Source organism: Paraburkholderia phenazinium (assembly GCF_900100735.1).
GTDB lineage: Bacteria > Pseudomonadota > Gammaproteobacteria > Burkholderiales > Burkholderiaceae > Paraburkholderia > Paraburkholderia phenazinia.
On the sequence record NZ_FNCJ01000001.1, the window covers coordinates 1 to 57,671 of the forward strand.

50 protein-coding genes, 2 pseudogenes and 5 riboswitches (1 of these 57 running past the window's edge) are annotated in these 57,671 nt (G+C 59.5%); of the genes and pseudogenes, 15 read left to right on the forward strand and 37 right to left on the reverse strand.

Annotation, left to right across the window (positions count from 1 at the left end):
- Positions 1–76: 76 nt before the first annotated feature.
- The 4 genes from tnpA (at position 77) to BLQ92_RS00020 (ending at position 3,232) form a co-directional block, all read left to right on the forward strand.
- Complete coding sequence (tnpA, locus tag BLQ92_RS00005) at positions 77–463, forward strand: IS66-like element accessory protein TnpA (RefSeq protein ID WP_244106250.1); 387 nt, start codon at positions 77–79, stop codon at positions 461–463.
- A complete protein-coding gene (gene tnpB / locus BLQ92_RS00010; RefSeq protein WP_175772483.1) occupies positions 460–798 on the forward strand; it encodes an IS66 family insertion sequence element accessory protein TnpB in 339 nt (112 codons plus the stop codon). Before tnpA ends, tnpB begins: the two co-directional genes overlap by 4 nt.
- A gap of 63 nt (positions 799–861) precedes the next feature.
- The gene (tnpC, locus tag BLQ92_RS00015) at positions 862–2,442 is read left to right on the forward strand and encodes an IS66 family transposase (RefSeq protein ID WP_090680246.1); all 1,581 of its coding nucleotides are present in this window, start codon (positions 862–864) and stop codon (positions 2,440–2,442) included.
- 520 nt (positions 2,443–2,962) lie between these two features.
- Positions 2,963–3,232, forward strand: a complete 270-nt coding sequence (locus BLQ92_RS00020) for a CcdB family protein (RefSeq protein WP_218133021.1) — start codon at positions 2,963–2,965, stop codon at positions 3,230–3,232.
- A gap of 167 nt (positions 3,233–3,399) precedes the next feature.
- Here the strand turns inward: BLQ92_RS00020 and BLQ92_RS00025 are convergent, their stop codons facing one another.
- From BLQ92_RS00025 to BLQ92_RS00125, 21 genes are all read right to left on the reverse strand, one after another.
- Positions 3,400–4,494, reverse strand: a complete 1,095-nt coding sequence (locus tag BLQ92_RS00025; RefSeq protein WP_090680249.1) for a hypothetical protein — start codon at positions 4,492–4,494, stop codon at positions 3,400–3,402.
- Complete coding sequence (locus tag BLQ92_RS00030) at positions 4,494–5,753, reverse strand: hypothetical protein (protein WP_090680252.1); 1,260 nt, start codon at positions 5,751–5,753, stop codon at positions 4,494–4,496. Before BLQ92_RS00030 ends, BLQ92_RS00025 begins: the two co-directional genes overlap by 1 nt.
- Positions 5,754–6,023: 270 nt before the next feature.
- A complete protein-coding gene (locus BLQ92_RS00035; protein WP_090680254.1) occupies positions 6,024–6,203 on the reverse strand; it encodes a hypothetical protein in 180 nt (59 codons plus the stop codon).
- A gap of 160 nt (positions 6,204–6,363) precedes the next feature.
- The gene (locus BLQ92_RS00040; protein WP_090680255.1) at positions 6,364–7,104 is read right to left on the reverse strand and encodes a hypothetical protein; all 741 of its coding nucleotides are present in this window, start codon (positions 7,102–7,104) and stop codon (positions 6,364–6,366) included.
- Positions 7,105–7,129: 25 nt separating this feature from the next.
- Entirely contained in the window at positions 7,130–7,807 is a 678-nt protein-coding gene (locus tag BLQ92_RS00045) for a hypothetical protein (protein ID WP_218133022.1), read from the reverse strand.
- Positions 7,808–7,935: 128 nt separating this feature from the next.
- On the reverse strand, positions 7,936–8,979 hold the full coding sequence (locus BLQ92_RS00050; RefSeq protein ID WP_176860718.1) for a Swt1 family HEPN domain-containing protein: 1,044 nt from the start codon (positions 8,977–8,979) through the stop codon (positions 7,936–7,938).
- Between the two features lie 484 nt (positions 8,980–9,463).
- The gene (locus BLQ92_RS00055; protein WP_090680261.1) at positions 9,464–10,840 is read right to left on the reverse strand and encodes an FRG domain-containing protein; all 1,377 of its coding nucleotides are present in this window, start codon (positions 10,838–10,840) and stop codon (positions 9,464–9,466) included.
- 245 nt (positions 10,841–11,085) lie between these two features.
- Complete coding sequence (locus BLQ92_RS00060; protein ID WP_244896601.1) at positions 11,086–11,196, reverse strand: DUF2345 domain-containing protein; 111 nt, start codon at positions 11,194–11,196, stop codon at positions 11,086–11,088.
- Between the two features lie 656 nt (positions 11,197–11,852).
- Positions 11,853–13,043, reverse strand: coding sequence for an MFS transporter (locus BLQ92_RS00065; RefSeq protein ID WP_218133023.1), 1,191 nt, complete (start codon positions 13,041–13,043; stop codon positions 11,853–11,855).
- Positions 13,044–13,071: 28 nt separating this feature from the next.
- On the reverse strand, positions 13,072–13,422 hold the full coding sequence (locus BLQ92_RS00070) for a hypothetical protein (RefSeq protein ID WP_090680265.1): 351 nt from the start codon (positions 13,420–13,422) through the stop codon (positions 13,072–13,074).
- Positions 13,423–13,458: 36 nt separating this feature from the next.
- Positions 13,459–13,797 (reverse strand): DUF190 domain-containing protein, encoded by a 339-nt coding sequence (locus BLQ92_RS00075; protein WP_090680266.1) that lies wholly within the window; start codon positions 13,795–13,797, stop codon positions 13,459–13,461.
- Between the two features lie 28 nt (positions 13,798–13,825).
- Positions 13,826–15,136 carry a voltage-gated chloride channel family protein gene (locus BLQ92_RS00080; protein WP_090680268.1) on the reverse strand — a complete coding sequence of 437 codons (1,311 nt, stop codon included), beginning with the start codon at positions 15,134–15,136 and terminating at the stop codon, positions 13,826–13,828.
- Positions 15,137–15,212: 76 nt separating this feature from the next.
- Positions 15,213–15,279: riboswitch (Fluoride riboswitch) on the reverse strand.
- A 60-nt stretch (positions 15,280–15,339) separates the two neighbouring features.
- Positions 15,340–17,331, reverse strand: coding sequence for a proton-conducting transporter transmembrane domain-containing protein (locus BLQ92_RS00085; protein WP_090680270.1), 1,992 nt, complete (start codon positions 17,329–17,331; stop codon positions 15,340–15,342).
- A complete protein-coding gene (locus tag BLQ92_RS00090) occupies positions 17,321–18,130 on the reverse strand; it encodes an NADH-quinone oxidoreductase subunit B family protein (protein WP_090680271.1) in 810 nt (269 codons plus the stop codon). Before BLQ92_RS00090 ends, BLQ92_RS00085 begins: the two co-directional genes overlap by 11 nt.
- A gap of 12 nt (positions 18,131–18,142) precedes the next feature.
- Entirely contained in the window at positions 18,143–19,630 is a 1,488-nt protein-coding gene (locus tag BLQ92_RS00095) for a hydrogenase large subunit (protein ID WP_090680274.1), read from the reverse strand.
- Positions 19,627–21,102, reverse strand: a complete 1,476-nt coding sequence (locus BLQ92_RS00100; RefSeq protein ID WP_090680277.1) for a proton-conducting transporter transmembrane domain-containing protein — start codon at positions 21,100–21,102, stop codon at positions 19,627–19,629. The genes BLQ92_RS00095 and BLQ92_RS00100 overlap by 4 nt, the downstream gene beginning before the upstream one ends.
- Positions 21,103–21,104: 2 nt before the next feature.
- Positions 21,105–21,785: a hydrogenase gene (locus tag BLQ92_RS00105; RefSeq protein ID WP_090680279.1), complete on the reverse strand. Its 681-nt coding sequence runs from the start codon at positions 21,783–21,785 to the stop codon at positions 21,105–21,107.
- 6 nt (positions 21,786–21,791) lie between these two features.
- Positions 21,792–22,739, reverse strand: coding sequence for a respiratory chain complex I subunit 1 family protein (locus tag BLQ92_RS00110; RefSeq protein ID WP_090680283.1), 948 nt, complete (start codon positions 22,737–22,739; stop codon positions 21,792–21,794).
- 237 nt (positions 22,740–22,976) lie between these two features.
- A riboswitch (Fluoride riboswitch) is annotated at positions 22,977–23,048 on the reverse strand.
- Positions 23,049–23,098: 50 nt separating this feature from the next.
- Entirely contained in the window at positions 23,099–23,467 is a 369-nt protein-coding gene (locus tag BLQ92_RS00115) for a DUF190 domain-containing protein (protein ID WP_090680284.1), read from the reverse strand.
- A 261-nt stretch (positions 23,468–23,728) separates the two neighbouring features.
- Positions 23,729–25,021, reverse strand: a complete 1,293-nt coding sequence (eno, locus tag BLQ92_RS00120) for a phosphopyruvate hydratase (RefSeq protein WP_218133024.1) — start codon at positions 25,019–25,021, stop codon at positions 23,729–23,731.
- Complete coding sequence (locus BLQ92_RS00125; RefSeq protein WP_090680290.1) at positions 24,999–25,364, reverse strand: DUF190 domain-containing protein; 366 nt, start codon at positions 25,362–25,364, stop codon at positions 24,999–25,001. Before BLQ92_RS00125 ends, eno begins: the two co-directional genes overlap by 23 nt.
- Before the next feature lie 196 nt (positions 25,365–25,560).
- Positions 25,561–25,628: riboswitch (Fluoride riboswitch) on the reverse strand.
- Positions 25,629–25,752: 124 nt separating this feature from the next.
- Positions 25,753–25,825: riboswitch (Fluoride riboswitch) on the forward strand.
- A gap of 145 nt (positions 25,826–25,970) precedes the next feature.
- Between BLQ92_RS00125 and BLQ92_RS00130 the strand changes: the two genes are divergently transcribed.
- Entirely contained in the window at positions 25,971–26,747 is a 777-nt protein-coding gene (locus BLQ92_RS00130; protein WP_090680293.1) for a hypothetical protein, read from the forward strand.
- A 93-nt stretch (positions 26,748–26,840) separates the two neighbouring features.
- Here BLQ92_RS00130 and BLQ92_RS00135 read toward each other — a convergent pair whose 3' ends face one another.
- The 4 genes from BLQ92_RS00135 to BLQ92_RS00150 all read right to left on the reverse strand — a co-directional run bounded on the left by BLQ92_RS00135 (position 26,841) and on the right by BLQ92_RS00150 (position 33,162).
- Positions 26,841–28,391, reverse strand: coding sequence for a MutS-related protein (locus BLQ92_RS00135; RefSeq protein WP_090680295.1), 1,551 nt, complete (start codon positions 28,389–28,391; stop codon positions 26,841–26,843).
- Positions 28,388–29,923, reverse strand: coding sequence for a MutS-related protein (locus tag BLQ92_RS00140; RefSeq protein WP_090680298.1), 1,536 nt, complete (start codon positions 29,921–29,923; stop codon positions 28,388–28,390). The genes BLQ92_RS00135 and BLQ92_RS00140 overlap by 4 nt, the downstream gene beginning before the upstream one ends.
- 257 nt (positions 29,924–30,180) lie before the next feature.
- Positions 30,181–30,243: riboswitch (Fluoride riboswitch) on the reverse strand.
- A gap of 1,725 nt (positions 30,244–31,968) precedes the next feature.
- On the reverse strand, positions 31,969–32,487 hold the full coding sequence (locus BLQ92_RS00145) for a hypothetical protein (RefSeq protein WP_143016481.1): 519 nt from the start codon (positions 32,485–32,487) through the stop codon (positions 31,969–31,971).
- Positions 32,488–32,961: 474 nt separating this feature from the next.
- Entirely contained in the window at positions 32,962–33,162 is a 201-nt protein-coding gene (locus BLQ92_RS00150; protein WP_090680303.1) for a hypothetical protein, read from the reverse strand.
- A 137-nt stretch (positions 33,163–33,299) separates the two neighbouring features.
- On the opposite strand from BLQ92_RS00150, the gene BLQ92_RS00155 reads away from it, so the two are divergent.
- Positions 33,300–33,821: a hypothetical protein gene (locus BLQ92_RS00155; protein WP_090680305.1), complete on the forward strand. Its 522-nt coding sequence runs from the start codon at positions 33,300–33,302 to the stop codon at positions 33,819–33,821.
- Between the two features lie 294 nt (positions 33,822–34,115).
- Here BLQ92_RS00155 and BLQ92_RS00160 read toward each other — a convergent pair whose 3' ends face one another.
- The 6 genes from BLQ92_RS00160 to BLQ92_RS00185 form a co-directional block, all read right to left on the reverse strand.
- Positions 34,116–34,340: a TraB/GumN family protein gene (locus tag BLQ92_RS00160; RefSeq protein ID WP_218133025.1), complete on the reverse strand. Its 225-nt coding sequence runs from the start codon at positions 34,338–34,340 to the stop codon at positions 34,116–34,118.
- Positions 34,341–34,617: 277 nt separating this feature from the next.
- Positions 34,618–39,309: a hypothetical protein gene (locus BLQ92_RS00165; protein ID WP_090680307.1), complete on the reverse strand. Its 4,692-nt coding sequence runs from the start codon at positions 39,307–39,309 to the stop codon at positions 34,618–34,620.
- Between the two features lie 417 nt (positions 39,310–39,726).
- Positions 39,727–41,121: a CD-NTase-associated endodeoxyribonuclease Cap4 gene (cap4, locus tag BLQ92_RS00170; protein ID WP_090680309.1), complete on the reverse strand. Its 1,395-nt coding sequence runs from the start codon at positions 41,119–41,121 to the stop codon at positions 39,727–39,729.
- Complete coding sequence (locus BLQ92_RS00175) at positions 41,118–41,585, reverse strand: M67 family metallopeptidase (protein WP_090680312.1); 468 nt, start codon at positions 41,583–41,585, stop codon at positions 41,118–41,120. Before BLQ92_RS00175 ends, cap4 begins: the two co-directional genes overlap by 4 nt.
- Entirely contained in the window at positions 41,560–43,287 is a 1,728-nt protein-coding gene (locus BLQ92_RS00180; protein ID WP_090680315.1) for a ThiF family adenylyltransferase, read from the reverse strand. The genes BLQ92_RS00175 and BLQ92_RS00180 overlap by 26 nt, the downstream gene beginning before the upstream one ends.
- On the reverse strand, positions 43,287–44,285 hold the full coding sequence (locus BLQ92_RS00185; RefSeq protein ID WP_090680317.1) for an SMODS domain-containing nucleotidyltransferase: 999 nt from the start codon (positions 44,283–44,285) through the stop codon (positions 43,287–43,289). Before BLQ92_RS00185 ends, BLQ92_RS00180 begins: the two co-directional genes overlap by 1 nt.
- A gap of 284 nt (positions 44,286–44,569) precedes the next feature.
- Here BLQ92_RS00185 and BLQ92_RS00190 point away from each other — a divergent pair, with 284 nt between their 5' ends.
- Both BLQ92_RS00190 and BLQ92_RS00195 read left to right on the forward strand, forming a co-directional pair.
- Positions 44,570–44,956, forward strand: a complete 387-nt coding sequence (locus BLQ92_RS00190) for a helix-turn-helix domain-containing protein (protein ID WP_090681809.1) — start codon at positions 44,570–44,572, stop codon at positions 44,954–44,956.
- Between the two features lie 4 nt (positions 44,957–44,960).
- Complete coding sequence (locus BLQ92_RS00195) at positions 44,961–45,830, forward strand: ImmA/IrrE family metallo-endopeptidase (RefSeq protein WP_090680319.1); 870 nt, start codon at positions 44,961–44,963, stop codon at positions 45,828–45,830.
- 255 nt (positions 45,831–46,085) lie between these two features.
- Here the strand turns inward: BLQ92_RS00195 and BLQ92_RS00200 are convergent, their stop codons facing one another.
- Positions 46,086–46,712 (reverse strand): plasmid fertility inhibition factor family protein, encoded by a 627-nt coding sequence (locus tag BLQ92_RS00200; protein WP_090680322.1) that lies wholly within the window; start codon positions 46,710–46,712, stop codon positions 46,086–46,088.
- Between the two features lie 59 nt (positions 46,713–46,771).
- Here BLQ92_RS00200 and BLQ92_RS39795 point away from each other — a divergent pair, with 59 nt between their 5' ends.
- Entirely contained in the window at positions 46,772–46,909 is a 138-nt protein-coding gene (locus tag BLQ92_RS39795; RefSeq protein ID WP_176860719.1) for a hypothetical protein, read from the forward strand.
- A gap of 22 nt (positions 46,910–46,931) precedes the next feature.
- Here BLQ92_RS39795 and BLQ92_RS00205 read toward each other — a convergent pair whose 3' ends face one another.
- From BLQ92_RS00205 to BLQ92_RS00220, 3 genes are all read right to left on the reverse strand, one after another.
- On the reverse strand, positions 46,932–50,825 hold the full coding sequence (locus BLQ92_RS00205; protein ID WP_090680324.1) for a hypothetical protein: 3,894 nt from the start codon (positions 50,823–50,825) through the stop codon (positions 46,932–46,934).
- Between the two features lie 327 nt (positions 50,826–51,152).
- Complete coding sequence (locus BLQ92_RS39800) at positions 51,153–51,329, reverse strand: hypothetical protein (RefSeq protein WP_176860720.1); 177 nt, start codon at positions 51,327–51,329, stop codon at positions 51,153–51,155.
- A 925-nt stretch (positions 51,330–52,254) separates the two neighbouring features.
- Positions 52,255–52,491 carry a helix-turn-helix domain-containing protein gene (locus tag BLQ92_RS00220; protein ID WP_054035693.1) on the reverse strand — a complete coding sequence of 79 codons (237 nt, stop codon included), beginning with the start codon at positions 52,489–52,491 and terminating at the stop codon, positions 52,255–52,257.
- A 99-nt stretch (positions 52,492–52,590) separates the two neighbouring features.
- On the opposite strand from BLQ92_RS00220, the gene BLQ92_RS00225 reads away from it, so the two are divergent.
- The 5 genes and pseudogenes from BLQ92_RS00225 to BLQ92_RS41315 all read left to right on the forward strand — a co-directional run.
- Positions 52,591–53,013 (forward strand): hypothetical protein, encoded by a 423-nt coding sequence (locus BLQ92_RS00225; protein ID WP_143016482.1) that lies wholly within the window; start codon positions 52,591–52,593, stop codon positions 53,011–53,013.
- Between the two features lie 223 nt (positions 53,014–53,236).
- Positions 53,237–53,725: pseudogene (locus BLQ92_RS00230) on the forward strand (magnesium chelatase subunit ChlI family protein); the annotation flags it as partial.
- A 91-nt stretch (positions 53,726–53,816) separates the two neighbouring features.
- Positions 53,817–54,581: a hypothetical protein gene (locus tag BLQ92_RS00235; protein ID WP_143016483.1), complete on the forward strand. Its 765-nt coding sequence runs from the start codon at positions 53,817–53,819 to the stop codon at positions 54,579–54,581.
- Between the two features lie 11 nt (positions 54,582–54,592).
- Positions 54,593–55,264: an RES family NAD+ phosphorylase gene (locus tag BLQ92_RS00240; protein WP_244106036.1), complete on the forward strand. Its 672-nt coding sequence runs from the start codon at positions 54,593–54,595 to the stop codon at positions 55,262–55,264.
- Between the two features lie 20 nt (positions 55,265–55,284).
- Positions 55,285–55,377 (forward strand): annotated as a pseudogene (locus BLQ92_RS41315) (magnesium chelatase subunit ChlI family protein); the annotation flags it as partial.
- A gap of 330 nt (positions 55,378–55,707) precedes the next feature.
- Here the strand turns inward: BLQ92_RS41315 and BLQ92_RS00245 are convergent.
- On the reverse strand, positions 55,708–56,358 hold the full coding sequence (locus tag BLQ92_RS00245) for a hypothetical protein (RefSeq protein WP_244106035.1): 651 nt from the start codon (positions 56,356–56,358) through the stop codon (positions 55,708–55,710).
- 160 nt (positions 56,359–56,518) lie between these two features.
- Between BLQ92_RS00245 and BLQ92_RS00250 the strand changes: the two genes are divergently transcribed.
- On the forward strand, positions 56,519–57,052 hold the full coding sequence (locus BLQ92_RS00250) for a peroxiredoxin family protein (protein ID WP_090680341.1): 534 nt from the start codon (positions 56,519–56,521) through the stop codon (positions 57,050–57,052).
- 110 nt (positions 57,053–57,162) lie between these two features.
- On the opposite strand, the gene BLQ92_RS00255 is transcribed toward BLQ92_RS00250, so the two are convergent.
- Positions 57,163–57,671 carry the 3' portion of a sigma-54-dependent transcriptional regulator gene (locus tag BLQ92_RS00255; RefSeq protein ID WP_090680344.1) on the reverse strand. 844 nt of this gene lie beyond the right edge of the window, so the window shows 509 of its 1,353 coding nt (coding positions 845–1,353); the start codon falls outside the window, past its right edge; the stop codon is at positions 57,163–57,165.

The following is a 57,671-nucleotide window of genomic DNA, read 5'->3' on the forward strand; positions in this document are numbered from 1 at the left end:
GTAAGCGCCTAGCCATCCCGTCTTGAGTTGCATTGAAGGTCTTGGGAGCATCGTATCCACTTAAATAGGTGGACACGTGAACACTATCGAAGAAGAAGCGCCACCTGGCCGTCGTCGACGCCGGCGCTATAGCGTCGAGTTCAAAGCCCAGGTGGTGGCAGCTTGCCAGGGCCCCGGGGTGTCGCTCGCGGCGATCGCCCTGCACCACAAGCTGAACGCGAATCTGCTGCGACGTTGGGTAGAGCAGGCCGAAAGGAACGATTGCGTGCTGGTGGCGCGTAGCGACGTGGCGGCGCCGTCTCAAGCGGCACCGGCATTTGTGCCGTTGCCGCTTGAGACGAGAAGCGCGCGTACGGCTGAGATTCGCGTCGAAGTGCGTCGCGCAGACCAGTCGATTACGGTTAGCTGGCCGACATCAGAGGCAGCGCAATGCGCCGCCTGGCTGCGAGAGTGGCTCGCGTGATCCGCATTGATGAAGTGTGGCTGGCAGTCGACCCGCTGGACATGCGTGCCGGCTTCGATACGGCACTGGCGCGCGTGATCACGGTGTTCGGCGCTGCACATCCGCACCATGCTTACCTCTTTGCCAACCGGCGGGCCAATCGCCTGAAGGTGCTGATTCACGACGGAATCGGGATCTGGCTGGCAGCGCGACGGCTGAACGAGGGACAGTTCGTCTGGCCGCACGCTGGCAGCGAACCAAAGCAACACATACTCACACAGGAGCAGCTCGCAGGTCTGGTGGTCGGTTTGCCGTGGCAGCGCATCGGCCCGAACGGTGTGATTCGCGTCGTATGAGGCCAACAGGGACGTTAACTGTTGCGCTTCCATGGTGCCAGGGGTTCTGGCAGACTGGTTTGCATGAACCTGCCCGCCGACCTCAACGCCCTCAGCCCGGAACAGTTGCGCACGCTCGCCGCGCAGCTGATTGCCCAGGTGCAGGACAGAGACCGGGAGATTGAGGAGAAGACGCGGGAGGTCGAAGAGAACGAACGCGAACTGCATTACCGGCAGACGCGTATCGAGCAGCTGAGCCACGAGATCTCCATTCTCAAGCGCCTGCAGTTTGGCCGGCGCAGCGAACAGTTCAGCAGCGAGCAGATGAGCCTGCTGGAAGAAGCGATCGACGCGGATCTGGCCGCCATTGAACTGGAACTCGAGCAGCTTCAGCCGCAAGCCACCGCCGACCAGTCATCCCAGCAACCGAAGCGCGCATCACTGCCAGCGCAACTGCCGCGCACAGAGATCCACCACGAGCCGGATAGCACCGTATGCCAGTGCGGCTGCGAGCGCGTGCGCATCGGTGAGGACATCAGCGAGAAGCTGGACTACACGCCGGGCGTGTTCACGGTTGAGCGGCATATCCGTGGCAAGTGGGTATGCAAGAGCTGCGAAACGCTGATTCAGGCGCCAGTGCCCGCACACGTCATCGACAAGGGCATCCCGACCACGGGGCTGCTGGCCTCGGTGCTGGTTGCCAAATACGCTGACCACCTTCCCCTGTATCGTCAGGAACAGATCTTTGCGCGGGCGGGTCTGGCAATACCGCGATCGACATTGGGTGCCTGGGTCGGCACGTGCGGCGCACAGTTGCAGCCACTGGTCGATGCCCTGCATCAGGAACTCTTGCAGCAGGGTGTGCTGCACGCGGATGAGACACCGGTACAGATGCTTAGTCCAGGTAAAGGGAAGACACACCGGGCGTACCTGTGGGCGTATACGCCCACGCACTTCAGTGATCTGCGCGCGGTGGTCTACGACTTCGCAGACAGCCGCGCAGGCGAGCATGCCCGCACCTTCCTCGCCAACTGGCAGGGCAAGCTGGTGTGCGACGACTATGGCGGATACAAGGCCGGATTCCAGCAGGGCATCACTGAAATCGGATGTGCTGCGCATGCACGGCGCAAGTTCTTCGACCTGCATGCCAATCACAGCAGCCACGTCGCTGGACAGGCCATGCCGTTCTTCGCTGCGCTTTACGATATCGAGCGCGACGCTGCAGTGCTGGATGCCGAAGAGCGGCGCAAACTCCGGCAGAGCCGGGCCAAACCGGTGTGTGACGCACTTTATGAATGGATGGTGGCGCAGCGTAAGCTGGTTTCGGAGGGTTCAGCGATTGCGAAAGCGCTGGACTACAGCCTCAAACGTTGGGAAGCGCTCACGCGCTATCTCGACGACGGGCATGTGCCCATAGACAACAATTGGGTCGAAAACCAGATCCGCCCATGGGCCATCGGAAGGGCCAACTGGTTGTTCGCCGGCTCGCTACGAGCAGGCCAACGTGCTGCCGCCATCATGAGCCTGATACGCTCGGCCCAACTCAACGCCCACGACCCGCACGCCTATCTGAAAGACATCCTCACGCGGCTGCCGACCCACAAGGCCAGCGACATCTCGGCATTGCTGCCGCATCGCTGGCGTCCGCCTGTGATAGTCAACTAGCGCAATCCGTCAAGGCGGGTTTGCTGCGCGCTTACTTGCATTGTGGGCGGCACTCCTTTGCACACAATTTTGTCCGTAAGGAGTTAGCGGCACGGCGAGAGCTGGGACTCGATACCTCGGCAGATAGTGTTGCGCTTGCCCTTGCCGAGGCGCTTGGGCATGAGAGCATCAACAGTCAGATTGCTTATCTCAGCAATTTGGGCTCACTCATGCGCCAGTCCGAAGTATTCCGCAGTGCTATGCACAATGCCAAGCTTGCCAATGAAAATGCGGAACTACGTGCGGCGTTGTACTACGAAAAGCGGCAACGTACTTCCGCTCGGCAAACGCAGGGCCGTTGAATACTCAGAGACCCATCTCCGGGGTTGGTTGTCCATTGCCTCGGCGCCGGCTCGTTCGGCATATATGGATTGGCCGACGATGAGCCGTGAGCTATTTGCTCGCTGAGAGTGGCTGATAGTAAGCGTTGCCCGAGCCTTGCAATTACCCAATATTCTTTAAGGGCAAGCTCATATCCAAATTGAATGTCGGTTACCTGCTGAATGTGCAGGCCGATACGATGGGCCACCTCGACCCCCGGGTCGTGATCCCGCTGGTGCCGTCGGCCGAGTTGCAGAGGCCAGCGACCCGCCTCAATCCGGTGGTCGACATCGACGGCGAGCAGTATGTGATGCTGACGCAGTCGATGGGCGTCGTGTCCGTAAAGCTGTTAAAGCAAGGTGTCGGCAGTCTCGCTGACCGGTACGACGAAATTGTCGCCGCGATGGACCTGCTGTTGCAAAGATTCTGACCGGCTTAAACCCACGCCCGCCGTGCTCCCGATTTTCGGAGAGCCGGCGGGTTTTATTTTTGTGCGCGCACTCCGGTAGGCTAACGGGCCAAGTCCGGTGAGTGACCTTCACGAACCGCACACCAGGTTGGGAGCGCGCGACGACGGACTCCGGGACCAGGCAGCCACTATATCAACCGACCGGTCCGGGCTTCCGCGTCCAGCAAACCACCGTTGTGCGCATGGTGAGCGATCGAAAGATGCGTTCTATCAATCCCCCAGTAATCGAGCAAACACCCAAGAAACGCGCGCACCTCGGTGGACGCGCCGCTGTGATGCTTAAAGTCTCGAGCCATTGCGAGCGATTCGAACTCGCTTGCCGTCTGAAATATTGATCCGAGGACGTCACGTCGGGAAAAGTAGTCACCCAGGATTGAGGTCGGGATTTCGTCGAGACTGTTCTCGATCTTTGACTTCACCTGTGTCGCGATCGCGCGCCCTTCATTCGCATAGGCGGAAACCAGTCCAATTGATAGATCAACGAGTTTCTTCAGGCCGGTCCGGCCCTTCGATCCATAGGTGAAGCCTTCCGCGATGAGTTTGCTTCGTTCAGCGGATTCAGTAAATGAAAGATCGCGCAGCTCGTAGTCGACTCCGATCGCGATAAACGCGCACAACAGATAAAGGCATCGCAAGGCTTTGTTAGCCTGGGTCTGACGCGTGGTCGCCTGTTCGACGAAGTAACGCCCCTCGGCTAGCCATTCAATGCACGTATCGAATGACGGCCCGCGGGCGAGCAGGCCCTTGTTTTTCCGCATCCGCGCTTTCCAGTTTCCTTCGAATTTATCGAGTGGATTCTCTCCGATCACGGCGATGAATTCTTCGTCGGAAAGACGCTGCTCAAGATGTGCACCTTTATTTTCTAGCTTCCCAAGAAAGGTTCCATCTAGGACTAGCACATTAGATTCCCGACCGAAGTCTTTAACCTCCTGTCGCTTATCAGTGGTTGCCACAATGGCTCGATTCGCACCTATCGCGCGCTGCAGACCCGCACACCAGAAAATCCGTTCGATCGCCTGAGGGGTTCTCTTGTTTTTAATATCTACGATTGCGATTTCGCGCGAGACCGATGATGCACGGCCATATAGCCAGCAATCTATGTCCGTGACGTCAAAGCCCTCGTAGGTGAACGGGACGCCACGAACGACAAAATAGCCGGCCTTGATGAAATACGCGCGCAAAGCTTCTTCCAACATTGCGCCTTTTGCCAGGGTTTCTGCCATTACCTTGCTCCGGTGGTCCGCAGGACGCGCAGGATGTCATTCGTCACGGTCGGCGACTCTTTGACCTGCTTTTTGCGCACGATTTGCTGGTTTTCTTCGGGGCCCCGATATCGTGAGACCGCGGCGCTGGGTAATGCATCAAGAGATTGCTCGCTGGCATCGCCCTGCATGATCACTTGCAATGCCAACTCTCCCACCTCTCGCTTCAGCAGCCACATCATTGGCCCTTTCCGCCCGTTCTTTGCGCCGTCTTTCACCTGCACAACACCCTTGACTTCGAGAATTCGGTAATCCTGCGCGATTGCGGGAACCGGGCCGATCGGCTCGCCGCGAATCAATGTCCGTATTAACGCTGCGACAAACTCTATGCGACCTCTGTGACTTGGACTTTTCGTCATGCCGTAGGTGATGGAGCTAACGAAGGCTTTCGCCAAGTCGAAAGCGTCGTCGACCGTAGAGGTACTGAACTTGCTGAACGCGGATGGAAGCGTTACAAACCCCGTTTCCTCCTGCGGGTTGCTTACGACGTTGATGTCGAACAATCCGACAGACATGATTTTTTCGAAAAGCGCATCGCCGAGCATCCGTCGGATCTCGGTGACTTCGATACAGCCGCGCTGTTGCAGCTGCGTCGTAGCGTCGTTGAGAAGTCTCTGGTCCGCGGAACCAAGGGAGTCTAAAACCCGCTTAATTTTCTCCGTGTTGTCTCGCCGGAACAAGTTGCCATTGAAGAACAACTGTTGACCGCCAGACAGAGACTCCACGTCAACGAATCCGACGTCGCTCGACTCGCTGATCGCTTGCTGCGCAAGCGTCTTGGTCAGTTTGTGTTCATCCCCGATTTGCAGCGCTTCGTTGTAGTCGAGGGGAGCTTGAGATGCGGCCTCTGCGAGCGCGAGTGCAGCGTTCTCGATCGGTGTGGGATCGCTGATTGCGAACAATCGTGCGGTATGCATCAGCGTCGCGGCCTGAGTTGTAACCCCGAGAACGCTCACGCCGTTAGCCGTTTGATCTATGAGTTCTCGTTCCTGAAGCTTAGTGAGCAAGCCCGGCAATTCGAGAGGCGTGATTTTCGAAGCGGTCGCAAGCGCGTTGACGCGCTCGCGGGAAAGCTCGCTTGCTTTGTCGGCTGATATTGCTGACAGAAGGATTCCAGCTTTTCCGGCGATATAGATACGATCGTAGCCCGGAAGGTATTCGGCGCGCTGCAGCCGCTGCGTATGGTGGATCAGCCAAGATCCCGTCGTTTTTTCGTCCACGTCGTATCCCCGATAGGCGCAACGTCCGCCTCAATAAATCCCTGCTCTAACAGTCTGTAATACGGTGCTTCGCAATGCGGCAAACTGCTTGACGCACGTCGAAGATTTCAGCACCGAAAGAGTGACCGCAAATTTATCATGTCTGTGCCGGTTTCGAACACGCCCTGCGACGGACGACAGGATCGAGACACGTCATTTGGCATAATGAAATCAGCAAGGCGCACTAATTTTTAGCTTGGTCAGGTTAAATCAACCGTGTGGTTGATCAGATCAGGATTCTTTCGCAAAACCATCGATCACCTCCAGCTCGCCCTCAGCCCGCGTAACGAACGCTTTGACCTCGACGCGGAATTCCGTAAGCGCGTCAGCGGCGGTCATATCGCGCAGAAGTGCGAACCAGGCTCTGCCGGTTTTCACATAATTCTGCGGGATCGGTTTTCGGTTCTGCATGAAGGGGATCTCGAACTCGTCGGCGTTGATGTCCCGCGGTTAGCGGGATGACTCCCGCCGACCGCCGACCGCCGCCAGCGGCCAGCGGCCATGCCGAATGATACGCGCCCGCCACATCTTGGCGATCGGAGGGAATTGCCTGTCGATTGACGCACACGGGCTACGCGGCCGCACCAGAAGACGCATTCTCGTCGACTGTTTTGGTCTCGCGCGGGTGCAGGGTCCATGCCGCGATCAACTCACACTTCTCGCCGTCCTGAAGCGGGTCGGACAACTTTATCCGCCAGTTGATTCCATCGTAGCTTTTCCGCTCATAGCTGAGCAGGTTCTGCAGAATCCGAGCCTCGTAGTGCCGGAAGAAATCGTCAAGCTCGTCGCGTGAAGACGTCACTGCTCGTTCGCCTTCCCAGCGCGGGTGCGGATCCTCGGTGATAAGATTCTTCAGGCGGGCCCAGTCGTAAAACTTGAGATCCCATATCGCTCTTTCCGTGCGATCGTGATCGGCGTAGGCGCGGTAAAAGCCAAGTGCCTTCTGGCTGGCCTCGTCGCTAAACCGATGGCCGTCTTTGGGCGACAGCTTGGCCACAAAGCATTGCATGAGCGCATGCGCCACTTCCATCGTCACACGCAGTGGCACTGGCCGTGCCCATAAGCCGCGTGTGGACGGTGTCGAAAGCTGGATGAGCTGACCAAAGACGATCATCGCTTCTCGCGCAGTCGCCATCTGATGATCGCGCGACGTGTCATCATGGACCGCACCCACGAACGTTTGCACAGCGCGATCCAGTTCATCGACCACATCGACGAATTCGCGGTCCACGGAATCCTTCATGAACCGGATGACATAGTGGTCGATTTTGACGTCCTTGGCACCCCAAGGCGGCAATGCTGGCTGATTCATTTCATTTCCTCTTACGGTCCTGTCGTCAATGCGGGCCGCGCGTCGATGTATATCGTGTGGGCATCAGTGATCGCAGTTTTTCGACATAGACGATCATCTCTCCGAGCCACTCGGCAAGTTCGGCAAAACGTACGACATGCTCGCCAATGCGGAGTCGATCGATGACGACGACCGTGTCTGCGAGTTGTGCGGGATCCGTCCGCGGATGTTCTTCCCCCGTTGGTTGCACCATGTATGGAAGATCCTCCGTCAATTTTCCCTTGGCGAGAAGCTCTTCAATGTGCTCCATTGTGTCGCGCGCGGCTTTCAGTTTACCTGTGACGGTGGGCGCAATGAACGCTGGCTTTTCCTGGTTGATCACCGCTGCACTCTCAGCCGATAACTCGTCACAACGGCGAAGCCGGACGAAGGCACGCTCTGCGAGATACATGCTGCTGATACACGACTCGAATCTCGCGATGCTTCTGTAGAGCTCACTCAGATGCATCTCGCGGGTGGACTGAAATGCCGTGCAAAGATGCTTCGTCGCGGCCAAGTAGTCCTCGCGCGCGGAAAACACGCAGCGTACGAAAGTCGACGACAGCGTGATGATCTTCGACGACTCCGAAAAGTGCCCGATGACAAGTTGCGCCCCCCAGTATCCAAGAAACGGATTCGTTGGCGCGGGGACGTCGGGAATGTCAAGCTCGATTGTCTTTGTCACCGTTGGTTTCCTATGTTCTTCGTGGTCAGCCATGTGGGGGCGCCGGTCGGTGACGACCTGACCCAGTGCCTCCTGCGGCCACACGGGCTCGGCCCATTAGCCGGCGACGTGCTACGGACCGAGAGCGTTCAAGCGCAAAACAGGCTGACCCCTCGCATCGAGGAATGCGCCGTCGCCCATGGCGTACCTGCATGCACCCGGGGATCCAGATTGGCGAAACGCTTCGCCCAGGTGGCGGGATCCTCGTCGTGGTGAGTGAAGCGGATGTTCGCCAGCGCCGATTCGAAGCTTCGGCCGATGACATCGCTGACCTGCTGCTGATCTTCGAGCGCCGAGAACGAGACCTGGAGACTTGATGCGGAATCCGCGCATACCAGCATGATGAGGTCCTTGTCGATCTCGATCTCTCGCCAGAACTGCTCCAGATCGAAGAACCGGCCCCCTCGGAAATACCAACAAGCGTGCCACAGACAGCCCGGCCGGGGACCGAGTCTGGTGTCGTGGGGTGCAGGGGACTGCGCCCACGGCCGAGTTGAGACCGTGAGACGGAAGCTCGCGTCGTACTGCTTACTCGCGTGGTCAATTAGGTGCGCGTCGGCATGATTGTTGTGCACCCAATTATGGACAAGAACGTCCGACCATTGCTGATTCGGCCGCGAATGATCATTGAACGATGAAGTTGCTCGGAGGGCGCCGCGCTCAAGGTCACGCAGGGTTTGCTCCATGCGATCAAGATCGTCGTCATGCGGCCGGCGACAGTGACCGATTCGATTTCTGATCTGTTTAAGCTCCTCGATGCGGCCTGCCCAGATTTTTTGGGCTGGCAAATAGGAACCAAACAGCGGCCATTGGTCATGTGTGAGCTGAAGAAGTGGCGACGCGTCTAGGTACGCGAGTTGGTCCTGTGCGTCGGGCGTTTGCATGTAGTGATACGCCGCGTCCTGCTGTTGACGATTCGCCGAATTCGGCGGCAACCCGTCCGCCCATGCGCTGCCATGCGCGCTGCGCAATTCCACATAGATCAGTGAACGAAGCCAGGTCTCTAGTTGCCACCACCGGCTGTAAAGCGCCAATGCTGGAGCAGGTATCGCGCCGGTGTTCCAACCAGCCGACAGTGCTTGCTGAACCTGAACGGGCAGGTTCTGCCAGTCCGAAGCGTCTGATTGTGTCATGGGCTCCCCGATGGAGTGATCTCTTTGCGTTCTAGGGAGTGTAACCGGGCCGAGAGTTCGCCCTGCCGCTAACTATGTGATCGATCCGCCCTTCCCGCGACTTGGGTGGTCGAGCGTTTGCGTTGCGTCGCTCTGCGTTTGTTCATCCGATGGCTCTGGGTCGCTTCATCCACTTTTGCTGACGCCGCGGGTTCGCTGGTGGGGCTCGTTCCGGACGGTTTTTGTATCTCGCAAGATGTCTAACGTATCGATGTTTCACGTAAGCTCCGCAGTCATTTGGATTTTCCTATGACATTTTGGAGAATCTTAATCCGCCCATTTTTGGCAGTGACTGACTCCGATAGCGCGTCGGAACGGTCGATGAAATCGCTCGCATCGAGTGCGGAATACTGTACAAGGGCACGGAGGATCGATGTAGGTTAGGGCTGCTTATGGCTTTGCGATTCAGGACACAGGGACGTACGAACATGGAGTCACATCGACATCACTCCGAGAGTGTCTTTGCCGTGGGCTGTATGGAGTTGTCAAAGGCATATTTGTGAGCCACATATCGTGCTGAATTCTCGATGTGTGGGAAAACGGTGCTTTCATTGATGTTCAGCAGATCAAGTTCAGCGAGCAACGATGCCTTGTTCCGAACACGAATCCGGTCAACCTGAATTGTGTTGCCGCCTCCCTCGTCGAAGACTGCGTCAATTCCAAACAACAAGAAGGCGCCCGACTGCGACGAAATCCGGTCGTTCGACTTCTTCCCTTTCAGACAGATGATGCCACGAAGTGTGTCTGGATCGATGCGGTGTTCGAAGAAAGATTTTTCTTCCCTAATGAAATGTACGAGGCGCTTGATCGCCATCTGTTCGTTAAACGCACCGATATCAACAATTGAAAAATCGATCCGGTCCTTTTCTACCTTTGGCAGCCGCGCGAGATTTGCGATGCAGGCCGCTGAATCCGAGTCGAAATATTTGACTCGGTCACGCGGTAGCGAAAACAGAATGACTTCGCCTTCCTCCTCGCCGACATAGACGCCACCTTCCTTCTTTCCAAAGTTTCCCTTACATGCGAAATATAGTGCGATGAGCGGATTTGACGTGATGTCAAGAAGGCGAGTTGGGAGTGAGTAGTGCTGCATCCGCACGAGCTTGTCGAGCGTATAAACGTCGGGTTCAAATTCACGCGAATTGATCACGAGAAGCTCCCGATAGAGCAGATCCTCGTTATCTAGGTAGAGGTAGTTGCCGTCTTTGTCTGTTCGAAACAGTGAGGGCTCAAGTTTGTAGCGCTTTCTCGCTGAATGCCCGCGATAGAAGATCTCGCGGCCGTCAGATCGTCGCTTCGACAGGACCGTGTCAATGAATTCCTGCACGCTACTAACAGATGCGATGTCCTGATCGGCCTCTCGTGCCAAAATTGCTTTCACTTCCTCCTGCGGCGGAGGTGCAGGGACGTCCGTCGGTGGAATCAGCTCTGCGGTTCGCAGCCGAGCTATCAGGTCTTCGTCCTTGACAGCCCAATGGGTACGATTCATTTCCCATTCGCGTATGTCTAACAGTTCGGCGATCGGTTTTACGGTAGCGTAAGCGAGCGGCGGCATTGAATCATCGAATTCAAATTCAATGAGAATATCTCGGCCTCGCTCCTTGATCTCTTTTAGCCTGCCGATCCGCATGTCGCCGCCAATCACTGCCTCGTAGGCGAACAGACATGGGATGCTCTTGAGCACCTCGATTGCGGACGGTGTGAGTGGCTTGAGCGTGCTTACAAGTTCGTCTGTTGTGAACTCGAGAAAGCGGCCTCGGTCTGCCTTATAGAAATTGTTAGTCCACGCGCCCTCGGCGCCAGTCACAATCAGGTTGTACATTTTGAAATTCGTCTCCGTCACGTGCCAAGCCACACCGCACGGTGGTTCGACATAATTAACGTCCTTCGGTTGGACTGACCAACCGCCCGATGATCCATTTCGTGCACGTGCAGGCATGGCAAAAATCGGGTTCGGCTCTCAAGTAAACCTTATCCCGATTTCTGCCAGCATCGGCCTGCTAAGCATCGCGCAACTCGATACGCTGACCACCAGCAGCAGCATCAGACTGAATATGCTCTTCATTATCACGTCGCAACCAGCGATTTGCCCACGGCCCAGTATGTGTCCTTGCCGCTGACGAAATTCAGATGCTCGTCCGCGACCATCTGCGCCGACGCGTGCGTGGTAAAGCCCATGCTCTCTGGACTCGATCCGAGCATGACAGGTTTGGCAAAGCCATTTGCGTTTCCGCATCCATTCCAGACTCCGATCATGGCTCCGGTGCAGGAAGTAGTCGATCAGCGGTTCAAGAATCCCTGACGCGGTAAGAAGCGCAGGAATCTCGGTGTAGACGTTGGTTTCGTCCGTAAGGACCCGTGCTTTGATGCTGGCGAACATGGCTCGGCGGAAAAAATAAACATCCTATGCACGCATTAAGTCACCACGTTGAAGGTCGCAATCGGGAACACGTCCGGGGCGTCCGTGACACGCTAACGCCTTTTCAGCACAGCTGTCGCAGAGATCGGGCAGACGCCAAAAGCGGCAACGGCACCTCGCTTCGACCGATTCTCACGAAGCCCTGCTGTGCAAAGTAGGCTTGCCATCAAGGCAGGAATGACCGATGTCCGAGCGACTGCTACCGACTCGATGTCCCAGTTCTGCGACCCTAATCGGACGAAAATCGCTCGCTCGTGAAAGGCCGTTTTCGTTGTCATACCGGACCGTGGGCGACTTGGACACTTCACTCGCGTCGCAACAGAGGATTCGGCCATATTCGCCGAGACGTTGCAGGAACGGTCGTTGCGCGACGTGCCGCTGCCATGGTGTTACCTCCAGTGATCCGGTGCGCCGCTTAACCCTTCTCGCGACGCCAGCTCACGCAGACAAAGGCCGGTAAAGCCATCGCCTGTGTAATCACACAAAATGCGACGGCCCCGATTACCGACTGATCGTAGATCCAGCCAATGAGGGCGCTGCCCGCGAACCAGCAAACCCCGTACACCGCGGTGAACATGCCGAACGCGGAGGCCCTTCTCGACTGCGCAACCATCGGCGCGACCGCGGCAGGAATGATCGATTCATGCACGCCCATGCCCATCCCCCACAGCGCGGCGCCGAGAATCGCCAGACCGAAACTTCCACCGAGAAACACCAGCGGCGCGAAGAGTAGCGAGACGCCCGTCAACCCGATCAGCACCTTGAAGCCGTACCGGTCGAACAGACGGCCGAGCGCGAGCGACGCTCCGCCGCTCACGGCCATGGCTACAGCATAGAAAATCGGGATCCATTCCGTTGTCAGTGTGTGGTGTTTGACCCAGTGGTAGGCGATGAGCGGATAGTCGGCAAAGCCTGCCGCGACGAGACCTGCACCGCCGAGGTAGACCCAGTAAAGTGCCGGGAAGCTACCAGCCCCTGCTTCACCCGCCGCGCGCTGCTCCATGTCCTGGGGACGGGGAAAGACCAGACGCGCCACCGTGAGAAAACACAGATTGAACACGGCAGGCACGGCCAGGACGGCGAACGCCAGCCGGTAGTCGTCGCGTGTGGCGAGCACCGCCGCCACTGCAAGCGGCCCCACCATCGCACCGAACTGGTCACAGGCTTCGTGAATGCCGAAAGCCCATCCATATCCGCCGATGCGTTGCGCGGCGCTCGCGAGCATCACGTCACGGGGTGGATTGCGTATTGCCTTGCCGACGCGTTCAAGGATGATCAGGCACGCTGCCGCCTGCCAGCTGTGTGTCAACGCGAGTGCAGGCACCGCGGCCATCTGGACGATGTAGCCGAAGATCGTGATGGGCCAGAAGCGTCGCGTCGCGTCGGCCATCCTGCCGGAAACGACGCGCAGCCCGTAGCCGAGCAGCTCGCCGAACCCGACGACGACCCCGATGATTGTTGCCGATGCGCCCGCGGCTGCGAGGAAAGGGCCCAGGATACTGCGCGCGCCTTCGTACGTGAAATCGGCGAAGAAACTCAGGATACCCACCAGCGGCACAAAGCGCATCGCCCGCCGACTTCCGGAGCCTGCCGTCTGATTTTCCATGCCACCTCCCAGAGAGCCATTGCCCGGCTCAACGGTCGGCCGCTCCGATCACCTCCGGATGAAGCCGTATATGTAGCAACACCCACCAGCGTTTGGGACAATCGTCGGCGATCGAGACCACTTGCGCCGGTTCCCCCTCCAAGGCCACAAAATGCAGCCTGACCGCGGTCTCATAGGCCCGTGCAGCGTCCGCTCGCATCCAGGCGATGACAAACGGCATCGTCAAGAGGCCGAACGCCCCGAACCAGAAGAGCGGGACACTTTCGTAGACGGCATTCACGACAATGGACAGGACCCAGGCCATTGCCTCGGTCGCCACTAACGCGTACCCCAGCAGAGAGAACTTGCCCGTCAGGCGCAGCCTGGTTTGTGCGTTCATCGTCGACTCCGATGGTGTGGTCTGTCGGTCAGGTCACTACGTCGGCAATTCACACGGCAGGAAAATCGCCCGGACATTGTCGAGCCCCTTGCCGTGCATGTTCCAGAAGTCACGCACCTTAGCCTCCAGGTCAATGAGCTCGATGCAATGAGGGAAACGGTGATGCGCAACCTCGATGTGTTCGTGATGAAGCCGGTCGCCTTTGAGGTAACCCGCATGGACACGATGCAGTAGCGCCTGCTCGATGCCTGCATTCTTCGCGTGGCGAAGTAAATGCGAGGCGAGACTTGGGCGCGACACCCGATGCCAGAAACGCGTCGGACGGGCACGTTCGGAGTGGTGAAAATACAGTCGAAGCGAAATCAGCTTGGTCATGATGTCAATCAGCGAGAGTTCAAAGTGCTCAGGATTGCGCGGAAGCGGTCGCGGCCTTGCGGGCTGCGCGACGCAATGCGGGGATCTCGGCCAGGCGCATGCCGGCAGGCAGGAGTGGGTGTTTGGCATGGCCGACCCGTTGCGCGCGATAGATGCCCGTGTGCCCGGAGAAGAGGTAGCTGACGACACAGGCCAATGCGGCGTACACACCGATTTGCGGGCCAAAGAGTTCAACCGCCATCACAGTCGACGCGATCGGGGTATTCGCCGCGCCGGCGAACACCGCAACAAAACCGAGCCCCGCGAGCACCGGCACCGGCAACGCCAGCACGTGGCCCAGCGCATTGCCTAGCGTCGCGCCGATATAGAAGAGCGGCGTCACCTCTCCTCCTTTGAACCCGGACGCGAGCGTCACCACTGTAAAGCCGAACTTGCCCGCGAAGTCATACACCGGCAGCGAACCGTTGAAAGCCTGCACGATGGTTGGAATGCCGAGACCCAGGAATTGCGGAACATTGAAGATCGTGGCGAAGATTGCCACGGCGGCACCGCCGATCAGCGGCCGGACCGGCGCGTAGGCGATCTTGCGCTTGATGAGCGCCGACAACGCATGCGTTGAATCTGCAAAGAGCATCCCGACCACACCAAAGGCCATTCCAGCGACGATCGCGGATCCCATCCCAAGCGCCGTGAGGGGCGGCACAAACGGGACCGCATAGACGGTGTGGTGAATGCCCCATAGGCGGCACACCACGTCGGCCATCACGGACGAAGCGAGACAGGTGAACAATGCGTCATAGCGCAGGCGGCCGATCGCGAGCACTTCAAGACCGAAGATCGCACCCGCGAGCGGCGTGCCGAAGACAGACGAAAAACCCGCCGCGATGCCGCCCATCAGCAGAATGCGACGCTCCTCGCGCCCGAGGCCAAAGAGTTGCGTGACACGATCGGCCAGCGCCCCGCCCATCTGGACCGCCGTGCCTTCGCGGCCAGCCGAGCCACCAAACAGGTGGGTAATGACAGTGGCCACCAGGACAAGCGGCGCCATGCGCTTGGGCACGATCTTCTGCGGATCATGAATCTCGTCGATCAGCAGGTTGTTGCCGCCCTCGACACTCTTGCCAACGCGGTGATAGACCCAGCCGGTCAGGAACCCCGCGAATGGAAGCAGCCAGATGAACCAGGGGTGGTCCATTCGTGTATCGGTTGCGCGATCCAGTGCAAAGAGAAAAAGCGCGGAGGCGGAGCCGGCCAGGGTGCCCAACACGCATGAAAGCAGCAGCCAGCGCACGAGATACGGCACCATGGCGAACTGCTCGACAGACTTGAGATGTTTCATGATTTTCAGGTTCGATAGAACATCAAACCTGAGCGACAGGACGTCGCGTGGACGGCCTACGACCTCCTGCACTCAGGAATTCGTAGGCATCATCAGCCGAGGGGTCGGCGGTTGTTTGGAGGAATGCCATCTCCAGCGGGCGTGATTTTAATCGAGGAACGCCGCATTGCGCAAGAATTACGCTATCGTCCACTCAAAGCAGGCTATACGAGTGTCAACGCCAGTATCGCCACAAGCAGACCGCCGACCAGTGCGAGATAGAAGTTCAGGTTGCCGGACTGTAATGCGCGCAGCCTGTCGGCACACCACGTCACGATCCGGACTGCTGGCTCGAAGAGATGCCGCTCGAAAAGGTCCGTCACGCCCTCGGAAAACACCAGTCGCTTGATGAAATATTCGCGCTGCGCATGTTCGCGCTCGGTGCTCATGGTCGGCTGATACACGAAGCTGTAGAACGTGCGCATCGCATTCGAGAACGTCAGCGGCGTAGTTAGCGCATCACGGCCATGCTGGGTCATGCCGCCAAACCAGACCGCCGTGCGCCGCACCGGGCGCGTTCTCGTGAGCCGCAACAGCGCGAGCGGGATGAGCGCCAGCAACGGCATCACGATGATGAGCTTCGACGGCGAGATAAAGGCAAACTTGTCGGTCAGCGGCACCAGCAGCCATCCCGATACCATTGCCTGGGGACTGTTGGCCTGAAACAGCGTCTGGGCTCCGCTCGCCAGCGCGTTGAGCCACAACGGCGCACCAACGGCCACCGCAAGCACGCAAAGCCCTAGCACGCCGACGGCCACGGCACTTCGCCGGGGCACCGGACGTTGATAGTCCGGGTCCGGCATTCCCAACAGTCCCAGCCCGAACAGCTTGATGAACGTCGCCAATCCCACCGCTGCAGCGAGTGCGAGGCCCGCACCGGCCAGCACTAGCGCAAGACGCCCGGTAAAAGCCGATAGATGAAAGCCTTGAAACACCGACTGGAACACATACCACTCGCTGACAAAGCCCGCTTGCGGGGGAATCGACGCCAGACTCATCACAGCGAACAGTGCGCCGAGCCCCAGCATGAAGCCGCTGTTTCTGATCCAGCCGCGCGGCACGATGTCGTAATTGCCTGTCGACGCCTGAATGCCGTCGGCGACCAGAAACAGCGCGCCTTTGGCAAGCGAATGTCCGGCGAGATGCAACAACGCGACGGTCCACGCGAGGCCGGCGAGATCGTTCAGATGATCGCTGCGAAAGAGTTGCGTCACGCCGAGCATCGCCACCGCAATCGACGCGTTCTCTGCGGACGAGTAGCTGAGCAACGCTCTCCAGTCGTCCTGCTGGAAAGCGAACAGGATCGCCAGCACCGCGCTGACAACGCCAATCGCGATTGCGACCACGCCGAGCCCGAACGCCGTGCCGCTATCGTGAGCGACGCCCAGCCAGCTGTTCCAGCCGCGGCTCAGCGCGAAATAGGCCGCATTGAGTACGACGCCGGAGAACAGCACGCCCGTCGCACCACTGCCGCTCGAGTACGCACGCGGAAACCACTCGTAGAAAGGGATGAGGCCGAGCTTCGCGCCGAAGCCGATAAGCAACGCGATACCGGCCGCCCACGACAGAAGCGCTGAGGTCTGCGGCGCATGGGCGCTGAATGCGCCGAAGCCGATGGTGGCCGACGCGTGGTCGAGTAGCAGAATCGCGAAGACCAGTGCAATCGCGCCCACCTCGAGCAGCGCGAGCATGAGCAGCACGGGTTTGCCACCGGCTTCACGCGCGCGCTCGCCGGCGAGCATCACCGCTCCCCCCAGGCTCATCACCTCCCAGGCGACGAGCATCGACATGCCGTCCTGCAGACCGAACACACCCAGTGCGCCGAGCAGGCTCAGCGATGCCCCCGCCCACCACGTGCCAGAACGGCCCGAGAGGGGCGAGCCAAGCCAGCAGGCGAAGATCGCCGGTACCAGACCGAAGCCGAGCAGCCAGAGCGCTGCGGGGTCGAGCGCGAAGGCGATGCGCTGCGAAGCGAGTGCAAACGGAAATTCAATGCGGGGGGGTGCGGTGGGCAAAGCGATCAGACACGCAGCGACGCCCAGCACGCAGCCGGCGCTCAGCAGATATCGGAGCAACGGCCGGAGTGAGCGCATCGGCGACAGAATGGCGGTGGCGAGCCACAGGGCGCTCGCCGCCAGAATCAGGTCAACGCTCAAGCTGCCCTCCTCGCATCCGTTGCTCCGCACGACCGACTATCAACAGCAAAGCATGAATGATCGCAGCAGGGTTAGGCGGACAGCCCGGCAGGTAGACGTCGACCGGCAAGACGCCGTCGAGGCCGCTGCCGCAAGCGTAATTTCCTCCGCTGACGCCACCTGACACCGCGCATGTCCCTGTCGCGATGACCCACTTCGGATCGGGCATCGCCTCATACGTCGCCAGCAGCGGCGCACGCATCGCGTGGGTCACCGGCCCGGTGACGAGCAGGACATCGGCCGCGCGCGGTGACGCCGTGAAGAAGATGCCGAGCCGGTGCAGGTTGTAGAACGGATTGTTCAAGGCCTGAAGTTCCGATTCGCAACCATTGCACGACCCCGCGTCGACATGGCGGATATGCAGACTGCGGCGGAATGTGCGGCGCGTCCGTTCGACCACCTCGCGTGGCACGCGGGAAGCGAACGCCTCGTCCCACACGAGGTCGTCTCGACTGGTCACACCAACCGCCCAGTCCGCCGATGGCGAGAAGGCGTCTGTGGGACACACTTCGGTACATCGCTGGCAGACGATGCAGCGGCCCCAGTCCACCTCGGGCGGCGAGTGCTCTCCCGGCCTCGCGAAAAACGTGATCGCGTGCGTGATGCATGCCTCGGCACACGCGTCGCAACCCTCCCGGCACCTGGCCGGATCGTAACGCGGCATGCCGAGCAAGCCCTTCTGACCGTGCGCATCGCCCTTGAGCGGCCATTCGGTACTTGCGCTGCCGCTCGTCAGCCCAAACCAGGTCCATAGAGACATAGTCGCTCCGTCCTATCGCGCACAGCCCGAAATAGTCAAACCGAAACTCGCTTCGTTGATCGCATAGTCCATCATGTTGCTGTCGTGCACGGTGAAGGGAAACACCCGCCAGTTGGAAAACGAGGGCGACTTGATCTTCGCCCGCGCAATGCGTGACCTGTCATCGAGATGCAGCGCGTAGAGCACGGTGCCCCGTGACGATTCCGCCCAGCCGAGCCCCTCGGCGTTCGGCGCGCAGCGGCAAAGCTCCAGTAGCGGCCCAGCGGGAATGCCGTGCATGATCGCGTTGTCGAGCAGCACCAGACTCGTCCGGAGTTCCGCGATCCGCACCTTCATCCGGGCAAACGCGTCGCCCTCGCTGCGGGTCGCGACAGCGGGCGGCAGTTCATCGTACGCGGCGTACGGGTGATCCCGCCTGAGGTCCCGGTCGACGCCTGATGCCCGTTCGACCGGTCCAGTCGCGCCCTGATCGAAGGCGAGCTGCTGACTGAGCGGTGCCGTGGAAATGAGCCGATCGAGATGACTGGTGGTCCGTTCGATCAGGTCGACATACCGCTCCAGTGCGGGGCGGAGCGCCGCGACGCCCTCGGCAATCGCCACCACGTCCAGATCGCGGCGTACCCCGCCGGGCCACACAATGCTGCGCAGCAAGCGGCTTCCGCAGGCCAGCGCATTCATTTGTTTGGCGCGCTCCTCAAGCAGCTTGCCCTGGGCCTCGCCGACCTTCAGCGTGGTCGTGTGGCACAAGTGCCCAAGGTAATGCAAATGATTGTAGGTACGCTCGAGTTCCGCTGCGATCACACGAAGCCACCGTGCGCGAGGCGGCACGACGCAGCCTGCGGCGTCTTCGACCGCCTGCGCATACGCGAGTGCATGCGCGAAGCTATCGATGCCCGCAACGCGCTCCGCCAGCAGAATGCCCTGTTCGATGTCCATTCCCTCGAACTGCTTTTCCATTCCGCGATGCTTGAGGAACAGATTCGGGTGATAGTGGAGAATGCCCTCACCAACGTAGTAGAAGATGAACTGGGCAGACTCGACGACATCGGCGCGCACGGGACCGAAAGGCAATAACTGCACGTGCTTGCCGGAGACTTGAGGCAGTGTCGGGGCCGGTAGCGAACCCGCGATGCTCGCCTGCGATGCATCCACCGGCTCGAGCGGGCCGCGCGCCGTCGGCGGCAAAAATGCGGTGACAAGGCGCTCGGGTTCGGGATGTCCGGCAAACGCGACGCCGCTCATTTCCATGATCTCGCGCTCGTACCAGCCGAGCAGAGGGCACCTGCTGGCAAGGCTGGGAACCGGCGCGTTGCCCGTCTCGATGCGCCAGCTCACGAACTCGCGCCGGCCAGGTGCCGTCGCGATATAGCGCATTTCCGGCGCGTCCGGTCGCGGGAACCACGCGTACGCGGCCTGCATGCGTCCTCCGCGACCGAGCAGATCGTCGGTGGCCGCGCCGAGTCCGGCGAGCGTGACTTCCTTGAGCGCGCAGTTGTTCATCGCGTCTGCCCTCCCAGATCCGCGGCAACCATTTCAAAGAAACGCCACAGGTCCTGCGGCCACCACACACCGAGGACCAGTACTGGCACAAAGGCGAGCCACATCGGAACCGTCATCCATGCGCTGGCGCTCACCGTGCGCTCGACCTTGTACACCTCGCCCACGCGCCGGGCTTCGAAGTACATGGCCCTGAAGTGGTTGAGAAAGCCGATGAAGATCACGATCAGCAGGAGCAACATCACGATCACGGCCCAGACGTTCGAGCTCGTCATCCCTGCACGCATCAACGTCAGTTCGCTTAGAAACAAACCGAACGGCGGCGCTCCCGTAATCGCTACTGCGCCGGCCAGCCACAGTGCGCCCGTGACAGGAAAGCGGTCCCATACGTGGCGGATTTCACCCATGTCCTTGGTGCCGAACACGCGCATCACGTTTCCGGCACCGAAGAACATTAACGACTTGTTCAGCGAATGGTTGAGCATGTGATACAGGACCGCAGCAATCGCGAGCGGGCCGCCGAATCCCAGGCCGAGCGCCAGCACGCCCATATGCTCGACGCTGGAATACGCCATCAGCCGCTTGACGCCCTCCTGACGCACGATGAACAGCGCGGCGACAAAGAGCGAAAACGTGCCGAAGGCGACGAGTACGGTGCGTGGCAGCAACGAGGAACTGGCGGCATCGGTGATCGTCAGGAAGCGCGCGACGCCAAGCATCGCCGTATTAAGAAGCGCTCCGGAGAGCATGGCGGACACAGGCGCCGGCCCCTCACTGTGTGCATCCGGCAGCCACGTATGCATCGGTGCGAGGCCAGCCTTGGTGCCATAGCCGACCAGTACGAGCAGGAACGCCATCTGGGTAAGCGCGGGATTCATCCTGGGAGCCGCACGGCGCAGCGTGTCCCATGTCATGTCATAAGTCGGGCCGATAACAAGACTGCCAGCCCAGTAGAAAAGCACCGTTCCGAGCAATGCAAGGCTGATGCCCGCGGACACCACAATGATGTATTTCCATGCCGCTTCGATCGCTTCCTGGCCGCGCTCGAAGCCGACGAGGAACGTACTCACGAGCGTGGTCAGCTCGATCGCGATCCAGTAGACACCGATATTGTTCATGATCGGCCCACAGATCATCGTCGCCGCGAAGAGCGCGAAGAGTGCATAGAAGTTCGGCAGTCGCTCACGCTCCTCTGCTAGCAGCCGCATATAGCCAACCGCGTAGATTGAGGCGAGGCAATACACGAGCGCCGTGCAAACAAGGGTCCAGGCGGCCAGCGCATCGACCACCACGTAGTCGCGCAGAAAGCGATGTCCTTCCTTGACAGTGCAGACGAGCGAAACCGCCGCGACCACGCAGACAATCGATGCGGCGAGATTCGTATACTCAGCGACGTGCGCGCGCCGGCTCGCCGCGCAGATTGCTGCCGCGGCGACCGGTGCAACGACGATCACGACGCTCCACGTTTCGATCATGGTCACCCCACCAGCCGTCTGAGTTCACGGCTGCTCGTGCTGCCGACGTGGGCGACCAGATAGCGGACCAGGACACCGAAGCTTACGACTATAACCAGCAGATCGAACAGCAACACCAGTTCGATCAGCATCGGCATGCCCGGCACGAGAATCTGGGAGCCCAGGAAGATACCGTTCTCCAGAATCAGGAGGCCCAGCACCTGACTGATCGCCTCATGCCGCACCGTCAGCATCAGAAAACCTATCAGCTTCATCGAGAGCATCACCGTGAGCGCTAGCACCACCACGGTGCCACCCAGGCCCAGCGCATTGCCCAGATGGTTCGACACGACAAACGCGAAGAGCACCAGCAACGCACCCAGCACGATGCTTGAACTTGGCTGCAGGATCACATGCAATTCCCGCTCGACTTCCAGCCGGATGATGATTCGCCAGATCAGATAAGGCAGCACCAGACCCCGAAAAAAAGCGGTGAGGAGCGCGATCAGATATAGCTCGTGATAGTTGCCGTAGTAGCCCACCGCGCCGGAGAGCGCCGCGATCAGCCACGACTCGGCCATGAACGCGAGCAGATAGTCCTTCAACCAGCGCGAACCCAGCATCACAAACGCAAGCAGCAGGCTGCCAATCGCCAGCAGGCTGAAGAGCGATGCGGCGAGCGGACTCAGGTGGGCGAGCAGCATGGCGTGTCACCGAAGCTGGTTCGCGGCGATCGCAAGCACCGCCAGCATGAACGACGCCGCAAGCGGCTCCTGATACCGGAAGAAGCGCAGCCTGGATTGCGCCGTCTCGACGAGCACGACCACGAGCGCGACCAGCAACATGCGCAGGAAAAGGCCGATCGCCGCACCCAGTGCACCCAGCGCCGTGCCATGCTGCGACAGGCCCCACGGCAGCGTCAGCACATTGCAGAAAATGGTGTAGAGAATGAACTGCTTCATCATCGACGCCCATTTGAGCAGAGCCAGAAGCGGCCCGGAGTACTCGAGGATGCGTGCCTCCTCGATCATGTACACCTCGATGTGCGTGCTCGAGTGGATCGGCAAGCGGTCCGTCTCGACCAGCAACAGGACGAAAAACGCGAAGACGAGAAACAGGTGTGCCGGACTCCAGTACACGGATGGCTGTGCCACAAGCAGATGGTTCACGACGAACGGCAGCATGGCCTTGGCGAGCAGCGTGATGCCGACCAGTACGAGGATCAGCGTGGGCTCCGCGAGAATGCCAAGCATCACCGAGCGGCTTGAGCCAATGCCGCCATAGGCGCTTCCCGAATCCAGACCCGCCAGCACGACCGCAAACGACCCGAATGTCAGAATGAGGCCACCGCCAAGGATGTCACCCATGTCGGAAAGCGGCAGCGGAAAGTCAGTGAGCACCGGGATGAGGATCGGCACCGTGAGCATGCAGGTGAACGCGACTACCGGTGCAGTCCAGTAGATCCACGAGGCAGAGTTGGGCACGACGAGCTGCTTGTGGAAAAGCTTCCACAGGTCTCGATACGGCTGGAAGATGCCTGGGCCGCAGGCGCGTTGCACACGCTCTTCCCATTGCAGGATGACGCCTTGCAGAAGCGGTGACAGTGCGATGACGGTCAACACCTGGGCAATCTGGAGGGCGACGTCGCGCGTGCTCATACCCCCTCCGTGAAGACGAAGGGTTGTTGAACGACACCTTGGGACCGGATTTGAACGCCCGAGCCGATCGCTGCGCGCAGTCGCGGCAATGCGTATGGACGGGGGCGGCAACCATTGCCGCGCGGCGACTCGCTTGCGCATTCCATGTTTTTTGCGTTCTTGTGGGCAACGATATGCCCGGAATGCTCGAAAAGGCGAGCCGGCTGAAAAATGCCTACCGGCCCCGAAGCGCCCGGGGACCCTGTAGGCATCATTAGCCGCAATGCTTGCTAGCGGCGGTTAGGGAGGAATGCCATCTCCACAAAAATCAGTTTTGAGTATAGGTGACGCGCCGACGCATGCAAGGTCCGCGTTTTCTCCTATCCGGTTGACCGGCCGAACAGGGAAAAATGCTTCGACGGTTTGTGCGGGACGTCGTCACCGATCACACCGAACTCGATCGGAAAGCGCATGTAGAAAACGTGTACGTTTTCGGCGCGCACGAGATCCAGAAGCTGCCCGGCTTCCTTTTCAGTCACAGCAAGAATGATCTGCACCGGCTGATCGTCGAGCCTGAGCATGTGGGCCGCATGATGGGAACCCGCGTGGCCGATGCCTTCGGCGCAATTGATGACGGTCGCGCCACCGATACCGAGTTGGCGAACCTCATGCAGCAGCCATTCGCATACGGTCTGATGGCCATGCTTCCTGTTCTGCTCTGTATAGAACGTCAGTTGATAGCCGTTCATCGTGCATCTCCGCCGCCCACCGGTCCTCGCAACTCCGAGCGGCGCGCGCGTGGCTGCGTGCAGTACCCGGAGTAACAACGCGTTGCTCGACCGAGGCAGGCCCGGTCATCCACCGCTTGATTCATTCTAGTTCACAGGCACCACGACACACGATTGTGCCGTGCAGCATCGTTTCCGCGCAGCGGGCGATCCTCCCGGCCGGGCGACGGAACTCGCGCGCGACGCCTCATGACTGGATCCAGCCCTGCCGTCAGGCGTCCTCTATTGGCGCTGCCGGAATGCGTCCTTGCCGGCAAACACGGCGTCCCGCCCCAGCACTCTTTCGATCGCAAGCAAACGGTTGTACTTCGCCACGCGTTCGCCGCGTGCGGGTGCCCCGGATTTGATCTGGCCGCAGTTAAGCGCGACCGCCAGGTCCGCGATGCTCGTATCCTCCGTCTCGCCCGAACGGTGCGAGACCAGGCACGTGTATCCCGAGGACTGCGCGAGCCGCGCAGTGTCGAGCGTTTCTGTCACCGTGCCGATCTGGTTAAGCTTGATCAGTATGCTGTTGCAGCAGCCTTCCCGGATACCACGGCTCAGGAATTTGCGGTTTGTGACGAACAGATCATCACCGACGATCTGCACGCGCCCGCCAAGCTGTGCAGTCAGACTGGCAAATCCCGCCCAATCGCTATCCGCGAGGGGATCTTCAAGCGAGACGATGGGGTACCGGGCTACCCACGTTTTCCAGTAGTCAATCATCTCGTCGGACGACAATGTCAAACCGTCACGCGTCAGGTGATACCGGTCATCGTGATAGAACGACGACGCCGCAGGGTCCAGACCGATCGCGACATCGTCTCCTGGACGATAGCCCGCACGTTCGATTGCACGCATGATCGCTTCCATCGCTGCGACGTTCGAGGGCAGTTGCGGGACGAACCCACCCTCGTCGCCTACGTTCGTCGTCGTCCCCAGTTCTACGAGAACTTCGTGCAGCGCGTGATAGATTTCAGCGCCATAGCGCAGTGCTTCCCGAAACGTCGGCGCGCCGAGCGGCACGAGTTTGAATTCCTGAACATCGGGACCGTGATGTGCATGTTTGCCGCCGTTCAACACGTTGAACATCGGCACAGGCAGCACGTGCGAGTTGGCGCCTCCCAGGTAGCGGAACAGCGGCAACCCACAGGCCTGTGCGGCAGCTTTCGCGCACGCCAGCGATACGCCGAGAATCGCATTGGCCCCGAGGCGACTTTTGGATTCCGTGCCGTCCAGCTCGATCAGGGTCGTGTCAATGCGCCGCTGGTCGTCCACTCGCATACCTTCCAGCGTCTCGGCGATCGATTCGTTGACGTTGCGCACGGCATTTAGCACGCCCTTACCACCGTAGCGAGTGCTATCGCCATCGCGCAACTCAGCGGCTTCGAATTCCCCCGTCGACGCACCGGAAGGAACCGCCGCGCTCGCCTGGATGCCATCCAGCAGTTCCACGGTGACCTCGATCGTCGGGTTGCCCCGGGAGTCAAGCACTTCGTCCGCGGTAATGCGCTCAATCGCTGCAAGCGTGCCCATCGTCATGCTCCTCGCCGTCTCTCACGTCTGCGCCCAGCACCTCGTATTCGATGGGACAGCGCGTGTAGAAGAGTTGAACACCGCCATGTCGGAGGCTATCGAGCAGTGCATCGATGCGTGCATCCTCCGCGGCCACCGTGACCACGACGGGCTGGTCGACCAATTCAAAAAAGCGCGCCGCGTGGTACTTGCCATGCGCGTCGATGCTTTCGCTCACTTCGATCACAGTTGCGCCCTCGATGCCGGCTTCTTTCGTCTTGTCCAGAATCCACTCGACGACGGTCATGTGACTCTTGCGGTGGCTCTGATTGGCTGCGAACAGCGTCAATTGACTGCCTTTCATGAGGCGCTCCAATTGGTTCCCGAAGAATGCATGAACTGTCGCTGCGTGCAGGACGCGCCACGATACGCATTGATGCTTCGCGTGACGGATGCGCACGACCTTGTCGCAATGATGATAAGCATAGGAAACCAGATTCGAGTGAGGTACAAATCTGGACAGCAGGACGCTGGGACATGCTCACGACCTCCTGACTCAGGAACTCGTAGGCATCATCAGCCGGACTTGACCGGCGGTTCGGGGAGGAATGCCATCTCCGGTGCATTCAGTGTAGCAAGGAAAGTGCAGGGCGGTTCGCCCTTCCTGACCGAAAGCTCTGATCAAAAGGCTCGCGACAGAGCTTGCCGCTGCACGCGTTGCAAAGTGCGAACGCGGTGAATAGAATGAATGCGTCGAGACGGGAGATGGCATTCCTCCCTGAATCGCTGCTTGCATATGCTGCGGCTGATGATGCCTACATTTCCCCGGAGGAGGGCTGTAGAGTCGCAACACCCCTCTGTCCGGGTTTGCTTCGCTGTTCGTAATCTGGGCATTCTGACGTGCGCAACTTCTCCCCGGCTTACCCAAATTGCATCTCGCGTGCCGGCGTTTCGGGTTTCACGCGCATGCGTGGTCACGACCTATCCGGGAGACGATGCCTTGCATGAAGCAGGTAACGCCGAATCCGCGCGAACCTTCGTGCTATCGAACGGTGAAGTGGATTTCCTCTGGTGGTTTATTCAGGGCAGCATCATGGACCCCGGCGTGCGCGCGCGCCTTTACTCGCATTGGGGCCTGTGCTCGCGCCATAGCCTCGCCTTCTTTATCGTCGAAGCAGCATTCCGCCCTCATCTGATTCACGGGTGCACGATTCTGTATGGGGAACTGATGCGTCGCGCGATACACGTCCTGGACGATCGTGGCATCCACAGCCTTGTCCCGAGCCGTGTCTCGCGGCACCTCTTGCATGCGCCCGGCCCGTGCCATCTGTGCGACCTCGGCTACCACGAGCGCTCCGAAGGCAATGCGCCACCCGATCGGCTGGCGCAGGGACGGGACATGACGAACGCCGTGCGCTTCGCCGCGGACAACCGGCGTGGATGGCTCCCCTATGTATGCGGCCGGTGCGCAGGGACCGATTCGCCCGTCCTTTGCCGCTTGCATCTGATCGAGGCGATGGAGCGTGAAGGCGCGCAAACCGCAAAGTCCCAGCATGCAAACATCGTCAGCATTTTCGCGCACCTTTCGACGTTCGAGAACGCGTTCCGATGGGATCTGCGGGGCACCGATACGGACGAAGATCGGGGCGCACTCATTGGCGCCATCGGCTGGTGCAGCGGATGGACCGAACTGGTCCGAAGTCTGTTGCCGCTTGAGGGAAAGACATGCAGGCAAAGAACGTCATGACGGCGTCCCGGCTCCGTCCGCTACAGCAATCAGGAAATGGCGAATGCATCGGTCGTGTTCGACCGGACTGATGCCTGCGCGACAGGCGGCACGCTATCCGACCTTCGACAGGTCCGCCGAGGCGGACTCGCCATGCGCTTCCTCATCACCCTGTGACAGAAAAATCCGCCTGTACAGATCTTCTCCGTAGCTGGTCTGCAAGGGCTCGGCCTCGGTCAGTCTGAATGTGCGCTCTCCGTCGGCTCGCCGCTCCGCTCTCAGGAACATCATGCCCTGCGTCTTTTGCTCATGCAGCCCGTGAGCCAGCGCGTACAGGTGTGTCACGAATACGATTTTTACGCGCTTCTGCAGCAACGCCACGATGATCTGTCGCGCGATCTCGGAACCCTCGCGCTCATTGGTTGCGGCAAAGGATTCGTTGCACAACAAAAGTGAGTGTTCCTTGATGTGTTCGACTATTTCGCTCATTCGCTTGAGTTCCTCATCGAGCTTGCCGCTCTTCATTGATGCATCTTCCTCGCGCTTGTAGTGCGTCAAGATCCCGTCGCACACGTTCGCCGAGAACGACGCCGCCGTGACGAACATTCCGCATTGCATCATGATCTGCGCCAGTCCAACCGCGCGCAGGAACGTCGACTTGCCGCCCTGATTGGCACCCGTGATGACGATGAGTTCCTTGCCGTCCCCGTGCACGTCATTGCCGACGGGCGCGCGCCCGGAGCGCAGCGCCAAGCTCGCGTCGTACAACCCTTCGATGGCGTGCTGTCTTTCAATGCGTTCCCGCGGAACCGGAATGCACATGGCGAGATTCCGCCGTGTCAGTTCGTTGTGCAGGTTAACGCACCCCAGGTAGAAAGCCAGTTCGGTGCGCAGCATCGTAAAGAAGCTGAGGATGTGGTCGGCTGATTGCGCAAGCGCATTGGCAACGAGATTGATACCCCGCGCCTCAAGCTCTGCCAATGCACGGGCGCCATTCTCATCTCGATCGGCAATACGGAACGTTAACGAGGGCGATCGTTTTGCGAGCAGCCGTTTCAGAAAATTAGGATCCTTTTCGTGCGGTTTGCGCAGCACGTAGTTGATTCCCTTGTTGCCCGTACCCAGTCCGGCACTGATCAGCACTCCACCGCCGAACTTGAGCTCCTTCAGACATTGCCGGATCGCCACAAAATACTCGTCCGTCAACTCGCGCTGGATCATCGCGAAAAACTGGGCAAACCCTTCTGACTGGAACTGCCCGGCCTGCGAGTCCGCCACCGTCCTCAGCGTCTTCAACACGCCGACAAATTGCTGGATCATTTCCCGCGCACCGTACAAGACCGAACTGGCTGACGACGAAAAGAAACTGTAGTAACTCTTGCGCTCTGTTTCGATCGCCTCGATCGCGATGGCGTAGAGCTGTCGCACGGTGGCTTCGTGAATGATGCAGTCGTCGAGAATGGTCTGGCGCCAGATAATTTCGTCGAGAATGACCGAGCTGACCGGGACGACCCGCCTGATGACGTCGTAGAGAAACGGGTCGCCCTGCGCCATCGTCTGATAGAGCGTGTTCAGTTCCAGGTCCTGCACCAGCGCCGGCTCGTTCCACTCGGCCTCGCGGCGCATATTGAAGTCGCGGTCCCTGTAGAGGAGATATGCCTTCATAGCCCGAGCCGCTCCTTCAGATGGTCATAGGTCAGGCCATAGTGTTCTGCGACCGACACCGCATATGCACGACCGTCAGCGGGTTTTCTTCTTACCCGGTAGGTGCGGGAAGCCGGGTCCCCCGGCTTGATCTCGCTGACCATGCTCACGACCTGTTCGCCGAGGTGCGCGAGCTCCTCGATGAAGGTCACGCAAACGCACAACGGATCGCGCTCCAGTATCTCGCCGATGATTTTCCTGCTCAGGAAGAGTGCGTCAGTCAGCGTTGTCGAGCTGAAGATCTCATTCATGATGATGACGCTGCGCGACGTAGCGTGCGTCATGATGTGATGAACGCGCATCAGGTCGTCCTGAAGCTTGCCACGCAGATCTTTAGTATTCTCTTCCCGTTCGAAATGCGTAAACAGCCGGTCATACAGAAAGAGCGTCGCGTTGCGACCAGGAACTGGACAACCGATCCTCGCCAGATAATGCAGTTGACCAAAGGTGCGAGCAAAGGTCGTTTTCCCGCCGTTGTTAGGACCCGACACAACGATCAGGCGTTCTTCGCCATTGAGATGAAAATCATTCTGGACGACCCGCGCGTTTTCGCTCGTGAGCTTGTGCGCGAGCGCCAGATCGAATGTCTCGTCGCAGCGCACAGCTTTGCTGCGGGATGACACGCGCGGGTAGCAAAAGCACAGGCCCGCCGCTTCGCAGATATTGATGTAGCCGCGGTATGCGAAGTAGAACTGGATTTCGCGATCGAACGTCCGGATCGTGGCATCGAGATAGCTCGAGTTGTTCGCGCAGTATGTGGCGAGCTCCACGAACTCATGCGGGTACAGTTGGGCGACGAAATCCAGGACGTGGGCTTCGACGTGATTCATGTCCATCCAGTCACGCAACTCGACGCGATGATCCTTGACTACCCCCTGCTTGAATTTTTCGAAGATCTGCAGAACGTCGGTGCTGTAGTCAATTTCCGCATCGTAATGGCGTACCGTGACGGCGTTTCCCTTGATGAGCACGCAATATCGAATCGCAGAGAGGCGCTTCTTGATATGGTCCGCGTCATGTGCGAGAGACTGAAAGCGCTCCGATGCAACATATCCAGTCAGGTATTGATGAAACGTCGTTAGTCCTTTCGACGTGGGCGCCGCCAGCGGCAGATGCCGGGCAAAGGCCGCAAGTGTTTCGCAATAGACCACGACCGCTTCGAGGAACCACCACTGCTTCTGGAGCAGGTAGTGGAGCTTTTCCGCCTGTAGCAGGTGCTCGCGCACTTTGCGCATGCCCTGGGCGAAAGCATTGATGCTGTCGAGCACATCAGCCTCGTCGAGGTCTTGCATGACCTCGTGCCGATACATGATCGCGTCCTCACGCGACAGCTCGGTATAGAAGAACGGCTTCAGGTTGTAGTCGTTCCATCCGATCGTGACTGCCGAGACAATCTGGTCGAGATTGAGATCGCTAAAAAAATCTGGCTCCGGCACGTCATCGCGCTCTGGTCCATCCTCTGGTTTTTCGAACAGGATGCTGTGAAAGACCATGCGTACCCCCTTCCTGTTTGGCAGCCGCACATGCGCCTGCAACCAGATTCCGTCGACCGCGCGAGATACTAGTTCCACGCGGCGCGATGGAGTCTGAGCAGAGATTCCAACGTCCAGCCGCGCGCTCGACTGCAATCAGTGAGGCGGACAGACGTTATCGGTACGGTGATGAAAACTGGGAGGGGACGCCAACTTGACGATGGCGCGCGCTTCAGACAAACGAAGCAAGTCGAGGCGTGCCCACAGTGCCCTAACCCAGGCCTGTAGGCATCATTAGCCCCTGCGGGCGGTTATGGAGGAATGCCATCTCCACGTCAATTCTCAGTCTACGCCGTGCAACACGAGGATACAAGCCGCTGGCGGAGTCAGCCTCGCCGGGGTGCCATACAGGAAAGCGACACGCAAGTTTGTCTCGTAAGAAGTGCGGCTTGATCGGCCATCAGAGCATTCGCTTCAATCACATTTCAATGACACGTCCGAAGCGTTGCCTGAAGTTCGCGGACGTCCTTCCTGCATCACGAACAGTCAATCAACTATCCGACCATGACCATCGCCTCATGGCCGGTCCCTGTTTGACGGCGATCGGCAGCACGCGACCCGTTTCCGCCACTGGCCTTTCCACAAAGCAGTCATTCTGAGCCACGGCAGAATGGCAGAATCCAGCAAGACGGCCCCGCGCAGGCTGCATGCGCCCCTGAAGTCCGTGCCAAGATATGTAGCAGGGGGCGTCGAACGAGGATTCTGGCAAGGTTCGCGGCCGGGGTATGGGCTCCGTCGTATGCTCGTCGATGGAACGGGAAGCAGAAGGGCTGCCTGCGCCCCGCGGAGCACAAGAGCATCCACACTGACCGGATCGTACTTGTTCCTGGCCCGCCAAACGAAAATCCAAATGACGGCGGACATTGGGCGTGGTGGAATCACAGCTTCGACTGGATGGACCGGCACAGCCCTTTCTGTTTTTCGTAATGGCAATGAAGGTGGTCAAGCCAATGCTTTCGTGGAGATCTGCGTTCATTGCAGAATCACATGACCGAGCTGTCCGTCTGCACGTGCTTGATAGACCCACATTTTCCACATGAAAACATCAAACGGAGGAATTTTTTTTAAATAGACCTCTCGGAACGATGAGGCGATCGGCAGTTTAATACGCGTGATCAATTTATAGAACCTCCTGAAATTTCTGGCTATGTTAATCGATATCAACTTTCCTCAGGGCTCGCACCCGTTCGTTGATTAACGCCGCAAATTATTCGGGTCCATCGGTAGCCCGATACATCGAACACCATTGAATCGCCACAAAGGCCAAGTTGCACCGCTTTCTTTGCGCGGCACTACCAGTTTCTTGCTCTTCGAAGCCACTGATGAAAATCCAGCATCGGCGGTCTGCTCACACATCGACGTCTCCTCGACGCCCACACTTTCCAGCGCGCCCAGCTTCTATTGTCAGCCCGTGATTCAAATAGACCAGCACCCGCTTGACGGTCTGACGCCCGACCGCTGCCACACCGCATGGCGGGGGATCTCGGCGGCTCATCCGAAATCGTGAGATCTTGCGCTAGAATTACTGTATGTTTATACAGTACTTTTGGAGCTTGATCGTGAATCGCACTGACGCGGCCGCTCAGCAGATACGCGCCCCCGGGTGAACGGGCGCGCTCCATCGATGCTGTCCTCGACTCAAGTATGTATTCGGAGGCGGGGGGAATAACTGAGCGACGGGTGCATCTCCTCAGCCTAAATGGTTTTGGGGGACATGGCATACCTGAAAACCTGTACATTTATACAGTATCGTACACGTGTTCGTCCGCCAGGAACTGGCACTTTTAGTCGGAGCGCTGGTCCATCCAGGTACCGCTGATAGGGAGCGTCTCAGCCAGCGGGTGGACAATGCTTTAAATTCGCGCTCACCGTTGGCTGGCGAGATCGATCAGCGCCGAGACGGTCCCGAGCGCTTCGCGATAATCTTCTTCGTTCTCGATGAGACGCACGGTCATGGCTCGCCCCCGGGGGAAATGCTGCCACTGCACTCCCGCAGTGATCGGGATTTAAGGGAGATCCGGACTCTGCCCGTTGAGCCAGTCCGACCAATCCCATGCATAAATGCAGTCACCGCAGCCATCCGGGTCGAACAATGGCAAGCACCACATCCGCCACCACTCCCTCAGTTCGTCCTGCAAGGGCTGGGGCACGTCCGCTATCCGCACGGCACACGGCTCGCCTGCGTCCTCGCTTACGGGCACGACACGCTGCAGAACCTGACGATCGTCCTGGGTCAGGGGGGTATGCAGACCCAGCGCGAACCGGAGCCGTCGTCGTTCCCATTCCGGTTGCAGAAACCGGCGAGACCCGAAAGCGTCAGCGCTCCAGTTGTGCTTCGCCACCATCGTTCGTCGGGCGCCAGCGGGTAGACCCAGAACATGCTCCATCTCGTAACGTTCGACGCCGCTCGCCAGTGCGAACAACTGGTCGTCGTCCGGCGTGCCGGGCGCCGGGTCAAGTCCAGCCAGATCGAGGAGCGTCTGTCGAGCTTCGCGATACTCCTGGCCATTCTGGATGAGTCGCACAGTTATGGTCCTGCCTACACATGAAATGGTGCCAGTGTACCGGCCCGCGGGCCATTCTGGGCGGGCCGTAGCGGCGTTGTCCCGGGTTTTACCCATTAGACACCATTCCGACAATACGAATTGTCAGAGTAGGTGGCGAGTTCGGACCTTGCCCTGAACGCTTTGAATTTCATCGACGACGGGCCGGCTGTGATGCCCAGCTCGCTGCCGCCAAGGCCGGCGAGGCGGGCCGCGCGATGGATGTCCGTGCGCGCGCTTCGGCCATCGCAACCAGTGTATCGGCGACGAAGGCCACCGGCAGGTCCGGATTGTCCTGCACCACCCTCCTCTGACTCGCGCGGGACACGGGTGCGGGAAACGGTACGCGGCGGATTCTCCGGCGGGTGGCGCAGGCAATGCTAGTCATTGAACCAGATCCTGGGCAGGGGTCTCAGGGTTCACCGTGTCCATTCTTCCCGGATCGCCTGCTGATACTCAAGCCCGTCGACTCCCGGGTACGAAGCTGCATCCAGCACCCGCGCGGCAGTTTCGATCCTGCGGCGCTGCCCACGACACCATCAGGCGCGCGAGGCGCACCACCGCGCCGGCTGCGACCGCCAGGCGGATCAACATCCGTAACAGAAGCGGCTCGCGGGTGTCGGCCTCGATGGCTGCGCCGGCTTTCTTGATGCCCATGTACACGCTTCCCTGAACAGCCTATCGTAGCTACCGATTTAACCAGCCGGGGACGACAGTTCGCGGGGGAGTTTTCGCGCACGCGAAAATCGTAGACCGCAATAGCTGCGTCATCGCCGTTACCGATAGGAGATTCCATGGCCCTGCCAAACCGTCGAACGTTCTCGCTTCAGACCCCCGCCGATCTTTACAGAAAACTAAACTTCGAAGCCCTGGAACTCCACAATAATCCCCCCGACGACCTAGAGCAGCGTGCGTACGCGGTCATGAACGCGATTACCACCGCATGGCAGATGAAAGATTGGGTCTACGAGGCGCTGCGCGAGGCAGGTGAGCTCAATCGCCTGAACGAATTCGCGGGCCGCATCATTCGGGGTAAAAAAGACTTCGGTACGTTCTTGTGCGAAAGCAGTCCGTGGATGAACGTATGCTTTCAACTTGCCACTGCCGCCAAGCATTTCGACGTTGGACAAGACGCCGGCATCGAAGTGCTTACCACTATCGAGTTTCAGGTCGCCCCGGAGACCACCCCGTCCACGAACTGCGCGGGCAGGATGAAATCATGGTCCGAACGCCCCGCAACAGCATCTCTGGCCCCGACCTCGTACTATTGCTCGATTACATCTGGTCGCGGGCGCTACCGCGACTTGGACTTCTAGACCCGGAGGTGGCCGAGTAGACGAACTACGCTTACACACTGCACTGCATCCAAGAATGCAACGTCACAGCTCCCGGTTTAGCCAACCGGCAACACTGCGACGACGAACATCGGTTTCCGCCGCTGCCGAACGCGCCCCGAGCGCTCCACGTGCGCATCACGCCAATGTGCTGCGCGACCACCCACCGCAGATCGCCGCTCGCGTCGTAATACGACGCCGGGCGCCGTATCCTCTTCCCGTCCGCCGATTTCATATCTTCATCTCCCGGGGCGCGTTAGCCTGCGGATGCCTGGGTCAGCAGAAGATCGGCTTGACCGTATAGCCAGCCGACCGCAGCCGGTTGATCAGCCCGCTAGGACCGGGCAGATGCATGGCGCCAACCAGAATTACCGCCCGCCCTTCGTCCAGATGCTGGCGTAAGCGCGGTATCCAGGCGGCTTTGCGTTCGTCGACCATAATATGGTTCATCGCCGCAACCCCATCGGCGCTACCCACTGAGATATCGAATTGCTCACGCACGGATTGAATCCCGGCCAAGCCTAGGGCCGCAGCAATGCGGACAGCAGATCGTGCCCATGACTCAAAATGAGGCGCAGGTCGAAGAATCGAAACCGGTCATTTTCCGGGTAGATTTGCCGACTCGCATAAAAAATTGTCCGCGAGTTGATAGCGGTGGCCGCATAAACGCACGCTTAGCTTGCTCCCCCTACTACGAACATCGAATGGCGACCTGAGCTCGCATTAGTTAGCCCGAGGCCCAGACATCGCTTCAGGCCGATCCATCACACGCAGTCTGCTAATCCCGCCGTGTCGCGTCGATGCCCCATGGAGCGACGCCAATGACAATCCTCTGGCCTAGGAACGTCTCGTTGAGGTTCTTGTCGCGCGATTCAGCTTGTTTTTTTATCGATGATCGATTGATCAAGGCATGTGCAATTTTTTCGTCGCGTAACTCACCAATATCGTCCGACGCTGTTACGTCGCGGCTAAGCCAAACCGATGACCGTCGATCGCACGTCTGCAGGAAGAGAACCCACGTGGCATATGCATCTTCACTGCTTTGCGCAGCAAGGAAGGCGCGCCACCAGTGGCGGGCCACCGCATCGTTCTGACGCCGTCGCGCTGCGCTTCGCGTCATCTCCTCGATCGAGCTTCGAGCAGGACCGACCGGCCAGTCATCCATCGCTCCTGAGTCGTCACCGGTGAGAAAACCGCTGAGGACGATCGCCCGTTTCTGACGCCAGACATACGGTGATCTGCGGTCGACCTCAATCTGCGCCTCAAGCCAGCGGCGCCGGCCATTAAAAATCGCAGCGAAGGCGAGTTCACCCAGCCCCTTGTCGGTCGAGCACCTGTGAAGATCGATCAGCGATGTCCGTAACGTGTCGGTAGCTGACGAATCCGTGGCTCGAAAAGCGATGTGAATGAGTTCGTCCACACCACCTTCCCCGATGTGTTGCACTGCCATGAGTTGCCTTAGCGCATGCCAAAGCTGGACTCCACGGCCCGGGTCATGGTTCAAGAGGGTTTCGCAAATAGCAAGGAAGGTTGTTTCGGCTAGGCGGACGCGCCGCTTGAAGTCCTTGGTGAGCCGATCAAAGCCCTCAATCCAATGGTCGAAGATCTCCGGCGCGTGTGTCCAAACCGGCGTGAGGTCATCAACGTTGATGTTGGCAAGATAGAGGCTTGCACCGGCTGCCCGGGCGTCGTCGATACGCTGACGCGCTGTCTCGGTCGCACGCTTCCAGGCGCGCCGTTGAGCCTCCAGATCTTGAGCCTCCCGGAACGTTGCGAACTGATCATCGCTTGTGTTCTCGCCCTTTCGTAGCTGCAAGGTATAAAACGAAGGGTATTCGAGCCACATAGAAAGCTCGATCGTGAGGTCGGATCCCGGATCTGGCTCGGGCACCGCGCCTGCGGTCAGTACGTCCCCAAAAATCGCAACTGCGAGGCGAATGTCTACCGGGTCGCTGCCTCGCAATCGCGCTGCCTCCAGTAGGCGCCATGGCGCGATGCGCGGTGCGAGCTGCTCGAACGGCACGGAAGGCGCGCCGGAAATCAGCGCGCCAGAGCCGTAGTGGTTGACCCAAAAGTGCTCCTCGCCCTTCCATGTCCAATCCCACTGGATCAGAAGTCGGCCGAAGCGCTCGCCGTCGGCACGTTCGAGCGTCCGGAATGCGATTCCCCGGTCCACCTGGTCATCGCCCCGGGCCTTTATTTCCAGCCAGCTCCATATGCGATCGCTCAACGCTGAGCCGTAAAAGGACAGAACGCAGAGTAGGTCGTGCTGCTGCTTTTGAGTTCCCTGTCCGAAACGATCGAGTAGTGCATCCCCGGCCTCCCGAGTTGGCACCGAAACCACATGAGAGAAGTCGGTTAGGACTGTCTTGAGACCGGCTTCAATCATGCGCGTCGCTTGGGTCAACCAATCCTCGCCTTGGACTTCGACGATCAGCAGTTGGCTTGCCGCATAGAGTTCGTTTCCCTCGTCGCTCTCGGCGAATTTTGTGCGTAGGGCGCTCGCTGAATCGCGAGACGCTTCGTCTGAAATTATCAGCTGATGCGTCGCGCGAATAGCCCGCCAGTATCTTTGTTCACGCGTTGCGTCCTGCAGCGTCAGCAGCTTACGCCGACCTATGTCCGCCAAAACATCGGGGGCGCAGCGAGCGAGGACAGGCTCAATCTCCTCGAAAGCGTGATTCTCAACAGTGTTGCCTCCGGCGCTGTCAAGCTTGGATGCATCGATGGAGCTTGCGGCACTGCGAACCTCCGCGACCACGCACGCGGGCGGGTTGAAGTTCGGATTCAGCCAAAATGGCTTCGCTCGCCGAAGACGCGCGTGGAGCGGCCTTGCCCCGTCGGAGAGGACGTCGTCTGCATGCCGGCGCTCAAGCGGGAACACGCTCGTCGCGGGAGACGCGACATAGTCGCTTTCGTAGCACCAGCTTCCATCGAGTGTAGAGTCGATGTCCCGAGCTGCGATCTCATCAGCTTCGTATCCGGTGAGGAAAAGCAGGCGTCTGGCGAGTCGCGCTGGCAAATCGGGACTAATTCCATGTTCAGGACTGCGCCCTTGGATCGCCGCCGCGAGCCGTCGAAGCTCCTCGGCCGTCGCCTCTGGATCGGCTTCGTTGAGGACGAGTAGCCATCGAAGGCCGTCCAAACCGGCATTCCCTTGCCCAACTGTTTCATTGATTGTCGCCACTTCAATCAATGGGACTGCCGCCGCTAATGGAAATCCGTCGAGAATCGATGGAATCGTTTCGTGAAGAATGCCTTCGTCGAGGTCGACGAATATCATCGCTTGACCCAAGACTGTCAAAGGACCGGATTTGTCGACGCCGACGTGGTCGATCAAACGCTGTGCTCGATGTTCTTCGAAATCCTTGGTGTTACCGACGTCGCTGTCGCGAACGCCTCGGGAAATGATCCGCAGCCAGGACATCGTCCGCTTTACGATGGCCGTCCGGGCCGGGACATCAGTGCGAGGAATGGCACGCAACGCGCTGGTGGCCCAGATCCTTGCAGACGCCTGAGCATGCGATGCAGAGTGTTCGATGGCATCGAGTAGCGGACTAACCAGGTTCGCCGATAAGGCTGCAAGCTCGCTACGATGGTGATCGGTGAGGTTCTGAGTTTGAAGCCAGGACGTGACCAGCGCGCCCGCAATCGGCGTTTCCGTCGGGTCACCCCGCTCGATCAGGATCGCCACGGCCGCACGCAGTATCTCAGCACGCTGATCGAGTCCGGCGATGGGGTCTAGCCACTGGGACAGTGCTGCGTCAATCACGTCGTAGGTCTCGCCGTTACGCGTCGCGAGTTCGGTGAGCAGAGCGGCTGCCAGCGAATGGGCGACAACCTCAGGCAAAAATTCAATTTTCCCCATTGGCCCGGCACGAGTAAACCGGCCATCGACAATATCACTCAGGCGTGCATAGACTTCGCCAGGAGTGAGATCCGGCCGACTCACCGCTTCGCCAAGCGTCTTCAACGTGAAGGCGCTGACGCCGCTTCTGAGTTCGAGTGCAATATCCTGCAGATATTGCTGCCATTCGTTGTCACTAAATGATCTGCCCGCGCGTTCGCCAAAGCTGTCTCGTCCATATTCCCAAAGCAGCCGGTGGACCGTAACCTTGTCAGCGTCAATCAGCCGGTCTCGTAACCGAATGACGAGTTTGAATAGCCGTGGGGTGCGTGCCAGATCGACCAGATCCGGATGCAGGCTGGAGCGCGTCAATCCTTCCAGGTCCAGCATCTGATCCAGTTCCCCGCCGGGTTCGATTCCGTAAACATCGACGGTCGCCTTGACGGCCGGCTCGACCAAGCCTTTCAAATTGGCTAGTCTATCGGTCAGGAAATGAGGGCGGGTGCTGACAATGGACCGTACGCGGCCAGCGAACGTTGGTCCTTGGAGCACCTTGAGAACCTGAACCCATGGCACCGAGGGTTCTTGATTGATCCCGTCGAAGACAGCAGTGAGCACGGGACCTTCATCGGTCGGTCGTGCGAGGAGTCGATCGAGTCGTCGAATCCAGTGATCAACGGTTCGCTGCCCGGTCAGCTCATAGCAACGCTCGGCGAAGAAGCGCTTAACCGCCATCTCGGACACCGATTTCAAGGCAGCGGCGGCCGACGACGGCACGACGAAGATAATGGGATGCTCCGAGGTGTGGTCGACGATCCAGTCGAGCGTTGACCATGTCTTCCCTACACCGTCGGGTCCGACGACGACCATTGTTGCGTCGTTTTGAGCGCGACCTATCCACCAGGCGTCGAGCGCTTGGCTGACGGCGATCCGCTTAATCCTTTTGGACTGCGCGCCGCCGGCCGCATCTTGACCAAGCTCAGCGTTTGAAACCCTCGACGATCTCCATATCTCGTCGAGCTTACGGTGCGACTTCAGCCTCAGCGACTCAAAGCCAAGGCTCCACGATTGGAGATCACGTTTGATTTCCTCGATTGCGTCGCCGGCGAGGGGAGCTAGTTTGCGAGCCAGTTCGCCAGCGTCGGCGGAGAAAATTTCACCAACAATATCCGGATCGGACGCACAGAGGGCCGCGAGCGTGGAGAGTCTGTCGTCAACCCAACTGAAAATGATGACGGGCACGCCAAGGCGCTCGCCGTGCTGCTCCAAATCCTGTCGAAGTTGCTCGGAGACACTCCTAGTCGCGACCAGAATCCACGCCTCGATGGCCTCATCCCGAGCGACGGCTTGATCGATTTCCCCTAGAAGCTCTCGATCTTTGTTAGATGTAGTCTCCCGATATTTCTTACATTCGATGCGAAATCGTCGACCCTGGCGGCCTGCAGGACCTGCATCCGCGCCATGTTGGAATCCGGATTTCGCGATGGCGACTTCAATTCCGAGCAACTGGCCAATGAGCGCCGCCGCTAAGTTCTCCAACTGCTTTGCGCGTGGCTCCTCATTCAGTGCGGCCTGAAGGCAACGCTGAGCTTCTCTATCCTGATCCGAAAAGAAGTCCGTCATTTGAGTCCGCCATTGAAGCGCCTTGGGCGCCTAGCACTATACCGACACGTTAAGAAAATCTGCTTTTCGGCACACGTGCCACTGGAAGCGTAGCCCCCGAGCGTCGGCTGCACCGAAGCACGATGCAGAAGGAAGCCCAGCATGTTCGACACTTTCTGTACATCGTCGAATACGATCAATATCATAAGTTGCGTATCAATAGAGTCGTAACCACCGAGTTCAATCGCTCGTGAACCGTCATTTCGATTCCTGCTGATCGGGCAGTGCATTGGTCATAGCTAGCGAATCGGGATAGGATCGACCGCGGCACGGTATCGGGGACAGCTTCAGCCATGCAATTCCCATCGTAAGGGCAAGTCAGGTGCGGGCCAGTTCGACTAGGAGCGCTGGATGCATTGCTCCTGGCCAGCCGGTACATCAGGGTGTCAGCAGGCAAGTTGCCACGTACGAATTGTCCACCCAGTCGTAGAGCTGGATGCAGCCGACCGCATTGAGGCGATGCCCCAGCATCATTGCGAAGTGCGATGGCGCCTTGATAAAGAGATGGATCACGTCAAGCCGGTGACAGGAGCGGAACTCGACCAAGGCAGACTTGGCCTCCGCCACAGCCCGATTCAGCTTCAGCGCACTGTCAATTACATCGGAGCTCGTGAGCTCCAGACGCGGCGCCCGCGCCAGGTTCCCCGCGATCGCAACTGCGACGTCCGCGTCAGCGCTCGTCGGGAACGCGATACTCACCACGCCCTCCTTCATTCCGTCGTCGCCGCGGGACAAACCATCGGTAAAGAACGGGGCCGTCTCCTGCACGTGCTCGTCAGTTCGAAAGTGCGCGCCGTTGTGTTCGATGTCGAGGATGAAACCTTTGGTGGCGCCGAACGTGTAGCCTAACAAACAAGCCAGCGAAATCCTCTGCTTGCTTGAGAGAGCGATCGTAGAGCGTGGGCGGCTGCGTTTGATGAACTCGCCAATTGCCGCCGCGCGAGCGGAAAGGTGCTGCCAGTCAGTCATCTTTAACGTCGCGCGGGCAGGCCCGTTGAACGGCTCAACGATGAGACAAAGTTCATGCACCGACGCAACATCGGCCAGACTCAATAGGGTCGGTGTTTTTTCCCAGATCGCGGTGTCGCCGGCCAGCACTCCGAGTAAAGCAGCCTCTATCTCCCCGCGCATCACGGGTCCACGCCCTGAGCGCGTCACCAGCCGAACGCAGTGCTCCCGGAACGCGGCTGCGTCCTTGGCGCGCAGATTGATGCTCGGCAAGCAGCATTCGATCTCTCCGGAGAATGCCGCATGCGCGTTCTCGTCAGCATAGGTGACGAAGTCCACCCGGTCGACCACGAACTGGGCCAGCTCACGCGGCTGCTTTTTATCCACGATCCATTGGATGATCTCTTCCCGAGTCTGGGCCAGCATCGGCGAGTTTGCATCGTAGGAAGAGCCCACTCCGCGCAGGCGTGAAATCATGGCGACCAGGGGCGATGTGTTGCTGTTGAAATCGCGACACACCAAGACGAAGCGCGGAAACTCAGTTGGCGACGTATCGTGGACCTTCTTGAACTGGCGGATTTCGTCCCAGAAGACGCTCCACGATAGAGCGTAGCTTTTGGCTTCAAAGAAAGTGCGCACGGTGATGCCGTTCATGCCGAAGTAGCAGACCTCGATATCGCCAACCGCCTCGCTCACGACGTGACTGAATGCGCCCTGCGCAAGCCAGCGAGGAAGGTGCTGCAGCACAAAAGCGTCCTGATACCCAAACCCTTCCCGTGCGATGGCGCCGCCAGTGGACTCGTTTGCCAACAGACTTGCTTTCATTCGATACCCTCCAGGTCGAGGTTTGACAGGTGCACGCTGCCATCAGGCAGATAGGTATGCGCACTGCCTTCGAGTTGCTGGCCGCTAAGCCGAAACACGAGCAGCACTACAAAGTTCGCCCCAACGCGGTGGTCTGTCGCGAGCTCGCGCATGGTGGAGTGGTCCTTCGGGCTGGGCTGCACGCTGAAAAGCGGATGCGAGTGCCACTCGCCGAGGTAGTTGAAGTGCCCAAAGTTGTCGCCATGCGAACGGCAGTACATCTTGATGGCTTTGACTACTCCGCCCAGGCGGCGAACGAACGTGGCGACAGCGCCAGTCTGGTGCACCGTAAGACTGCGGACGACGAAGTGGTTCGTGCCGACGTGCTCGCCGAGCAGCACACCGCCGCACTCCCGATGTCCGGCGCGTCGGAGAGCAGCAATGAGGAGCTCCCGTACCTCAGGCGGAACCGTTACCCGCAGCACCTGCGCCCCCGTTCACGGCGTTCAGGAGCTCGCCGATGGTGGCGACCTCATCATCAGTCAATGGCGCTGGAGCACCCACACCTGCCGGGCCGGGGCACTGGATAGGGATGGTGTCGAACGGCTGCTTGAATTCCCAGAATTTCTTGAACCCGAGAAGGTAGGCAGCGACCGGGTATTCCGACTCGCCATCGCTGCAGACCGCGTCCAAGGCAAAAGCAGTGATGGCGGAGGCTAGGTAGCTCACCTCTGCATCGCCGGCAACGAGGACCTTGTCATCGGTGTTTAGTGCGTAGCGGTTGGCTTCGGCGTGTGGTACAGGCTCCATGGTTCCCATGACCCCAAAGATGTGGGTGCGAATGCCTAGCGGGTCAGCATCCCTACCCGGCCTGCTTCGTGCCATCAGTGCACCGAAGCCACCGGCAAAAACTTCGCCCCAGACCAGCGGCACCTGTGCGCGCTGACACACAGCGGCAAGCATCAAGAACGCATCCGAATTGGCGGTTGCGTCGATGACCAGATCGCTACTGCCGATTAGCTCGGCCAGCCGGGCTACAGCGAGCGGATTTTCCTGGCCAGCCACTTCGAACGGCAGTGCTACCACGTTGGCGTCCAGTGCAACAAGACGAATGCGCTCGGCAACCGCTTCGACCTTCGCGAATCCTACGCCCTGCCAGTCGAGTTCGTTGCGCACGAGATTCTGCGGCAGCAGCACGTCGGCGTCGATCAGCCCGAACCTGCGCACGCCTGAACGGGCCAGGGAGACGGCGACCTTGCTGCCCAGCGACCCGAGGCCGACCACGGTCACCGTCAGCGCACCCAATTTGGCGTACGCTGGGGGCAGCCGCGCCTGCTCGCTTGCGCTGGCGTCGATGACGGCCAGTTCGATCACCGGGACAGGTTCGCCCGGAGGCACGAAAAAGGCGCGGACGTGGTGCTGGGTGTCGCATACGGCGATCGTTTTGTTGCTCACCTCGGCGATCATCCCCCCTCCATTGCTGACAAGGTCCACCAGTTCGTCCAGCGTAGTGACCTTGGAGCTGTGCGTCTTCGACATTGAGATGGCCCAGCCGCTGCCGGTATTGGCCCCGAGCGAGACCGGCATGCCGGTCAGTCGCTGCGTCGCGTCATCGCCCACCTCGGTCACAAAGGTCAACTCGCACTCGCCCCGCCTGGTCGTCGCGGTTTTCATGGGCCACGCCGGCCCGCCCGATGCGGTCGCCAGCCGCTCGACGAACTGTGGCGTCACCAGGAACCGACGGCTTTCACCACGCAGAGCCTGCCCAAGCGTTTGGTGATGTCGCGATGGAGCTGGCGGGGTCCGGTGCAAGGCTACCTGCAATACCTCGCTCCAGAGCAGCTTGTTCGCGCTTCGCACCAGCTCGACTCCAGTGACGCTCGGGTCCCAATTGTCCGGACCGCGCTCCAGACACAGCACGCCGCTGCCAAGGTACTGATGTCCGCTCCAGGACTCACCCGGCCGTTGGGGGCGGATAAATGCTGGGACATCTGGAAAGTAGCGTGGATAGACCAGCACACCGTCGAAGGTGCCGTGCAGCAGCGTCAGGGAGAAGCGCAACTCCAGCTCGCCGTTGGTGGTGGCTCGCCACCCCTGCATGCGAAACCATGCTACCTCGTGCGCAAGGGCATCAAGCAGCCGCTTTTCCCGCGCCATGCGCTGGGGCTGGTCGACCAGCAAGCTCATCAGGCGAACCCCGCGTGCTTATTGGGCAGGACCGGCGTTGCGGGAAAGGTGAGGCCCGCGCCAACCGCGGGGCGCAGCAGCGACGATGCCGCCGACTTGCTGACACCTGCGGCAGCCGGGAAGCGCGGCCCGAGAATTGCACGCCACAGCCTCAGGGCTTCGTCATCATTGGTCTCGTTCTTGGCCTTGCGCGCCAAGACTGCGTGCTCCTTCACCATGTCGTAGAAGATCTTGAACTCTTCGATCGTGACGTTCGAGAACACGTTGCTGCCTGGCACGCCCGGGTCCTCCACGAACGGCACCTGGCCGAGCAAAACATGAAGGCTGTAGGCGTCTCGAATGCTCTCCAGCGCCTCAACGAACAGCGTCTCGTAGTTCACCTGCGAGCAGCTCATGTGCTTGGCGACCAGGCACTCGAGGATGAAGCCTTTGGGTCGGCGCAGAGCCGACAGGTGACACCGGCGCCACCACTTTACGATCTTCACGAGGGGCTTGAAACGGCCACCCGCGCCGCGATTAACATCGACGGTCCACTGCGTGTGGGCGCTTGGATTCGTAGTTAGCCACCTCTTCAGCTCGACGTCAGGGATGAGGTAGGCGTCTCCATCCTCGATAACCGGGACGACATCCATGTCGACGCCAGCCAGTGGCACCGCGATGGAGCGTCGGTTGACTTTCAGATTCTTATAGCCCGCATCGACAAGCGCCTGATGCAGGGCGTCGAGGACGTCGTGCGGATCATCCTCCCCGGAGTGGCTGGTCACCACGATGATGTCGACGTCCGGACGCTGAAGGATGCCGCCAATCTTCTGGGGCCGGATGGCCGTGTCGCGCTTGTAGGAGCCCGACAGGAACGTCTCAACGTGCAGCTTCGAGAGGTTTTTGTCGGTGCGCAGTGCTTCGCGCAGCGTGTTGTGCGCACTAGAGCACGTGTTTACCGTCGAGGCTGACGGCTCGATTTCCCAGAGGAAGTCAAGAAACTGTTGCTGCGTCGTCATACAGGGTCCTACTGGCAAGTTGTTGCGTCCAGGGCCACGCTATGGCACAGTCTGTTGTTCTATACAGACAACGCGGCCTAACAATGCCAGCAGACGGACTTAACGACAAGGAATAAGGGTTTTATGGCTTCCGTTGTCTGGCTGGACAACATAGTAGCACAACATGCGATGCCGTGGGATGGGGCGCAGCTTCCCGCGACCTGTTATGCTTTTAGGCAATGATTGCGGCGGCAGCGCGAGGCTCCGCCCGGCGTCTGCTGCACTCGCTCATTCAGGAGATTTCAGTGGCACAGACTGGCTTAGGCGTTGCGCTTCGGACGCTTCGCGAGCGACGGACGCTCTCACTTCGAGAGATGGCTCAACTCTCATCCGTCGATCATGCATACGTTCATCGTTTGGAGACCGGCGAAAAAACCAGCCCGTCCCCGGAACTGATCGGTAAATTGCTTAAGGTGCTCAAGCCTGCCGAACGCGACGCTGAAATAGTGAAATGGCTTGTCGATCATGCAGATGCCGACGCAGAGTTGGTGGATTACGTGTTGAGCCACCCGGACATCACGGTCGACATCTTTGCCGCGGCCGCAGGTGTTCGCCATCGCGGCAATGCTCGCCCGGACCCCGCAACGCTCATCACCCGCATCAAGCGCGCGTTCGAAGACGACGACGAGTAACCTTATGGACGAAGCCCAGGTTCAGCAATGCGCCCGCAACTTCATCTCCGACCTGGAGATCAAGGACGTGCGCGACGACCTGTCGGTCTACGTGAAAGCCGCCAATGCAAAGGTCGTCAAAGAAGAGCTCGGGAAAGGCGAGTCTGGCTATACCATCACGAAGCCCAATGGCAAGCACGTCATCACAGTGAACTCGTTGGAGCCGGAGGAGCGACAACGCTTCACCATCTGCCACGAAATTGCCCACATCGAATTGAAGCTACCTTCGAGCCACGAGGAAGTTCCCTCGTGGTCGTACGCGAAGCGTCACATCAACGAGGTAATGTGCGACATCTTCGCGGCAGAGTTGCTGATGCCCTACGTGCAGTGGAGGGCGCTGGTGCCCAAGACTGAGCCCTCGCTGGATGTGCTTGAGTACATGGCCAGCCAATTCCGTACCTCGTTCCCGGCTGCTGCGTCACGCTATGCGAACCTCGCGGACGTGCCTTGCGCATACGTGACCATGGAGCGCGGCGCGATACGATACGCAGCTCGCTCGACGTTGCTGCGTAAGGTCGGCGCCTGGATAGCGCCAAAGTCGCCTATCCCACCTGGCTCGGTGGCACATCGGTTGCGTGAGGGTGGGGTAAGCCAGGTGGACACTGGTGAGGTGGCGCAAGACATCTGGTTCGAGAACTGGGACAAGGGGCTCGATCTCAGCGAGCTTGCTCGCCACTACGCGAAGTCCGACACGACCGTTGCGCTGCTGTGGTTCTCGGAAGAAGACCTGCCCGAAGTCGAGACGACGCGGTTTGGCGCCCGCGTCGTCGAGGACGACGGGCTGAGCGAACTTACTGGAGAGTTGACTTGGCCTGGCCGAAACAGGCGTCGTTAGCGGTGCGCATGCCTAAGACCGAGAAAGTTCAACATCACGCCGATCTGTCGCGCAGCAACCCCTACCTGTATAAGCAGGACGAGTAGCGCCACCGCGAAACCGAGGAAAAGCACCGCATTGACTGGTAGTCGCCGCCAGAAATTGTACAAAAAGGTCGATTACGCCAGACCAGCTTCCCGGACACGCGGCCCAGCTTCGCAGTTGCGTTCAGCTGGAGACCTGGCCATCCCCGTGGTTTCCCGACAAGATAACGGGCTACCTGATTGCGTAGCGTTGCCGGATGCGCTCCTCATCAGCCCGTAATTCTTCGAAATATTGCGCATCGGTGGGCTCCGGGAGAAGATCGGCAACTGTCCTTGGGACGCTACCTGGCAGCCCTGCCAGCCGCTGAAGCAACGCCGCATCTTCCGCTCCGCACTCAACCGGGAATACGCGTACGCCCGCCGTGAGTAGCCAGATAGTTCGCGTGATGCCATTCGTGAAACCGAGCAGGTTCGAAGGTGGCCCTTCCCGCCACTCAACATTCTTTCGAATACCGAGATAATAAGACCTCACTATCTTTACCTGTTCAACATATACACCACACGAAACAGAAGCGAGCGGCACCGGATTCCATTCACCTTCGGCGAAACCAGCTTCGGCATGACGAAACTTGTAGTCGGACGGCCAGTCTTTCGGGCCAAGATGCGCGACTTCGGGATGGCTGCTGTATGGCTGCCGCCAGAGTTCCAGAAAGCGGGTTGCGTCTACCTCGACGACCACAGCCTTGCGAACAGAAGGATCGGCGACGGACATAAAGACGTGGCCGCGCGTGACGGTAGGAACCCGAAACACGGCCCGCCGTTTACCGGAAATTCTTGCGATAGTGTGGAGCGTTTCCATTATTCGTTGATCCTGACACGTAAAACCAGCCCGCCTGCGCAGGCCGCGACGAGTTCGCCGTGATGACGTCGATTCCGCCGATCAAAATGAAACATCGACCCACGATCATCGGACCTGGATCGCAAACGGGCGAATGGACTCTTGGCCAGCGCCTGTTGCGCAAAAAACCGGCCGATGGAAAGCACCTCATCGACTGATCGGCCAGTCAGGTCACCGCCGTCATGAATCGGAATCCGCTCCTTCAATCTTCTTCTCCCATGCGATGCGCTCATCGAGTTTGCGGCGCGTTTCCTTCGCCCAAAAGGAAAGCTCGGAAATTCTATGGCCGTACCAGCTCTCGAGCGGAACGAAATAGGCCTCCAGATAAGGGACCAATGAACCCGACCAGGCGCCAATATGGAGTCGACCGTTGAGCGCGTCACGAAACGCGGCGTGCTCGCCGTATCTGGCCGCGAGCCCTTCCATGGCCGGATGCCAGGCGGTATTTCCGGCATCATCCTTTTCGAAGAGCGGATAGAATTCGCAGAGAAACGGCGCGCGCGTTGGCGCATCGGCATCCGCCCACTCGAAGCACTCTGCCTCGGGAGTACCGAACAAGGGACCTGCGCCGTTCTCGCTATCTCCATCGCGACGATAACCCCGCCTCGATTGACCTATCAGACGAGTCAGGTGAGTTCGCTCGGTCGGGGTAGCGCGCTCGACAAATCGGGCGACTACCTGCCACAGCGCGAGCGGCCGTTCGGTGACCAGAAGTTTGACGATTTTCCGGACCGGATCATCAAGAGCATCGAAAACCTCGCCGTCGCCGACTTGGCAGAGACGAACAAACTGCTCGCCCAACTTTTCCACCCAGCGGTCATCAAGCCCCGCGTGGTCGCGAATCGACCTGACCATGCTTTCGAAAAGGTAGCCGTCCCGGTTGCCGCGCCTGACTTCCCCAAGAAGCGTCGGTGATGCGAGAATGTTTTTGGCGCGGTCGACCAGACCAGAATCGAAATCACTTCGAGTGTGCTGATACATCGAGATGATTTCAAGGGCAGACCAGGCACCTTCCCCTTTGTGGTTGCTCGCCAGTTCGTCGACCAACGGGAAGATCTGATCGGCCTTCAGGTGGGCGAGCCCTTGTCCGTAAGACAGATAGACGCACTGAGTCGCAGCGAGGGTACCTGCCTTGACGCTCTCGACGATTTCAACGAGGCGCTCTACCGAGATTTTCACGGCCATCCGGATTTCGATGGCTCTCGCCTTCAACGCGTCGCTGGCGAGCGCCAACCGGACGCACTCATCCGCGACACTGCTGTCACGCTCATCGATGCCTCCGAGCAGACCCCGAAGGAATCCGCCCCCCCCCAGATCAGTCGAGTCGCGAATCACATCGAGCGCGAGCTTGAAGGTCGTCATCGGGTCAGCGACATTCCTGGCCAGTTCGTAGGCAAACGGATGGGCGTTGTTGAGCTCCTGAGACGCCATTTCGCGCACCGAACGCACCACCAGCTCCTCGTCCTGCGCAATCAGCACTGCAACTTCTTTAGCCTTTCGTGACGGGTATTCGAAGTCCAGAGTAGTATTGTCACTCCGGTCGTATTCCACATCGGGATCGTAGAGGTCGCTCACCCAGAACTTTGTGTAGAGAAGCGCGAGATGAATCAGATCAGTGGGCATCAATCTGTCATACAAAGCCCTCACCCGTTGCTGGAATTCATCTGGAGAGCCATTGCGGTCAAAGTAGAGCCATAGTCCGACCGCCTGGATTCCTTCGAGCCAGATTCCCCGCCGCTGCGCGACGCCATGCACAGCCGCCTCAATGTCCGCGATAAGGGGTTCGCAGATAGTTCCCCGCAGACTGGCAGCGAGAACTTCGTCGTAGCGACTTTCAAAAGACCTGTGTGCTGCGCGAATGCGCTCAAGGGTATCGAGGCTTCGTCGATGGAATTCGAACACCTCATCCCAGGTTTTGGGATACCAATCCCGCAGGGGCGGTTGGCTGCCGATTTCCTCCGCGCCTGCGATTCGGGAGGAATATGTTCGGCTAAGGCTAGTCGCGAGCGCTTCGACGCACACGCTAATGACTCGCTCGTCGCCAGATGCGATGCCATGATCGACAACAGCGAACCTTTCCGAAGGTTCTGCCTCGGTTCCGCTGAGTTCTATCTGGAGCAACTGCTTGAACTGACCCGTCGCGTTGTTACTCCAGCTCTCGGTCTCCACCGCGGCGAGACGCATCAGCAGATGGGCCGCCAAATGGAAAGACTGACGGCGAAAGACAAGTCTTCCGAGCACCAGAACGAGATAACGCCGTCCACCGCCGAGCTCCCGAAGCTCGTCAAGCGGCATTTCGCCGAAAACTCGCCGGACAGTTTCAGCAGCGGCGTCCGGTGCCACATGAGATAAAGCGTGCAGACATTGGGCTCCGAACTCAGAATTCAAGGCATCCAGCACTCCGAATCGTCCTTCGCGTCCTAGCAGCTTCTCAGCCACCGCTACGGCGGTGCGCGTCCGGTCAAAATACCGCCACTGCTCTAAAAACGCGCGAACCAGCTCGTTCGGGGCAGACTCGATGAACCGCAAGATCGTTCCGGTGCGCAGTAGCTCAATTCTTCTGGCGCCGAGAAAGGCAGCGATCGGAAGTGGCTGCGCGCGAAAGAATGAGCCGCGGCGGTCAACCAGTTCATGCTTCGACGCAGCGGACAGGTGTTCATACATTTCGTCACCGGACTGCCGCGCGAGCCCTTCCGCAACGAGATCGAGCTGTGCGGCCACGTCCCCTTCTGCCCCTACGCGATCGAACAATGCCAGGCATTCGATGGCACGTAACTGATCCCGGTCGCCAAGGCCACAGCCCGTCACGACCCGTTCGACAACATCCTCCATCGACTTAAGTGCCGGCATGCCGCCCAAGTGATTGTCCGTGGCAAGAACGGCGATTCGCGGGAACCCGCCACAGAGATTCTTGAGATACGAGATCGTTGTACCGTCGGCGTTCGGAGCCCGTTGCCGGATGATCCCTTCAACAAGCGAGTCATCGCTTCTCGATACTGAAATATTGAGAACATTCTCCGCAGCAATCGTGCGATCGTCGATATCGATAGTGATCAGTCGAAGTCGGCTATGCGTATTGGACACGATGTCGACCAGAACGGCCGCAGACTCACGCGGGCATTCATCGACAACGATTAGCGCCGGAGCGCCATGTCCAGCCATAGCCGCGACAACCTGGTGAAGGCGCTCTTGTCCAATGCTCCGAAAGTCGCAGTAGATCGCTGACACACCTGCGATGGCTCTTTCTAAGGTGTTCCGGTCACGGAAGAGCTCGTACACAAAGCGGGTCTTGCCGATCCCGGATGGACCGATGACTCGAACACACCGCTTCGGCTCGGCAATGTGCTCAAAGATCCGTTCCCTTGCTTGATGTGAACTCAGCGCGTCGCCGGTTTGGGCCTTCCCGTTGTCAGCGTCGTCGATTGCATAGCGGGGCGCCTCGTCATCAACGAGCTTGATCGCGCCAAAATCGGTTCGCCGTCCCCAGCCGTCGATCGTCTGAAATCCGCCTAGGGGAAGGCCGTTCTGTTCTTCATTCAGCCAAACCGCTACGGCCGGGTGTTGGCAGACCCAGGCGGCAATCTGGTTGGCATCGTAGATAGTGATGGACACCAGATCGTCCGGATTCGCACCGGCCTCCCGAATTCCCTCCCTGATTCCAGAAAGCCGCCGGCTAAGCTTGTTGCCAACGATTGGTGCCGAGGTAAATCCAATATATGCACCGCGCCCAGCGATCGCGGCCGAAACCGCATCGTTCAATACCCGCGGCACGCCGTCTTTCTGCGAGGCCTTTGTCCACACCTCCTTCCTCCAGCCAGCCGGTGCAGGATCTGTTGCTTTGGACTGGAATACATTCATGCGACAAGGGAGGTAATCGGTGTCATCATTTCCGCCGGTCCAGTGCACCCGAGCATCCTCCCCACCATCCGCGATGGTGATCTGCAGGGGCGCGGAGACGCCCCGGAGGGCTATTCCGGCACTTTGCGCTTCGGCATGAAGTAGCTTTCGCAACAGTTCGACCAGTTGCAAGCTATTCAGAGATTCAACCTGGGAGGGTGAGATATCGAAGATCATTTTCAGTGTGCTTGTATCGCGAACGACTCAACGCCGTCACGCCGATTCCGTCAGAATTGTGTCCGTCACTCAACATCGCTCTACTGCTCGCCATCGGACAACTGCCAGCCGCACCTTCTGTTCCGTCAACGCGTTGGTCCTGTTATCGACTCCCTGGTGGATACCGGATTTACTCAGTCAGCAAGGCATGTTGCTGCGCGTCGTTCAACAAATCGTCGTAGGTTCGTATCAGGAAACCTGAGTCCCGGAACATGTTGGACATGCTTAGATGTCGGTTGCCGTCCAGTGACTTTTCCGGCGTCCGAACAGGACGCTTGCCGATCAGCATCAGGTAAGTAACCCGGACTGCGCATCGGGCGTCACCCGGCGCAACTGGTCCGTTGCAGACGTGCTCCCCTGCGGCGGCTTCGCCGGCAAAAGGACGTCGCGATGAAAAGCCACACCCGGGCCCACACGCACCAGTTCGTCGGTTTTCTCCGGCCTCCCGCTCACGGATTGCTGCATTTCATTCCTCGACTGATACCGCGCTGCCACGCTCGTCCCGAAACGTTCCACAAACGACAATCACGCCGTCCGGCAAAGTCCTGAACATAACATTGTTAGCCTTGATCGACATGCCACTTCCGTTTCGCCAGTGCAGATTTGAGAGCCCCCCTCCGACGAAGTGCAACGTATGAGACGTCGTATCGTGCATGGGCGCGACGTGGTGGCTCAGCACCCGCGAGAGATCGTCGATCTGGACCCGCTGGATGAGTTAGAACCAGAGCGGCGCGAGATAGCGGATAAAAGCGAGATCGCTACGCGGGAAAGGTTAATTGGACACGGTCGGGCCATTGATCGCGATCGAGCGGAAGATCTTGCGGGCGGAATGCGCGAGTCACCTAGTTCCACTAAGTAAGACCATCAGCGACGGCGACGTCCTCGCAGTTTGCGTTTGAGGTGAATGATGGGCTTGACTTTGACCCGATGTCTTAGCGAATCAGATATAACAAGTTCCACGATCGGACTTCCTGCTCGACATACTATGAAGCCGCGTCTAATGCCTAATTGAGACGCAAGCCGCTCGAACCCTGACTTTTCGGCAGACACATTGACGCAACGCCCTCTTATCGCGCACCTCTTTAACATGCACCGGCATACAAGAATGTCCCATGGCGCGAGAATATGGTGCGCATATATCGCACAGCGATTCAACGGAACATTCCCTGCATCGATGGCAACCGTGATGAGACAACGCCGTCGAGGCCGCCACTGCGCTTCACCATGAACCCGGAACTAGCGTTAGCCCGCTTGCGCCCCCGATCCCGCGTCTGGATCGCCGGCGAATTCTTGTCGCGCCACTTCGAGCACCCGCGTCGGTTCGCGTTCCCGGTCATTACCGCGTGAACGCAAAACGGATAAGCGCGCAATCTTGAATTTTTATCCGCCTTCAGATGCTAAACAAATCCGCGATCTTTACACCGAAGGCTATTGCCAGTCTTTCGATATTATCGATCGAAATATTTCTAGCCGCTCGCTCTACATGAGCGACAAACGATCTGTCTAGCCCACATGCTGCCGCCAAGTCCTCCTGGCTCCACCCTCGGTCCGCCCGCATCCGACGGAGATTGTGGGCGAGCAAAGCCCGCGCACTCATCGGGGGGACATTAGGGGCGTTGTATTGCATGCGCGTGATACTGGATACGCGCCGCTTCCCCGTCAGTAGCTTTTAAGTCACAATCTGCACCCTCGCACTGATTTGAGGCGAAATTCGCCAACGACACACATGTTTTTTACACAAAACAATTGGGAAGTGACCAACGGCACGCTTGCTCAACTCGCGGCGCCGCTTAGACCTTGGAGTCGCATGGCGCTGACAACAGTCGCGCCCAAATTTTTGATTGAACTCGATACGCCATCGGAGACACCAAATTTTCGATTTCTTCTCGCGTCTGGCGTCGAGGAGTTGCTCGACATTGCGGCCACGCCCGGCAGCCGAATTGTCGCGGCGCATGTCATTGCTTTCGGCGAGCGCGAACAAGGTCCAAGGTTTGAACCTCTGTTCGAAATTCGCAGGACCACGCTGGTCACGTCTCCCGCCATCCACTCTTATCGACGACATGACGGCAGTTGGGCTGCTCTAGAGTTTCCCGCCTCCTGCGCCCAAACTGCTCACGGGCAAGTGACCGTCTTTTCACTAGAGCGGTGACGCAGGGCTCTGGACACACCACTTTTATGTTTTTTGCGAAAAACATCTAACCCCAACACATCTCATTTCACCCCGTGTGCACAACTGAGCTGCCCACACCGCAAGGGTGTGGACAGCCGCTTTCAGCGGTTCCTCAGTTGAACACACTTGAGTCTGACGCGCGCCTGCGGCGCTTGCCCTATTTGAAAAAATGCTCGGAACGATTTCATCACATGGCTGGTTGCTAGCATCAGCGATGAATCCCTGCCCGTGCGGCTGGCGCGGCGATCCGAACGGACGCTGCCGCTGCACGCCGGAAGTGGCCGGGCGCTACCTGCGCAAGCTGTCGGGGCCGCTGCTGGACCGAATCGATATCCAGATCGAGATTCCGGCGCTGACCTCGACCGAGCTTTCCGCCCGTTCCAGCGCTACCGGTGAGCCGAGCGCCGCGATCGCCACCAGGGTCAGCGCGGCGCGGGCCCGGCAACTGGCCCGGCAGGGCAAAACCAACCGCGAACTGAGCGGACGCGAGGTCGATGAGGTGTGCCGGCCAGACGCAGCCGGCGAAGCGCTGTTGCGCGAAGCAGGCGATCGCTTCGGCTGGTCGGCGCGTGCGTATTACCGCGTGCTGAAAGTCGCCCGGACGATCGCAGACCTGGCCGGCGCGGAGGCGCCGAGCGGCAGCCAGATCGCGGAAGCGGTTCAGTACCGGCGCGCGCTCACGGTCGCCTAAAACAATGCAAGGAAACAGGAGCCGAAATATGGAGGAAAGAGCCGGGAATCGGGGGATAGCCGCCGCAGGAGGACAAAAGCGACTTGAGTTCATGAACTTCATGAACTATGATGAGCGTATGGCAAAGCGAAACTATCCCTCTACAGGCAATCGATCCATTCCCGGAAAGGCCGCCACCGCATCGTCGACCAAGGATGGTCGACACGCGCACTCGATACCGCTGGAACGGATGGAGCGCTACGACCCCGGACTGGTTGTCCACACGCAAGACGATGTGTACAGGCTTGCTTTGCGGACAGTGCAATTGCTCGGGGCCGCCCCAGAGCAGAGAGTCGTCGACTATCTGAAGGCCGCTTTCAATACGGTCTCGACGGGCAATGTGCCCTCGCCAGACGCCGACACCGCCCCCAACGAAAACCCGAACGCAGTCACGAGCACCCCGGACCCGCTCGCGGCAGCCCGCGCCAGGGGAAGACGCTCTGCGCTCGAGGAATATGAAAGTCCCGACAACCTTACGCTCCTCGATGCGCGCGACTACGCCGGCCGCAATGATCGGACGATCAACGAGCAGCGCCAGAGGGGCGAGCTCTATGCGCTGCTTCCGCCCGGAAAGACGAGGGGGTTTAGATATCCCAAGTGGCAGTTCGACGTGGATCCACACAACCTGGCTTCGGTCCTGTGCCCGTTCGTCGAAGCACGGGCGAACGCCTGGGTTATCCATTCGTTCATGCGGCGCAAGCGCGACGAACTCGGCGGCAAATCGCCCGCCGACGTCATGCTCGATGAACGGTCAAGCATAGCGCCAGTAGTCGATCTGGCAGTGCGGGACCTCTGTGGCGAGCAGGGCGCGGCATGACGCAGGGGGCAGTGAAAGCGAAGACCATCGCTGGTTGTCCACTGCCACCCGATGGGCTCCGGGAGGCTGCGTTGCCGATAGTCGAATTCGATCTCTCGGTGACTCGCCTCTACCGGATCCACCGGCGGATCTACGATCCGATTTTCTACAACCGCCGTTCCAATTCGACACGAATCTACCGGTTCGACTCGCCGGACGATAGCTTCGGCGTGCTATACGCATCGCCGTCTTTTGACGTCTGCATGGCCGAAACGATCATGCGGGATCGCTATCTCGGAGTGAACGCAAGCGAGCCACGTTACGTGGACGAGAGGGATCTCGCGGAGCGGTCCATCGCTACGCTCGGATTCGGCGCGGCGCGCAGTCTCCGCCTTGCGGATCTTACGGGCCCGCTTTGGCAATTCGGTTTCGACGCGCAGGTGCTTTCGGTCAGCGACTATACGGCGCCCAATCAGTGGAGTGCAGCGATCCACGACAATATAGGGAATCTCGACGGCATCTACTTCCGGTCGAGATATTTGAGCGCAGCGTCCGTAGCGGTGTTTGGCGATCGGGCCCAACTGGTGCAAAAGGGAGCGTCCGTACCACTGCACCTGCATCCAGAGACTCCTGGATTTCTGGAACGTTTCCAGATCGGAATTGCGGATCCCGGCGGCGAAGCCTGGATGGCCCCGGAACAATAGCAGCACTATTTCACGATACCCGGACGATCGCAGACCTGGCCGGCGCGGAGGCGCCGAGCGGCAGCCAGATCGCGGAAGCGGTTCAGTACCGGCGCGCGCTTGCAGTCTGTTAAAGCAAAAAAATAGCTGTCAAGACTTGACTTATGCACACAAAAGCATTCCCGACAAACATACAGGTAATTGAAAGGTAGGCTTGAGGCACTTCGCAGAGAGCCTTGATTTCATTGATCTTTCTGATTTTCCCTGAGACGGGGAAAAGCGATCGGAGGCCCACGGGACGGGCTTTTGCGGCGTTCCAGGCAAGGTTCTCCACAAAGTTATCCACAGGCACTGTGGGTAACGGGAAAATCTCCATAAAATCCGGCTATTAGCGCGATAACCTGCGAAGGAACTTTCACTGTGAACGGGTATCTACGTCACCCCTCTGATGCGCTGGCGACGCCTCAATAAAGCTGGAAAGACTGAAAAAACTGGTCCACCTGTTCTTGCGGCAGCGGCTGGTTGGCGATGATCGCTGCCTGGTAGACGTGCCGGCCGTGGGCGACGAGCCGTGCGTAGATCGTGCGGGTTTCCTTTGCTTCGCCGGCCTTGCCGTTCAGCGTCATCTCGAGACCAGGCACCTGGCCGCCTGCCGCAAGCGGAATCTGCACCGTGTGCGCATCGGGCGCGGCGCTGACATTGCGGGCAAGTCCATCGCGCAGGAAGTCCAGTGCCGTACGCTGCGTCTGCGGGTCGTCGGAGGGCAGCATCACGGTGCCGACCGCGAATACAGCCTTGCCGGCCTCGGCGGTTTGCATCGCCATTTGCATCGAGGCGCCGCCAATCTGGATCTGGCGGGCATCGTTGCTCGGCTTGGCCGGCAGGTCGACCGTGTAGCCGTTGTCGTTGTTCATGATCGTGCGCCAGTCGTAGGTCGGCGAACAGGCGGCCAGCAAACCGCCCACCGCCAGCAGGCAGGCGCCCGCGCCCAGCACGGCGCGCGCCTTCGCCAAGCCTGCAGGCAAGCTGCGCAGGCGGGCGGCAAAAACCGCAGCAAGACCGGCAAGAAGACGCAGGGACGAAAAGCGAACGGCGGCAAAAACGGGTCGGAGCATGAGGACGAAGCCGGCAGGGGTCGGGGCATAAAGCCCTATTATCCGCCGATCGCGAAGGCACTGACAGTGCGCCGACCGCGCCCTGCCGCTGCGCAGGATTGCAGCTACAATACGGACGCAACGTTGCGCGCGTGCTGCGCGAAATCTCGAGGTCCCGTTCATGAGCCCTACCCCGTCTACCCCCGTATCGAAGCGCGCCAGCCCGATCCGCTACCTTGCTGCGGCGGTTGTTGCCGGTGCGATCGCGATTGCCGGCTATTTCGCCTTCAACGGCCAGCAGCACGTTCCGGACGCCACTTTCACGCTGCTGTCGGGCCAGAAAGTCTCGACCGCCGATCTGAAGGGCAAGGTCTACCTCGTCAACTTCTGGGCCACCAACTGCGACACCTGCATGAAGGAAATGCCGCAGATGGTCGACACGTATAACCGCTTCAAGGGCAAGGGTCTGGAATTCGTCGCCGTGGCGATGAACTACGACGCGCCCATGTACGTGACCAACTACACCGAGACGCGCCGCCTGCCGTTCAAGGTGGCCATGGATGACGGCTCGGCGGCCAAGCAGTTTGGCAACGTGCAGTTGACGCCGACCACCTTCGTGGTCGACAAGGACGGCAAGATTCTCAAGCGCTATGTTGGCGAGCCGCAGTTCGCCGAGCTCGACCAGTTGCTGGAAAAGGCACTGAACGCCGCCTGAAGAAACAGCAAGGCATCAAACATAAACGCGCCGTTAGCGGGCTTGTCCGCTAACGGCGCGTTGCTTTTGGGGCTTGCCGCTCAAGTCCACGGCCCCGGGTCACGCCGCGATCAACGCTCCCCATCCCCCTTCACCGCGATCCCGTAGCGCTTGATCTTCTCGTAAAGCGTCGCCTTGCCCAATTGCAGGCGGTCGGCCGCCAACGCCACCGCACCGCCGGTCTGCTCCAGCGCCTGTGCGATCACGGCACGCTCGAATTGCTCGACGCGCTCCTTGAGCGACTGCGCGTCCGCCGCTTCGTTCACCGAAGCCGTCATCGGATCCTCCGCCACGCCGAGCACGAGGCGGTCGGCCGCATTGCGCAATTCCCGCACGTTACCCGGCCAGTCGCGCTGCGTAAGGCCAGCCCGCTGACGGTCAGTCAGGATCGGGGCGGGACGCTGGTAGCGCACCGCCGCGTCGAGCAGGAAATGCTCGAAGAGCGGCACGATATCTTCGCGCCGCTCCGCAAGCGGCGGCAGCGCGATCGTCACCACATTCAGCCGGTACAACAAATCGCGCCGGAAGGTGCCGGCCGCGACATGCTCGCTCATGTCGCCTTTGGCGGCGGCCACGATGC

Excerpts from the sequence above, each read along its gene's own strand:
- BLQ92_RS00205 (WP_090680324.1), bottom strand. The coding sequence starts at position 50,825 with ATGATCTTCGATATCTCACCCTCCCAGGTTGAATCTCTGAATAGCTTG.
- BLQ92_RS00100 (WP_090680277.1), bottom strand. The coding sequence starts at position 21,102 with ATGATCGAAACGTGGAGCGTCGTGATCGTCGTTGCACCGGTCGCCGCG.
- BLQ92_RS00165 (WP_090680307.1), bottom strand. The coding sequence starts at position 39,309 with ATGACGGACTTCTTTTCGGATCAGGATAGAGAAGCTCAGCGTTGCCTT.
- BLQ92_RS00080 (WP_090680268.1), bottom strand. The coding sequence starts at position 15,136 with ATGAAACATCTCAAGTCTGTCGAGCAGTTCGCCATGGTGCCGTATCTC.
- BLQ92_RS00065 (WP_218133023.1), bottom strand. The coding sequence starts at position 13,043 with ATGGAAAATCAGACGGCAGGCTCCGGAAGTCGGCGGGCGATGCGCTTT.
- BLQ92_RS00125 (WP_090680290.1), bottom strand. The coding sequence starts at position 25,364 with ATGAAAGGCAGTCAATTGACGCTGTTCGCAGCCAATCAGAGCCACCGC.
- BLQ92_RS00110 (WP_090680283.1), bottom strand. The coding sequence starts at position 22,739 with ATGAGCACGCGCGACGTCGCCCTCCAGATTGCCCAGGTGTTGACCGTC.
- BLQ92_RS00200 (WP_090680322.1), bottom strand. The coding sequence starts at position 46,712 with ATGGAAACGCTCCACACTATCGCAAGAATTTCCGGTAAACGGCGGGCC.
- BLQ92_RS00150 (WP_090680303.1), bottom strand. The coding sequence starts at position 33,162 with ATGGGCATCAAGAAAGCCGGCGCAGCCATCGAGGCCGACACCCGCGAG.
- BLQ92_RS00095 (WP_090680274.1), bottom strand. The coding sequence starts at position 19,630 with ATGAACAACTGCGCGCTCAAGGAAGTCACGCTCGCCGGACTCGGCGCG.
- BLQ92_RS00235 (WP_143016483.1), top strand. The coding sequence starts at position 53,817 with ATGAACTTCATGAACTATGATGAGCGTATGGCAAAGCGAAACTATCCC.
- BLQ92_RS00195 (WP_090680319.1), top strand. The coding sequence starts at position 44,961 with ATGGACGAAGCCCAGGTTCAGCAATGCGCCCGCAACTTCATCTCCGAC.
- BLQ92_RS00180 (WP_090680315.1), bottom strand. The coding sequence starts at position 43,287 with ATGAGCTTGCTGGTCGACCAGCCCCAGCGCATGGCGCGGGAAAAGCGG.
- BLQ92_RS00155 (WP_090680305.1), top strand. The coding sequence starts at position 33,300 with ATGGCCCTGCCAAACCGTCGAACGTTCTCGCTTCAGACCCCCGCCGAT.
- BLQ92_RS00220 (WP_054035693.1), bottom strand. The coding sequence starts at position 52,491 with ATGCAATACAACGCCCCTAATGTCCCCCCGATGAGTGCGCGGGCTTTG.
- BLQ92_RS00225 (WP_143016482.1), top strand. The coding sequence starts at position 52,591 with ATGTTTTTTACACAAAACAATTGGGAAGTGACCAACGGCACGCTTGCT.
- BLQ92_RS00040 (WP_090680255.1), bottom strand. The coding sequence starts at position 7,104 with ATGAATCAGCCAGCATTGCCGCCTTGGGGTGCCAAGGACGTCAAAATC.
- BLQ92_RS39800 (WP_176860720.1), bottom strand. The coding sequence starts at position 51,329 with ATGCAGCAATCCGTGAGCGGGAGGCCGGAGAAAACCGACGAACTGGTG.
- BLQ92_RS00245 (WP_244106035.1), bottom strand. The coding sequence starts at position 56,358 with ATGCTCCGACCCGTTTTTGCCGCCGTTCGCTTTTCGTCCCTGCGTCTT.
- BLQ92_RS00140 (WP_090680298.1), bottom strand. The coding sequence starts at position 29,923 with ATGGTCTTTCACAGCATCCTGTTCGAAAAACCAGAGGATGGACCAGAG.
- BLQ92_RS00135 (WP_090680295.1), bottom strand. The coding sequence starts at position 28,391 with ATGAAGGCATATCTCCTCTACAGGGACCGCGACTTCAATATGCGCCGC.
- BLQ92_RS00060 (WP_244896601.1), bottom strand. The coding sequence starts at position 11,196 with ATGGGCTTTACCACGCACGCGTCGGCGCAGATGGTCGCGGACGAGCAT.
- cap4 (WP_090680309.1), bottom strand. The coding sequence starts at position 41,121 with ATGAAAGCAAGTCTGTTGGCAAACGAGTCCACTGGCGGCGCCATCGCA.
- BLQ92_RS00025 (WP_090680249.1), bottom strand. The coding sequence starts at position 4,494 with ATGGCAGAAACCCTGGCAAAAGGCGCAATGTTGGAAGAAGCTTTGCGC.
- BLQ92_RS00035 (WP_090680254.1), bottom strand. The coding sequence starts at position 6,203 with ATGCAGAACCGAAAACCGATCCCGCAGAATTATGTGAAAACCGGCAGA.
- tnpC (WP_090680246.1), top strand. The coding sequence starts at position 862 with ATGAACCTGCCCGCCGACCTCAACGCCCTCAGCCCGGAACAGTTGCGC.
- BLQ92_RS00105 (WP_090680279.1), bottom strand. The coding sequence starts at position 21,785 with ATGCTGCTCGCCCACCTGAGTCCGCTCGCCGCATCGCTCTTCAGCCTG.
- BLQ92_RS00090 (WP_090680271.1), bottom strand. The coding sequence starts at position 18,130 with ATGTCTCTATGGACCTGGTTTGGGCTGACGAGCGGCAGCGCAAGTACC.
- BLQ92_RS00070 (WP_090680265.1), bottom strand. The coding sequence starts at position 13,422 with ATGAACGCACAAACCAGGCTGCGCCTGACGGGCAAGTTCTCTCTGCTG.
- BLQ92_RS00185 (WP_090680317.1), bottom strand. The coding sequence starts at position 44,285 with ATGACGACGCAGCAACAGTTTCTTGACTTCCTCTGGGAAATCGAGCCG.
- BLQ92_RS00050 (WP_176860718.1), bottom strand. The coding sequence starts at position 8,979 with ATGACACAATCAGACGCTTCGGACTGGCAGAACCTGCCCGTTCAGGTT.
- eno (WP_218133024.1), bottom strand. The coding sequence starts at position 25,021 with ATGGGCACGCTTGCAGCGATTGAGCGCATTACCGCGGACGAAGTGCTT.
- BLQ92_RS00075 (WP_090680266.1), bottom strand. The coding sequence starts at position 13,797 with ATGACCAAGCTGATTTCGCTTCGACTGTATTTTCACCACTCCGAACGT.
- BLQ92_RS00115 (WP_090680284.1), bottom strand. The coding sequence starts at position 23,467 with ATGAACGGCTATCAACTGACGTTCTATACAGAGCAGAACAGGAAGCAT.
- BLQ92_RS00055 (WP_090680261.1), bottom strand. The coding sequence starts at position 10,840 with ATGTACAACCTGATTGTGACTGGCGCCGAGGGCGCGTGGACTAACAAT.
- BLQ92_RS00250 (WP_090680341.1), top strand. The coding sequence starts at position 56,519 with ATGAGCCCTACCCCGTCTACCCCCGTATCGAAGCGCGCCAGCCCGATC.